At 55.0% G+C, this 57671-nt stretch carries 46 protein-coding genes (1 of these 46 running past the window's edge); 30 read left to right on the top strand and 16 right to left on the bottom strand.

All coding sequences use genetic code 11. The features are described from left to right. Both focA and ycaO read right to left on the bottom strand, forming a co-directional pair. Positions 1 to 225: the start of a formate transporter FocA gene (gene focA, locus ACOTY9_RS09040; RefSeq protein WP_014883214.1), read on the bottom strand. Its footprint begins 633 nt before the window's first position; only the first 225 of its 858 coding nucleotides appear in the window; its start codon is at positions 223 to 225; the stop codon falls past the left edge of the window. Between the two features lie 406 nt (positions 226 to 631). After that, the gene (ycaO, locus tag ACOTY9_RS09035) at positions 632 to 2392 is read right to left on the bottom strand and encodes a 30S ribosomal protein S12 methylthiotransferase accessory factor YcaO (RefSeq protein ID WP_014883215.1); all 1761 of its coding nucleotides are present in this window, start codon (positions 2390 to 2392) and stop codon (positions 632 to 634) included. Positions 2393 to 2519: 127 nt separating this feature from the next. On the opposite strand from ycaO, the gene ACOTY9_RS09030 reads away from it, so the two are divergent. The 13 genes from ACOTY9_RS09030 (at position 2520) to ACOTY9_RS08970 (ending at position 17447) form a co-directional block, all read left to right on the top strand. Continuing rightward, on the top strand, positions 2520 to 3212 hold the full coding sequence (locus tag ACOTY9_RS09030) for a DUF421 domain-containing protein (protein ID WP_348565662.1): 693 nt from the start codon (positions 2520 to 2522) through the stop codon (positions 3210 to 3212). Between the two features lie 162 nt (positions 3213 to 3374). After that, positions 3375 to 4463, top strand: a complete 1089-nt coding sequence (gene serC / locus ACOTY9_RS09025) for a 3-phosphoserine/phosphohydroxythreonine transaminase (protein ID WP_023332545.1) — start codon at positions 3375 to 3377, stop codon at positions 4461 to 4463. A 68-nt stretch (positions 4464 to 4531) separates the two neighbouring features. Beyond that, positions 4532 to 5815 carry a 3-phosphoshikimate 1-carboxyvinyltransferase gene (aroA, locus tag ACOTY9_RS09020; RefSeq protein WP_180253520.1) on the top strand — a complete coding sequence of 428 codons (1284 nt, stop codon included), beginning with the start codon at positions 4532 to 4534 and terminating at the stop codon, positions 5813 to 5815. 185 nt (positions 5816 to 6000) lie between these two features. Beyond that, on the top strand, positions 6001 to 6684 hold the full coding sequence (cmk, locus tag ACOTY9_RS09015; RefSeq protein ID WP_013097305.1) for a (d)CMP kinase: 684 nt from the start codon (positions 6001 to 6003) through the stop codon (positions 6682 to 6684). 111 nt (positions 6685 to 6795) lie between these two features. Beyond that, positions 6796 to 8469, top strand: a complete 1674-nt coding sequence (gene rpsA, locus ACOTY9_RS09010; protein WP_008499966.1) for a 30S ribosomal protein S1 — start codon at positions 6796 to 6798, stop codon at positions 8467 to 8469. Positions 8470 to 8639: 170 nt separating this feature from the next. After that, a complete protein-coding gene (gene ihfB, locus ACOTY9_RS09005) occupies positions 8640 to 8927 on the top strand; it encodes an integration host factor subunit beta (protein WP_008499965.1) in 288 nt (95 codons plus the stop codon). Positions 8928 to 9142: 215 nt separating this feature from the next. Then, positions 9143 to 11407, top strand: a complete 2265-nt coding sequence (locus ACOTY9_RS09000) for a ComEC family protein (RefSeq protein WP_348565661.1) — start codon at positions 9143 to 9145, stop codon at positions 11405 to 11407. A 36-nt stretch (positions 11408 to 11443) separates the two neighbouring features. Next, entirely contained in the window at positions 11444 to 13192 is a 1749-nt protein-coding gene (gene msbA, locus ACOTY9_RS08995) for a lipid A ABC transporter ATP-binding protein/permease MsbA (RefSeq protein WP_200925075.1), read from the top strand. Beyond that, positions 13189 to 14166 (top strand): tetraacyldisaccharide 4'-kinase, encoded by a 978-nt coding sequence (gene lpxK / locus ACOTY9_RS08990; protein ID WP_348565660.1) that lies wholly within the window; start codon positions 13189 to 13191, stop codon positions 14164 to 14166. Before msbA ends, lpxK begins: the two co-directional genes overlap by 4 nt. Before the next feature lie 44 nt (positions 14167 to 14210). Beyond that, complete coding sequence (locus ACOTY9_RS08985) at positions 14211 to 15440, top strand: winged helix-turn-helix domain-containing protein (RefSeq protein ID WP_348565659.1); 1230 nt, start codon at positions 14211 to 14213, stop codon at positions 15438 to 15440. 45 nt (positions 15441 to 15485) lie between these two features. Then, positions 15486 to 15668 (top strand): protein YcaR, encoded by a 183-nt coding sequence (gene ycaR, locus ACOTY9_RS08980; protein ID WP_006174474.1) that lies wholly within the window; start codon positions 15486 to 15488, stop codon positions 15666 to 15668. Next, entirely contained in the window at positions 15665 to 16411 is a 747-nt protein-coding gene (gene kdsB, locus ACOTY9_RS08975) for a 3-deoxy-manno-octulosonate cytidylyltransferase (protein ID WP_014883223.1), read from the top strand. Before ycaR ends, kdsB begins: the two co-directional genes overlap by 4 nt. Positions 16412 to 16553: 142 nt before the next feature. Then, on the top strand, positions 16554 to 17447 hold the full coding sequence (locus tag ACOTY9_RS08970) for a YcbJ family phosphotransferase (RefSeq protein WP_348565658.1): 894 nt from the start codon (positions 16554 to 16556) through the stop codon (positions 17445 to 17447). On the opposite strand, the gene elyC is transcribed toward ACOTY9_RS08970, so the two are convergent. Continuing rightward, positions 17424 to 18203 (bottom strand): envelope biogenesis factor ElyC, encoded by a 780-nt coding sequence (gene elyC, locus ACOTY9_RS08965; RefSeq protein ID WP_176260482.1) that lies wholly within the window; start codon positions 18201 to 18203, stop codon positions 17424 to 17426. The genes ACOTY9_RS08970 and elyC overlap by 24 nt on opposite strands. Positions 18204 to 18327: 124 nt before the next feature. On the opposite strand from elyC, the gene cmoM reads away from it, so the two are divergent. The 7 genes from cmoM to ACOTY9_RS08930 all read left to right on the top strand — a co-directional run bounded on the left by cmoM (position 18328) and on the right by ACOTY9_RS08930 (position 28966). Continuing rightward, a complete protein-coding gene (gene cmoM / locus ACOTY9_RS08960) occupies positions 18328 to 19107 on the top strand; it encodes a tRNA uridine 5-oxyacetic acid(34) methyltransferase CmoM (protein ID WP_014883226.1) in 780 nt (259 codons plus the stop codon). A gap of 3 nt (positions 19108 to 19110) precedes the next feature. Further along, positions 19111 to 20433, top strand: coding sequence for a chromosome partition protein MukF (mukF, locus tag ACOTY9_RS08955; protein ID WP_014883227.1), 1323 nt, complete (start codon positions 19111 to 19113; stop codon positions 20431 to 20433). Further along, positions 20414 to 21118, top strand: coding sequence for a chromosome partition protein MukE (mukE, locus tag ACOTY9_RS08950; RefSeq protein WP_008499954.1), 705 nt, complete (start codon positions 20414 to 20416; stop codon positions 21116 to 21118). The genes mukF and mukE overlap by 20 nt, the downstream gene beginning before the upstream one ends. After that, the gene (gene mukB / locus ACOTY9_RS08945) at positions 21118 to 25569 is read left to right on the top strand and encodes a chromosome partition protein MukB (RefSeq protein ID WP_348565657.1); all 4452 of its coding nucleotides are present in this window, start codon (positions 21118 to 21120) and stop codon (positions 25567 to 25569) included. The genes mukE and mukB overlap by 1 nt, the downstream gene beginning before the upstream one ends. 178 nt (positions 25570 to 25747) lie before the next feature. Then, the gene (gene ldtD / locus ACOTY9_RS08940; protein WP_180253525.1) at positions 25748 to 27571 is read left to right on the top strand and encodes a L,D-transpeptidase; all 1824 of its coding nucleotides are present in this window, start codon (positions 25748 to 25750) and stop codon (positions 27569 to 27571) included. A 175-nt stretch (positions 27572 to 27746) separates the two neighbouring features. Continuing rightward, positions 27747 to 28298, top strand: coding sequence for a YcbK family protein (locus ACOTY9_RS08935; RefSeq protein WP_014883230.1), 552 nt, complete (start codon positions 27747 to 27749; stop codon positions 28296 to 28298). A gap of 20 nt (positions 28299 to 28318) precedes the next feature. Next, entirely contained in the window at positions 28319 to 28966 is a 648-nt protein-coding gene (locus tag ACOTY9_RS08930; RefSeq protein ID WP_014883231.1) for an MBL fold metallo-hydrolase, read from the top strand. Positions 28967 to 29018: 52 nt separating this feature from the next. Here ACOTY9_RS08930 and aspC read toward each other — a convergent pair whose 3' ends face one another. From aspC to pncB, 4 genes are all read right to left on the bottom strand, one after another. After that, positions 29019 to 30209: an aspartate transaminase gene (aspC, locus tag ACOTY9_RS08925; RefSeq protein ID WP_200557798.1), complete on the bottom strand. Its 1191-nt coding sequence runs from the start codon at positions 30207 to 30209 to the stop codon at positions 29019 to 29021. 184 nt (positions 30210 to 30393) lie between these two features. Then, on the bottom strand, positions 30394 to 31500 hold the full coding sequence (locus ACOTY9_RS08920) for a porin (RefSeq protein ID WP_014883233.1): 1107 nt from the start codon (positions 31498 to 31500) through the stop codon (positions 30394 to 30396). Between the two features lie 606 nt (positions 31501 to 32106). Next, positions 32107 to 33507 carry an asparagine--tRNA ligase gene (asnS, locus tag ACOTY9_RS08915; protein WP_014883234.1) on the bottom strand — a complete coding sequence of 467 codons (1401 nt, stop codon included), beginning with the start codon at positions 33505 to 33507 and terminating at the stop codon, positions 32107 to 32109. Between the two features lie 165 nt (positions 33508 to 33672). Continuing rightward, positions 33673 to 34875: a nicotinate phosphoribosyltransferase gene (gene pncB, locus ACOTY9_RS08910; RefSeq protein WP_248189688.1), complete on the bottom strand. Its 1203-nt coding sequence runs from the start codon at positions 34873 to 34875 to the stop codon at positions 33673 to 33675. A gap of 254 nt (positions 34876 to 35129) precedes the next feature. On the opposite strand from pncB, the gene pepN reads away from it, so the two are divergent. Continuing rightward, positions 35130 to 37742 carry an aminopeptidase N gene (pepN, locus tag ACOTY9_RS08905; RefSeq protein WP_348565656.1) on the top strand — a complete coding sequence of 871 codons (2613 nt, stop codon included), beginning with the start codon at positions 35130 to 35132 and terminating at the stop codon, positions 37740 to 37742. 102 nt (positions 37743 to 37844) lie between these two features. Here the strand turns inward: pepN and ssuB are convergent, their stop codons facing one another. From ssuB to ssuE, 5 genes are read right to left on the bottom strand one after another with little or no spacing between them, the layout of a single operon-like run. Further along, positions 37845 to 38615 carry an aliphatic sulfonates ABC transporter ATP-binding protein gene (gene ssuB / locus ACOTY9_RS08900; protein ID WP_063861074.1) on the bottom strand — a complete coding sequence of 257 codons (771 nt, stop codon included), beginning with the start codon at positions 38613 to 38615 and terminating at the stop codon, positions 37845 to 37847. Then, on the bottom strand, positions 38612 to 39403 hold the full coding sequence (gene ssuC / locus ACOTY9_RS08895; RefSeq protein ID WP_014883238.1) for an aliphatic sulfonate ABC transporter permease SsuC: 792 nt from the start codon (positions 39401 to 39403) through the stop codon (positions 38612 to 38614). Before ssuC ends, ssuB begins: the two co-directional genes overlap by 4 nt. Positions 39404 to 39412: 9 nt before the next feature. Continuing rightward, positions 39413 to 40558, bottom strand: coding sequence for an FMNH2-dependent alkanesulfonate monooxygenase (ssuD, locus tag ACOTY9_RS08890; protein ID WP_032637061.1), 1146 nt, complete (start codon positions 40556 to 40558; stop codon positions 39413 to 39415). Then, entirely contained in the window at positions 40555 to 41517 is a 963-nt protein-coding gene (locus tag ACOTY9_RS08885) for a sulfonate ABC transporter substrate-binding protein (RefSeq protein ID WP_014883240.1), read from the bottom strand. The genes ssuD and ACOTY9_RS08885 overlap by 4 nt, the downstream gene beginning before the upstream one ends. Continuing rightward, on the bottom strand, positions 41510 to 42085 hold the full coding sequence (gene ssuE, locus ACOTY9_RS08880; RefSeq protein ID WP_014883241.1) for an NADPH-dependent FMN reductase: 576 nt from the start codon (positions 42083 to 42085) through the stop codon (positions 41510 to 41512). Before ssuE ends, ACOTY9_RS08885 begins: the two co-directional genes overlap by 8 nt. 249 nt (positions 42086 to 42334) lie before the next feature. On the opposite strand from ssuE, the gene pyrD reads away from it, so the two are divergent. Together pyrD and zapC are read left to right on the top strand one after the other, a co-directional pair. Next, on the top strand, positions 42335 to 43345 hold the full coding sequence (gene pyrD, locus ACOTY9_RS08875) for a quinone-dependent dihydroorotate dehydrogenase (protein ID WP_014883242.1): 1011 nt from the start codon (positions 42335 to 42337) through the stop codon (positions 43343 to 43345). Between the two features lie 165 nt (positions 43346 to 43510). Continuing rightward, entirely contained in the window at positions 43511 to 44053 is a 543-nt protein-coding gene (zapC, locus tag ACOTY9_RS08870) for a cell division protein ZapC (protein WP_014883243.1), read from the top strand. On the opposite strand, the gene ACOTY9_RS08865 is transcribed toward zapC, so the two are convergent. Next, complete coding sequence (locus ACOTY9_RS08865; RefSeq protein ID WP_421637337.1) at positions 44050 to 45159, bottom strand: YcbX family protein; 1110 nt, start codon at positions 45157 to 45159, stop codon at positions 44050 to 44052. The genes zapC and ACOTY9_RS08865 overlap by 4 nt on opposite strands. Positions 45160 to 45257: 98 nt before the next feature. Between ACOTY9_RS08865 and rlmKL the strand changes: the two genes are divergently transcribed. From rlmKL to rmf, 6 genes are all read left to right on the top strand, one after another. Further along, positions 45258 to 47366 carry a bifunctional 23S rRNA (guanine(2069)-N(7))-methyltransferase RlmK/23S rRNA (guanine(2445)-N(2))-methyltransferase RlmL gene (rlmKL, locus tag ACOTY9_RS08860; RefSeq protein WP_023332608.1) on the top strand — a complete coding sequence of 703 codons (2109 nt, stop codon included), beginning with the start codon at positions 45258 to 45260 and terminating at the stop codon, positions 47364 to 47366. A 12-nt stretch (positions 47367 to 47378) separates the two neighbouring features. After that, positions 47379 to 49286, top strand: a complete 1908-nt coding sequence (locus ACOTY9_RS08855; protein WP_014883246.1) for an ABC transporter ATP-binding protein — start codon at positions 47379 to 47381, stop codon at positions 49284 to 49286. A gap of 13 nt (positions 49287 to 49299) precedes the next feature. Next, complete coding sequence (gene pqiA, locus ACOTY9_RS08850; RefSeq protein WP_014883247.1) at positions 49300 to 50553, top strand: membrane integrity-associated transporter subunit PqiA; 1254 nt, start codon at positions 49300 to 49302, stop codon at positions 50551 to 50553. A 4-nt stretch (positions 50554 to 50557) separates the two neighbouring features. After that, complete coding sequence (gene pqiB / locus ACOTY9_RS08845; protein WP_014883248.1) at positions 50558 to 52198, top strand: intermembrane transport protein PqiB; 1641 nt, start codon at positions 50558 to 50560, stop codon at positions 52196 to 52198. After that, the gene (gene pqiC / locus ACOTY9_RS08840) at positions 52195 to 52761 is read left to right on the top strand and encodes a membrane integrity-associated transporter subunit PqiC (protein WP_014883249.1); all 567 of its coding nucleotides are present in this window, start codon (positions 52195 to 52197) and stop codon (positions 52759 to 52761) included. The genes pqiB and pqiC overlap by 4 nt, the downstream gene beginning before the upstream one ends. A gap of 256 nt (positions 52762 to 53017) precedes the next feature. After that, on the top strand, positions 53018 to 53185 hold the full coding sequence (gene rmf / locus ACOTY9_RS08835) for a ribosome modulation factor (protein WP_013097261.1): 168 nt from the start codon (positions 53018 to 53020) through the stop codon (positions 53183 to 53185). A 71-nt stretch (positions 53186 to 53256) separates the two neighbouring features. Here rmf and fabA read toward each other — a convergent pair whose 3' ends face one another. Continuing rightward, positions 53257 to 53775, bottom strand: coding sequence for a bifunctional 3-hydroxydecanoyl-ACP dehydratase/trans-2-decenoyl-ACP isomerase (fabA, locus tag ACOTY9_RS08830; protein ID WP_000227926.1), 519 nt, complete (start codon positions 53773 to 53775; stop codon positions 53257 to 53259). A gap of 68 nt (positions 53776 to 53843) precedes the next feature. Then, positions 53844 to 55604: an AAA family ATPase gene (locus tag ACOTY9_RS08825; protein ID WP_014883250.1), complete on the bottom strand. Its 1761-nt coding sequence runs from the start codon at positions 55602 to 55604 to the stop codon at positions 53844 to 53846. A gap of 186 nt (positions 55605 to 55790) precedes the next feature. On the opposite strand from ACOTY9_RS08825, the gene matP reads away from it, so the two are divergent. Next, positions 55791 to 56243, top strand: a complete 453-nt coding sequence (matP, locus tag ACOTY9_RS08820; protein ID WP_023332611.1) for a macrodomain Ter protein MatP — start codon at positions 55791 to 55793, stop codon at positions 56241 to 56243. A 64-nt stretch (positions 56244 to 56307) separates the two neighbouring features. Here matP and ompA read toward each other — a convergent pair whose 3' ends face one another. Beyond that, a complete protein-coding gene (gene ompA / locus ACOTY9_RS08815) occupies positions 56308 to 57363 on the bottom strand; it encodes a porin OmpA (RefSeq protein WP_014883252.1) in 1056 nt (351 codons plus the stop codon). Positions 57364 to 57671: the final 308 nt, after the last annotated feature.

The following is a 57671-nucleotide window of genomic DNA, read 5'->3' as shown; positions in this document are numbered from 1 at the left end:
GAAGCAAATGCCGCCAATCAGTTTGGCTATGCCGAAAGGCATGGCAGCAGTACCGGTAGTGGCAGTGATGTAGAAGACGAAAGCGATTGAGATGAACACACCAGCAGTAATCGCCAGATAGAACGTCTTCATCGGGTGTTTCGTTGCTTTATAGACACCCGCTTCTTCGGCAACTTTTGCCATCGCGGCGGGGAGTAAAAGATCAAAAGGGTTGTCAGCTTTCACACTAACTCTCTCTTTATTAAGTCGGCGACGAGATACTAACAAAGCATTATAGAAGAGAAATTGATATAGATCATATCTCGCCTGGCTTATAGGCCCGCAGTGTGTATGGTTTTACAGCAAATGCGGAGTAAGTAATTGATTATCCGTATAAAAATAAATTTTAAAAGTTATGAAAAGAGTTGAATTATTTCGTTCGGCCCCCTCCGAAACAGTTAATTAATATGGAGTATTTACCATAAAAAGTAACAATAAAGCCCGGGTAAAGATTATTATATTTACCCATGTTTAACTTTATTATTACAATCAGCAATCATTACCGAAAAAAATAAAAAACGGGGCAATGAAATTGCCCCGTAATATAGCCCAGACGATTGAATACGCCTACTGCTGCTAATGTTATATGCGCTTATTTTGACCAGTAAGCGGCTTTTGCTTTCTGCAGCTTTTCATAGGCCTTGAGCAGCGACTGGTGCGCCGGGAAGGCTTTCAGATCGCTGTCCACGGCCTGCAGACCGTAGAATGGCTCTTCACCGCTGAGCGCCGCGCTGGCGGCTTCAACCGCTTCAGCACCGTACATACGCACGAAAGCGTTCAGGTATTGCAGTGGCTCACGATCCTCTTCCTGCGAAAGCAGCAGCAGGGTTTGCAGGCAACGGTAATAGTTGGTGCGCTCGGCAGAGAAGACCGACTGGTTGAATTCCATCGTCCATTCCGTCCAGGCCAGGGCCTGATCCAGATCGCCGCCAGCCAGCGCCAGCATCGCTTTCAGCTCCCCGATACGCAGGGTATACCAGCCGTTGTCTTTACCCGTCGCCAGGCCCAGCAGTTCACGCACGCGAGTGAAATCATCGTGACCTTCTTCGTCCAGTTGGGCGATCAGGTTCAGATAATCCTCTTTTTCCCACTCGCTGCCTGGCAGAGCAAGCAGGGTTTCGCGCAGGTGCGCGCCCATGCTGTTGTTCGCCAGCCACAGATCTTCAGCAGGGTAGATGTCGGACATGCCCGGCACAATGATGCGGCATGCGTAAACGCCCAGGTGTTCGTAGTCGGCAATGTAGACTTCCTGATCTTCGGCGTTAAAGATGGCCATCAGCGTGGCGAACTCTTCTTCCGTGGTGCCGGCAAAGCTCCAGTCTACGAACGGATAGTCTGCGTCCTGCTTAAACATATCCCAGGAGATCAGGCCGCTGGAATCGATGAAGTGGGTTTCGAGGTTGGTATGCTCCGCCACTTCTTCATCGTCAAAGGTTGGCGGGGTGAAGACGTCGAGATCTTTCAGGCTACGGCCCTGCAGCAGTTCGGTGACGGTACGCTCCAGCGCCACGCCGAAGTCAGGGTGCGCGCCGAAGGAGGCGAAGCAGGTGCCGTTTTCTGGGTTAAACAGCACCACGCAGATCACCGGATATTTTCCGCCCAGTGAGCCATCGTAGGCGAAGATTGGGAAACCTTCCGCTTCGAGTTTGGCGATGGACTCCACCACGCCCGGGTAGCGCGCCAGCACGTCGGCCGGAATTTCAGGCAGGCTGATAGATTCGGCAATAATGCGGTTTTTAATGTGACGCTCGAACACTTCTGACAAGCCCTGAACGCGCGCTTCGTTGCGGGTGTTACCGGCGGACATGCCGTTAGACACATACAGGTTGCCGACGATGTTCATCGGAATATACACGGTCTGCTCGTCAGACTGGCGGGTGAACGGCAGGGCGCAGATACCACGATCTTCGTTACCAGACTGCAGATCGATCAGCATGCTGGCGGTCAGTTCGTTTTCTGGATCGTAGAACGCACGCAGGCGGGCGTCGAGAATACCTTCCGGCAGTTCATCGTCTTCGGTCAGCGGGAACCATTTTTCGTTCGGATAGTGAACGAATGGGCCGTTAGCGATGGTTTCGCCCAACCAGAAGTCAGCGAAGAAATAGTTGGTGGACAGACGCTCAAAATACTCACCCAGCGCGGAGGCCAGTGCCGCTTTTTTAGTCGCGCCTTTCCCGTTGGTAAAGCACAGGGCACACTCTTTGTCGCGAATATGGACGGACCAGACATGGGGCACCGGATTGAGCCAGGAGGCTTCTTCGATGTTAAAACCCAGGTCGGTCAGTTTCTGCTGGAAGCGAGCGATGGAATCTTCCAGAGCGGCGTCTTTGCCGGGGATAAACGTTTGAGTCATGGCGTTCACTTTTATCGTACGTAAAGCGCGCAATGATACGGGTTTTGCGTGACGGGTGCTATCTTCGGCGAAAATAAAAGGCTGGGCTATGCTTAGTGGCAGTAACTGACTGTTAAGGCATAGAAAAATGAAAGCATTTGATCTCCAGCGGATGGCGTTTGATAAAGTTCCCCCCGAGTTTTTAGGCGAAGTGGCTTTGCGGAGCCTGTATACCTTCGTTCTTGTCTTTCTGTTTCTCAAGATTACGGGCCGTCGCGGTGTGCGGCAGATGTCGCTTTTTGAAGTGTTAATCATCCTCACGCTGGGGTCAGCGGCGGGGGATGTCGCCTTTTATGACGATGTGCCGATGGTGCCGGTCTTTATCGTCTTTGTCTCGCTGGCGCTGCTGTACCGCCTTGTGATGTGGCTGATGTCGAAGAGCGAAAAGCTGGAAGATCTGCTGGAAGGGAAGCCTGTGGTGATTGTCGAAGACGGACAGTTGGCCTGGGAAAATGTGCAAAGTGCCAATATGACCGAGTTCGAATTTTTTATGGAATTGCGTCTGAACAGCGTCGAACAACTCGGACAGGTGCGTCTGGCCATTATGGAAACGAACGGTCAAATCAGCGTGTATTACTATCATGATGACGAGGTGAAGCCGGGGTTATGCATCCTGCCGGATATGCTCATTGAGCGATACAAAACCGTCCCCGATGCGGGCGAATATGCCTGTATAAAATGTAGTCATGTGGTGGTGATGAAGGCAGGCGCTCATCAATTATGCCCTCGCTGTACGAATCCAGAATGGACGAAGGTTAGCCGGGCTAAACGGATCACCTGACAGCCATTTTGTCGGTTTTGTCCTGGCGAGGCGGCAGATTGTTTTGTGTGATGTGAGCCACATTTCACGGGTCATAAGTTTTAGACATTGCGGCGCGTGTCACTGAATGATAAAACCGATATCCACAGTTATAACTTATGGCTTTTAGCGTGGTGAGGGGAAATGGCTCAAGTCTTTAATTTCAGTTCAGGTCCGGCGATGTTACCGGCAGACGTGCTTAAACAGGCTCAACAGGAACTTTGTGACTGGAACGGTCTCGGTACGTCGGTGATGGAAATCAGCCACCGTGGTAAAGAGTTTATTCAGGTGGCGGAAGAGGCAGAAAAGGATTTTCGCGATCTGCTGAATATTCCCTCGAACTACAAAGTATTGTTCTGTCACGGCGGCGGACGCGGCCAGTTTGCTGGCGTACCGCTGAATATCCTTGGCGATAAAACGACGGCTGACTACGTTGATGCGGGCTACTGGGCGGCAAGCGCCGTTAAAGAAGCGCACAAATACTGCACGCCGAACGTTATCGACGCCAAAGTGACCGTTGACGGTCTGCGCGCCGTGAAGCCCATGAGCGAATGGCAGCTTTCTGATAACGCAGCCTATCTCCACTACTGCCCGAACGAAACTATCGACGGGATTGCCATCGACGAGACGCCAAACTTCGCCAGCGATGTTGTGGTTGCCGCCGACTTCTCCTCCACCATTCTTTCTGCCCCGATTGATGTCAGCCGCTACGGCGTTATCTATGCAGGCGCACAGAAAAATATCGGTCCTGCAGGCCTGACAATCGTCATTGTACGTGAAGATCTCCTGGGGAAAGCCCATAAGTCTTGCCCGTCAATTCTCGACTACACCGTGCTGAACGATAACGACTCCATGTTCAACACGCCACCGACGTTTGCCTGGTACCTCTCGGGCCTGGTCTTCAAATGGCTGAAGCAAAACGGCGGTGTGGCGCAGATGGACAAGGTCAATCAGCAGAAAGCTGAACTGCTGTACGGCGTGATCGACAAAAGCGATTTCTACCGTAACGATGTGGCGAAAGCTAACCGCTCCCGCATGAACGTGCCGTTCCAGCTGGCAGACAGCAACCTGGACAATGTGTTCCTGAAAGAGTCCTTCGCGGCAGGTCTGCACGCGCTGAAAGGCCACCGAGTGGTGGGGGGGATGCGCGCCTCTATTTATAACGCGATGCCGCTGGAAGGGGTTAAAGCTCTGACCGATTTCATGATCGACTTCGAACGTCGCCACGGTTAATCGCGCTGTTTCCACCCCCGTAGCCCTGCTGCGGGGTTTTTATTATGTTGAGTTGAGAGTTAAGTTTCATGGAATCCCTGACGTTACAACCTATCGCGCGGGTAGATGGCACCATCAATCTGCCTGGTTCAAAAAGTGTCTCGAACCGCGCTCTGCTGCTGGCAGCTCTGGCAAACGGCACCACCGTCCTTACAAACCTGCTGGACAGCGATGACGTACGCCACATGCTCAATGCGCTGAAAGCGTTGGGTGTTCATTACACTCTCTCTGACGATCGTACCCGCTGTGAAGTGACCGGCAACGGCGGCGCGCTGCGTTCGGGTGAAGAGCTCGAGCTGTTTCTGGGCAACGCGGGTACCGCGATGCGTCCATTGGCGGCGGCGCTGTGTCTGGGCACCAATAACATCGTGCTGACCGGCGAGCCGCGCATGAAAGAGCGTCCGATCGGCCATCTGGTCGATGCCCTGCGTCAGGGTGGCGCGCAGATTGAGTATCTTGAGCAGGAAAATTATCCGCCACTGCGTCTGCGCGGGGGCTTTAGCGGCGGTGACGTCGAGGTGGACGGTAGCGTTTCCAGCCAGTTCCTGACGGCACTGCTGATGACCGCGCCGCTGGCACCGCAGGATACGGTTATCACGATTAAAGGGGATCTGGTCTCCAGACCGTACATTGATATCACGTTGCACCTGATGAAAACCTTCGGCGTTGAGGTGGAAAACCAGTCTTATCAGCGTTTTGTGGTGCGTGGGGCGCAGCAGTATCAGTCTCCGGGCAATTACCTGGTTGAAGGCGATGCGTCATCGGCCTCTTACTTCCTGGCTGCGGGCGCGATCAAAGGCGGCACCGTGAAGGTGACCGGTATTGGCCGCAACAGCGTGCAGGGCGACATCCGTTTTGCCGACGTGCTGGAGAAAATGGGCGCCACTGTCACCTGGGGCGATGACTTCATCTCCTGTACCCACGGCGAGCTGAATGCCATTGATATGGACATGAACCACATTCCGGATGCGGCGATGACCATTGCCACGGCTGCGCTGTTTGCCAAAGGCACCACCACGCTGCGTAACATCTACAACTGGCGCGTGAAAGAGACTGACCGTCTGTACGCGATGGCGACCGAGCTGCGTAAAGTGGGGGCTGAGGTGGAAGAGGGCGAAGACTACATTCGCGTCACCCCTCCGGCAAAACTGCAGTTCGCAGAAATTGGCACCTACAACGATCACCGTATGGCGATGTGCTTCTCGCTGGTGGCGCTGTCCGACACGCCTGTGACCATTCTTGACCCGAAATGTACGGCGAAAACCTTCCCGGACTACTTCGAGCAGCTGGCGCGCATCAGTACGCTGGCCTGATAGCGTTATGCCGCATCCTTCGATGCGGCATTTCCTTACGCTTCCTGACGAACACTTCCGCTCATTTCTTCTACACTCTGCTTCAATCATTCCGTAATTTGCACGCAAAGGTAACAGTTGCGCACGTTGGCGCGTATAATGCGCGGCGTTCATGTTAACGGTATGCCTTATTTAAGGAGAAAAAGATGACGGCAGTTGCCCCGGTAATCACCATTGATGGGCCGAGTGGCGCAGGGAAAGGTACCCTGTGCAAAGCGATGGCGGAAGCATTGCAATGGCATCTTTTAGATTCGGGCGCAATCTATCGCGTGCTGGCGCTGGCTGCGCTGCATCATCATGTCGATGTCGCCTCTGAAGAAGCGCTGGTACCGCTGGCTGCGCACCTGGATGTCCGTTTTGTGTCTACCGATGGCAACCTGGAAGTGATCCTTGAAGGGGAAGACGTGAGCGGTGAAATCCGTACGCAGGAAGTGGCGAATGCGGCCTCTCAGGTTGCGGCCTTCCCGCGTGTGCGCGAGGCGCTGTTACGTCGCCAGCGTGCGTTCCGCGAAGCCCCGGGGTTGATCGCCGACGGACGCGATATGGGCACCGTGGTATTCCCTGATGCGCCTGTAAAAATTTTCCTTGACGCCTCTTCAGAAGAACGTGCTCAACGCCGCATGCTTCAGTTGCAGGAGAAGGGGTTTAGTGTTAACTTTGATCGCCTTTTATCCGAGATAAAAGAGCGCGATGATCGCGATCGTAACCGCGCTGTCGCGCCACTTGTTCCTGCAGAAGATGCATTAGTTCTGGATTCAACCAGTTTAACTATTGAGCAAGTGATTGAAAAAGCGCTACAATATGCGCGCCAAAAACTGGCACTCGCGTAAACGCGACCGATTTAGCAGTACCCCCGCTGCAATGGATTGACGGCGGGTATGTGAAACAACCCCATCCGGCACGGAGCCAGGTGGACGTTAATATTAACCTGAAGATTAAACATGACTGAATCTTTTGCTCAACTGTTTGAAGAATCCTTAAAAGAAATCGAAACCCGTCCGGGTTCCATCGTTCGTGGTGTTGTTGTTGCTATCGACAAAGACGTAGTACTGGTTGACGCCGGTCTGAAATCTGAGTCCGCCATCCCGGCAGAGCAGTTCAAAAACGCCCAGGGCGAGCTGGAAATCCAGGTTGGTGACGAAGTTGACGTTGCGCTGGACGCAGTAGAAGACGGCTTCGGTGAAACCCTGCTTTCTCGTGAGAAAGCTAAACGTCACGAAGCATGGATCACCCTGGAAAAAGCTTACGAAGAAGCTGAAACTGTGGTCGGTGTTATCAACGGCAAAGTTAAAGGTGGCTTCACTGTTGAGCTGAATGGTATTCGTGCGTTCCTGCCAGGTTCTCTGGTAGACGTTCGTCCAGTCCGTGACACCCTGCACCTGGAAGGCAAAGAGCTTGAGTTCAAAGTCATCAAGCTGGACCAGAAGCGTAACAACGTTGTTGTATCCCGTCGTGCCGTTATCGAATCCGAAAACAGCGCAGAACGCGATCAGCTGCTGGAAAACCTGCAGGAAGGCATGGAAGTCAAAGGTATCGTTAAGAACCTCACTGACTACGGCGCATTCGTTGACCTGGGCGGCGTTGATGGCCTGCTGCACATCACCGACATGGCGTGGAAACGCGTTAAGCACCCAAGCGAAATCGTGAACGTGGGCGACGAAATCACTGTTAAAGTGCTGAAGTTCGACCGCGAGCGTACTCGTGTATCCCTCGGCCTGAAACAGCTGGGCGAAGATCCATGGGTAGCTATCGCTAAGCGTTACCCAGAAGGTACTAAACTGACTGGTCGCGTAACCAACCTGACCGACTACGGCTGCTTCGTTGAAATCGAAGAAGGCGTTGAAGGCCTGGTGCACGTTTCCGAAATGGACTGGACCAACAAAAACATCCACCCATCCAAAGTTGTTAACGTTGGTGATGTAGTGGAAGTGATGGTTCTGGATATCGACGAAGAACGTCGTCGTATCTCCCTGGGCCTGAAACAGTGCAAAAACAACCCATGGCAGCAGTTCGCGGAAACCCACAACAAGGGCGACCGTGTTGAAGGTAAAATCAAGTCTATCACTGACTTCGGTATCTTCATCGGCCTGGACGGCGGCATCGATGGCCTGGTTCACCTGTCTGACATCTCCTGGAACGTTGCAGGCGAAGAAGCAGTTCGTGAATACAAAAAAGGCGACGAAATCGCTGCAGTTGTTCTGCAGGTTGACGCAGAGCGTGAGCGTATCTCTCTGGGCGTTAAACAGCTCGCAGAAGATCCGTTCAACAACTGGGTTGCACTGAACAAGAAAGGCGCAATCGTAAACGGTAAAGTAACTGCAGTTGACGCTAAAGGCGCAACCGTAGAGCTGGCTGACGGCGTTGAAGGTTACCTGCGCGCTTCTGAAGCTTCCCGTGACCGCGTTGAAGATGCCACTCTGGTTCTGAACGTAGGCGACGACGTTGAAGCTAAGTTCACCGGTGTTGACCGTAAGAACCGTGCAATCAGCCTGTCTGTTCGTGCTAAAGACGAAGCTGATGAGAAAGATGCAATCGCAACTGTTAACAAACAGGAAGATGCAAACTTCTCTAACAACGCAATGGCTGAAGCTTTCAAAGCAGCTAAAGGCGAGTAATATCAGGTTCTCAGCATCATTTGAGCTGTAACGCATTTACAGCGCGAAGGATGAAGAGCAAACTTGACAGATTACAGGATCCGTCCTGTAATCAATAACAAAGGGCGGCTACGGCCGCCCTTGTTTAATGAGCTGTTCAGCTAATTGGTTTGAAAGGAACCGGAGGAATCATGACCAAGTCAGAATTGATTGAAAGACTTGCCAGTCAGCAACCGCATATCCCTGCCAAGGCAGTGGAAGATGCCGTAAAAGAGATGCTGGAGCATATGGCCTCCACTCTTGCCCAGGGCGAGCGCATTGAAATCCGCGGTTTCGGTAGTTTTTCTCTGCACTATCGTGCTCCACGCACCGGGCGTAACCCGAAAACGGGTGATAAAGTCGAGCTGGAAGGTAAGTACGTTCCACACTTTAAACCGGGTAAAGAACTGCGCGATCGCGCCAATATTTACGGCAACTGAGTTTAGCCAGCCGGTTAAACTGGGTTCGAAAGAAAGCACCTGCGGGTGCTTTTTTTTATTCCTGTCGTTTTCTTCTGGAAGGCATCCCTCATTTCCCGCTGCGTTTTCTGCAACCTGTTAAAAACCTTGCTGCGCTTGCTGTAAATCCAATTCTTCACAACTGACGAGCCGCATCACTCACGAGCATACTGCCACCCTGAAACAGGGAGGTAGCAATGGGAATTCCCGCTTTATGTATCTGCGCCATTCTGGCGATAGCCCCGTTACTCTGGTTACCTGAACTGCCATCACGCTATACCGTCTGGATAATGCTGGCGGGCGGGGTGGTGCTGGGCACATGCCAAAACGTGCGCCTGAAGTATGTGGGGACCGCGCTGTTATTTTGCGCGTGGGGCCTTCTGGCCGCGCAGGAGAGCGTCTGGCCGATGCAGCATTTAACCACGGGAGCCGTGCAGGCCGAGGTAGAGATCACCGCCACTGATGGTGCAACTCAGCATCAGGGAAAGATTCGTACCGTAAACGGCCGGCGCTGGTGGGCGTCCACCGGCGTAACGCTGTATGGCAATTATTTGCCACAGAGATCATGTGCTGGCCAGCGCTGGGCGATGATGCTCAGGCTAAAACCTGCACACGGCGAGCTGAACGACGGAGGCTATGATCCCCAACGTAGCGCCATTGCCCGACACCAAACGCTGAGCGGGCGCTTCACCCATGCGGAACTTGTTGATGGACACTGCAGCCTGCGAGCGCAATACCTGATGTCGCTGCAAAACCGACTTTCTGATTATCGCTGGGGAGCGGTTATCCTCGGGCTGGGGATGGGAGAGCGTCTGGATGTCCCCCGAGAAATAAAAGACCTGATGCGTGAAACCGGCACACTGCATCTGATGGCGATTTCGGGCCTGCATATCACGCTGGCGGCATCCCTCGTCTGGTTACTCGCGCGTGCGATCCAGTTTATATTCCCCAGCCACCGGGTCCACTGGCAAATGCCACTCCTGGCCGGGTTGTTCTTCGCCGCTTTCTACGCCTGGCTTACCGGTCTGCTGCCTCCTGCACTACGAACGGTCATCGCACTTGCCGTGCTGGCGGCGATGCGAATCGGTTCCCGCCAATGGTCGCCGTGGCAGGTATGGTGTTGCTGTGTCGCGGCGATCCTGATAAGCGATCCCTTAGCCATACTTTCTGAGAGTCTGCTCCTGTCCGCATTTGCCGTCGCGGCGCTGATTTTCTGGTTTCAGTGGCTGCCTCTTCCTCGCTGGCAGTGGGCCCGACGCATACGGCCACTACTTAATCTGATCTATCTGCAGGTTGGCATGCTGGTGTTGCTCATGCCGTTACAGGTGCTGATTTTCCACGGCTTCAGTATCTCCTCTCTGGTCGCCAATCTCTTTGCCGTGCCGATAGTGACGTTTGTCAGCGTACCGCTGATTTTACTCGGAATGTTGCTCCATCTGTTACCGCTGGGGGGAATGGAAAGTGCCATCTGGTTTGCAGCCGATAAGTCCCTTGCCGGGTTGTTCTGGCTACTGATGCGCTTGCCAGACGGCTGGCAGAGTGTGGATCAGCGCTGGCAGTACATGACGCTACTGCCCTGGCTTATCATCATCGGCTGGCGTTTGCGAGCCTGGAAAACCGTTCCAGCCGTGTGTCTGGCTGGGAGTCTGTTGCTGGCATTTCCCCTCTGGCGAACGGCTAAAAGTGATGCCTGGACGCTACATATGCTGGATGTGGGGCAGGGGCTGGCCATGGTCATCGAACGGCAGGGAAAAGCGATTCTCTTTGATACCGGGCTCGCCTGGCCAGGGGGAGATAGCGCACAGCGGTTAATTATCCCCTGGCTGCGCTGGCACCATCTGCGGCCAGATGGCGTGATTCTCAGCCATGAACATCTTGACCATGCAGGAGGTCTCGCATCGCTGCAAAAAGCATGGCCGGAGATGTGGGTAAGAAGTCCATTACGTCTGGCGGGGCACCGGCCCTGCTTTCGTGGGCAGAGCTGGAGATGGCAGGGATTAACCTTCGCCGTCCACTGGCCCTTGGAAAATGACCCGGCTCGGGGAAACAACCGCTCCTGCGTGGTGAAAGTGGACGATGGTGAGCAGAGTATACTGCTGACGGGAGACATTGAAGCGCCAGCAGAACAGGCTATGCTTAGCCATTACTGGCAACATCTTGCGTCGACGTTAATCCAGGTTCCCCATCATGGCAGCAATACCTCATCGTCATTGGCGCTGGTACAACGGGTGGAGGGAAACATTGCGCTGGATTCAGCAGCCCGCTATAACGCCTGGCGGTTTCCGTCGGCGAATGTGGTCCGACGTTATCGAAAAGAGGGGTATATCTGGCAAGATACCCCCCATTCCGGGCAAATATCGGTGACATTCTCGCAACATCGCTGGCAAATCCGGCGCTTGCGGGATCAATTTTTACCACGTTGGTATCATCAGTGGTTTGGCGCGCCCTTAGATAACGGGTAGAATATGCGGCTATTTCAACAAATGCTGGTTTTTTGAATGCATAACGACAAAGATCTCTCCACGTGGCAAACCTTCCGCCGACTCTGGCCGATGATTGCACCTTTTAAAGCAGGCTTGATCGTGGCGGGTGTAGCGTTAATCCTCAACGCAGCCAGCGATACTTTTATGTTATCGCTCCTTAAACCGTTACTGGACGACGGTTTTGGTAAAACGGATCGCTCAGTGTTGCTATGGATGCCGCTGGTGGTTATCGGGCTGATGATCTTACGTGGTATCACCAGCTATATCTCCAGCTACTGCATCTCCTGGGTATCCGGGAAAGTGGTTATGACCATGCGCCGTCGTCTGTTCAGCCACATGATGGGCATGCCGGTCTCATTCTTTGACAAGCAATCTACGGGGACACTACTGTCCCGTATTACCTACGATTCAGAGCAGGTTGCGTCCTCCTCCTCAAGCGCGTTGATTACCGTCGTGCGTGAAGGGGCGTCGATCATCGGCCTGTTTATCATGATGTTCTATTACAGCTGGCAGCTGTCGCTCATCCTGATCGTTTTGGCTCCGGTTGTCTCGATTGCCATCCGCGTTGTGTCCAAGCGTTTCCGCAATATCAGTAAAAATATGCAGAATACGATGGGGCAGGTAACAACCAGCGCCGAACAGATGCTGAAAGGCCACAAAGAGGTGTTAATTTTCGGTGGCCAGGACGTCGAAACCAAACGCTTTGACAAAGTCAGCAACAAAATGCGTCTTCAGGGGATGAAAATGGTCTCGGCCTCTTCCATCTCTGACCCGATCATTCAGCTGATTGCCTCACTGGCGCTGGCGTTTGTCCTTTATGCGGCAAGCTTCCCAAGCGTGATGGAGACGCTGACGGCGGGTACCATCACCGTGGTCTTCTCCTCGATGATCGCCCTGATGCGTCCCCTGAAATCTCTGACTAACGTGAATGCCCAGTTCCAGCGCGGGATGGCGGCTTGTCAGACATTGTTCAGCATTCTGGATTCCGAGCAGGAAAAAGACGAAGGTACACGCGAGATTGAGCGCGCCCGTGGCGATGTTGAATTCCACAACGTGACCTTCACCTATCCGGGCCGCGATACGCCCGCTCTGCGCAATATCAACCTGACGATTCCGGCGGGTAAAACGGTGGCGCTGGTAGGCCGTTCTGGCTCCGGTAAATCCACCATTGCCAGCCTCATCACCCGTTTCTACGACATCAACGAAGGTGAAATTCTCCTTGACGGTCACGACCTGCGGGAGTACACCCTGCAGTCGCTGCGTAACCAGGTTGCGCTGGTTTCTCAGAACGTGCATCTGTTTAACGATACGGTCGCCAACAACATCGCTTATGCGCGCAATGACGAGTACAGCCGCGAGCAGATCGAGAATGCCGCACGCATGGCCTATGCGATGGACTTTATCAACAAGATGGATAACGGTCTGGATACCATCATTGGTGAAAATGGCGTGCTCCTGTCCGGTGGTCAGCGTCAGCGTATTGCGATTGCGCGCGCGCTGCTGCGTGACAGCCCAATCCTGATTCTGGATGAAGCGACGTCCGCACTGGATACCGAATCTGAACGCGCTATTCAGTCGGCGCTGGACGAACTGCAAAAGAACCGTACCTCACTGGTGATTGCACACCGTCTGTCGACTATCGAGCAGGCGGATGAGATCGTGGTGGTTGAGGATGGCGTCATTGTTGAACGCGGAAGCCACGCAGCTTTGCTGGAACACCGCGGCGTATACGCCCAGCTTCATAAGATGCAGTTCGGCGAATGATTGCACGCATCTGGTCCGGTGAATCCCCGCTGTGGCTGCTGCTTTTGCCGCTCTCCTGGCTTTACGGCCTGGTGAGCGGCATCATTCGTCTGCTTTACCGTCTGGGGATCAAGCGGGCCTGGCGTGCGCCAGTGCCGGTTGTGGTTGTGGGCAATCTTACGGCGGGCGGCAACGGTAAAACACCGGTGGTGATCTGGCTCGTGGAACAGCTGCAAAAACGCGGTATCCGCCCGGGTGTGGTCTCGCGTGGGTATGGCGGTAAAGCGGCGCAGTACCCACTGCTGCTGGCAGAGAAAACCACCACTGCCGAAGCGGGTGATGAACCGGTATTGATTTTCCAGCGTACTGGCGCGCCGGTGGCAGTCTCCCCGGTTCGCAGCGACGCCGTGCAGGCGCTGCTTGCCGAACACGCGGTACAAATTATCATCACTGACGATGGTCTGCAGCATTACGCGCTGGCGCGTGATAAAGAGATTGTGGTCATCGACGGGGTTCGCCGTTTCGGTAACGGATGGTGGCTGCCAGCCGGCCCTATGCGTGAACGCGCTTCACGTCTGAAGTCCGTTGATGCGGTGATTGTAAACGGTGGTGAGGCAAAAGCGGGTGAAATCCCTATGCACCTGTTGCCGGGACTAGCGGTAAACCTGGTGACAGGTGAACGCCGGGCGGTTGCTGAGCTGCCTTCGCTGGTGGCAATGGCAGGGATTGGTCATCCTCCGCGCTTCTTCGCAACGCTTGAGCAGTGTGGTGCCAGGCTTGAAAAACGCATTCCACTGGCTGACCATCAGGCGCTGGTGGCAGAGCAGGTTGATGCGCTCACGGCGTCGGGACAAACGCTCATTATGACCGAAAAAGATGCGGTGAAATGCCGTGCCTTTGCGAAAGAAAACTGGTGGTATCTGCCGGTTGACGCTGAACTCAGCGGCGAGCAGCCGGAATACTTGCTCAAGGAACTGATTGCGTTAGTGCAGTGAGGGCTTACGCGGTTCTGGTGGCGCTTTGACTGACAGGAAAACGCATGTCTTTACCGCAACTCTCGCTTACAGCTGCACGTCATTTACACCTCGCCGCGCAGGGGCTGCTCAAAAAGCCCCGTTGCCGCGCACAGCCTGCCGATATCCTCTCTGCTATCCAGCGCATGTCGCTGCTGCAAATCGACACCATTAATATTGTTGCCCGTAGCCCTTACCTGGTGCTGTTCAGCCGCCTGGGCCACTATCCCTCTCACTGGCTTGATGAGGCGCTCAGCAAAGGGGAGCTCATGGAGTACTGGGCGCACGAAGCCTGTTTCCTGCCCCGCAGCGATTTTGCCCTGGTGCGTCACCGCATGCTTGCCCCAGAAAAGATGGGCTGGAAATACCGACAGGCGTGGATGCAGGAGCACGCGGCCGAAATAGAGCAACTCATCAGCCATATTCAGGAAAAGGGACCAGTGCGTTCCGCTGATTTTGAACATCCGCGAAAAGGCACAAGCGGCTGGTGGGAGTGGAAACCGCACAAACGTCATCTTGAAGGGTTATTCACCTCCGGCCAGGTCATGGTGATTGAACGGCGTAATTTTCAGCGCGTCTATGACCTGACCCAGCGCGTGATGCCACACTGGGACGACGAACGTGACCTGCTTACCCAGGATGCTGCCGAGGCCATCATGCTGGAAAACAGCGCCCGCAGTCTGGGCATTTTCCGGCCGCAATGGCTGGCAGATTATTACCGCCTGCGCCAGCCCGCGCTGAAACCGCTGCTGGAGATGTGGCAACGCGAACAGCGCGTCATTCCCGTCACGGTAGAAACGCTGGGAGAGATGTGGCTGCATGCGGATCTCCTTCCTTTGCTGCCCAAGGCGCTGGACGGAAATCTCCAGGCAACCCACAGCGCAGTGTTGTCGCCTTTCGACCCGGTGGTCTGGGACCGAAAACGCGCCGAACAGTTGTTCGATTTCAGCTACCGGCTGGAGTGTTATACCCCGGCACCAAAGCGTCAGTACGGCTATTTTGTTTTACCCCTGCTGCATAAGGGGCGGCTGGTCGGGCGCATGGATGCCAAAATGCACCGCAAAACCGGCACGCTTGAAGTCATTGCGCTCTATCTGGAAGAGGGGGTCAGGGTGACGGCGAGTCTGGAGAAGGGCTTAACGTCCGCCATTAGCGAGTTCGCCCTCTGGCAGGGGGCTCGCGACGTCACGCTGGGACGCGTTCCCGAAGGGTTATTTATATCCTGTCGAAGTGGCTGGGAAACAGACACGCCCTGAAAAAGGAATGTGTTAAGCTTTAGCGATTACCCATACGGAGGAACTATGGATCACCGTTTACTTGAAATTATTGCCTGCCCGGTGTGCAACGGCAAACTCTACTACAGCCAGGACAAACAGGAGCTGATTTGCAAGCTGGACAGTCTGGCTTTCCCGCTGCGTGACGGCATTCCGGTGTTGCTGGAAAACGAAGCCCGTTCCCTGGTGGCAGAAGAGAGCAAACCATGAGTTTTGTTGTCATTATTCCTGCGCGTTATGCCTCAACGCGTCTGCCGGGTAAACCGCTGGTGGATATCAACGGCAAGCCAATGATTGTGCACGTCCTTGAACGCGCCCGTGAATCCGGCGCCGATCGCGTGATTGTTGCCACCGATCATCCGGACGTCGCCCGTGCGGTTGAAGCCGCAGGCGGTGAAGTGTGCATGACCCGTGTCGATCACCAGTCCGGCACCGAGCGTCTCGCCGAAGTCGTTGAGAAATGTGGTTTCAGCGATGATACCGTCATTGTGAACGTGCAGGGCGACGAGCCGATGATCCCGGCCGTTATTATCCGTCAGGTGGCAGAAAACCTGGCGCAGCGTCAGGTGGGTATGGCGACGCTTGCGGTGCCTGTTCACCACGCTGAAGAGGCATTTAACCCGAATGCGGTGAAAGTGGTGATGGATGCCGAAGGCTATGCGCTCTATTTCTCCCGCGCCACCATTCCATGGGATCGCGACCGCTTTGCGCTCTCGAAAGAGACCATCGGGGATTCCTTCCTGCGCCATCTGGGGATTTACGGCTATCGCGCCGGTTTCATTCGCCGCTATGTCACCTGGGCACCCAGCCCGCTGGAGCATATCGAAATGCTGGAGCAGCTTCGTGTGCTCTGGTATGGCGAGAAAATTCACGTTGCTGTTGCCAAAGAAGTACCAGGAACGGGCGTTGATACGCCGGAAGATCTTGAGCGCGTTCGCGCCGAATTACGTTAATACCGCCTGCATCCCTCCTTTCGGAGGGATGTCCTCTCGCCACTATTTTCGCTTTTCTTTTCCCTGATTGATCTCTACCGGGTGACATCTTCATTCTGCGCGCTCATTATAAAAGCAGTAGCATTAATGGGGGTAATCTCATATGAAACAGCTGCGTGCCGAACTTAGCCATCTGCTGGGTGAGAAATTAAGCCGGGTCGAGTGTGTGAGTGAAAAGGCCGATACCGCGCTCTGGTCGTTGTATGACAGTCAGGGAAACCCAATGCCGCTGATGGCGCGAAGTTTCACGTCGCCGGGTGTTGCCAGGCAGCTCGCCTGGAAAATGTCGATGCTGGCGCGGGAGGGGACCGTCCGAATGCCGACCGTGTACGGCGTCATGACGCACGAGGAACACCCCGGCCCCGATATCCTGTTGATAGAGCGTTTACGCGGCGTGCCTGTTGAAGCACCCGCGCGCACGCCGGAACGCTGGGAGCAGCTGAAAGACCAGATTGTCGAGGCGCTGCTGGCCTGGCATCGCCAGGATAGCCGTGGGCTCGTGGGGCCGGTCGACAGCACCCAGGAGAACCTGTGGCCGCTGTGGTATCGCCAGCGGGTGGAAGTGCTGTGGGGAACGCTCAACCAGTTCAATAACACCGGTTTGACCATGCAGGACAAACGTATTCTTTTTCGCACTCGTGAATGCTTGCCAGCGCTGTTCGACGGTTTTAATGATAACTGCGTGCTGATCCACGGCAATTTTACCCTGCGGAGTATGCTGAAAGACTCCCGCAGCGATCAGCTGCTGGCGATGTTGGGGCCTGGAATAATGCTGTGGGCCCCACGTGAATATGAGTTGTTCAGGCTCAGCGACAGCGCGGCGGCTGAAGGGTTACTGTGGCACTACCTTCAGCGTGCGCCCGTTGCCGAAGCGTTTCTCTGGCGGCGCTGGTTGTACCTGCTCTGGGATGAAGTCGCGCAACTGGTCAATACCGGGCGTTTCAATCGCGCAAACTTCGATCTCGCGGCTAAGTCACTCTTGCCCTGGCTCGTCTGAGGAACCTTTCAGCCACTGCCAGAGGCGGCCGAGTGTCTCGTAGCCGACGCGATCGCTATGCATCAGCCACATCGGGGAGGGGATCACGCGTTCCCATGGGTTAAGTGGCGCGTTGATTGCCATCTGGTTTGCCGGTGCGGGAAGCGGGTGCAGGCCCTGCTTTTCAAAGAAAATCATCGCCCGTGGCAGGTGTGAGGCGGAGGTGACCAGCAAGAATGGAACATCGCCAATCGCCTGCTTCACCGCAGCGGCTTCTTCTTCGGTATCTTTAGGACTGTCCAGGGTGATGATAGCGGAACGCGGTACGCCGAGGGATTCCGCAACTCTGGCACCCGCTTCAGCCGTACTCACCGGGTTCGTTTTTGCTGCGGCGCCGGTGAAGATCATTTTTGATCCCGGGTTCGCCAGCCACAGGCGAATCCCTTCGTTTAGCCGTGGCAGGCTGTTGTTGATCAGATTCGAGCTGGGGGCCCAGTCAGGATCCCAGGTATACCCACCGCCCAGCACCACGATGTATTCCACTTTCTGATTTCCCTGCCATGTCGGGTACTTATCTTCAATGGGGCGTAACAGGCCATCCGCGACCGGTTGCAGGCTCAGCAGCAGTAAGACAAGCCAGCCGAACGTGATGAGCGTTTTGCCACTTTTCTGAAAGCGGCTGAACCACACCAGCGCCAGCCCCACCGCGATGATGATGAGCAGCAGCGGAAGGGGAAGCATCATCCCTCCAATGTATTTCTTAAGGGTAAAAAGCATCCTTTTTGGTTCCTTTTTTGACCATACAGCAGGTGATTACCGGTGATATTACACCAGAGAGGTTCATTCTCCGCGCGGGTGTGACAAAATAGCGGTTTTGCAGTTAGCGAGTGGAACTCTCCCAATGCGGGATCGCAATTTTGATGACATCGCGGAAAAGTTTTCGCGCAACATTTATGGCACCACAAAGGGGCAGCTCCGTCAGACGATCCTCTGGCAGGATCTGGACACCATTCTGGCCACTTTTGGCGACCAGACGTTGCGCGTGCTGGACGCCGGTGGCGGCGAAGGACAAACGGCGATAAAAATGGCCGAGCGCGGTCATCACGTCACGCTTTGCGATCTTTCGGCTGAAATGGTCGCCCGCGCGACGCGTGCTGCAGATGAGAAAGGTGTGAGCGACAACATGCATTTTATACAATGCGCCGCTCAGGACATCGCACAGCATTTGGAAACCCAGGTTGATCTGATATTGTTTCATGCGGTGCTGGAGTGGGTGGCCGATCCGCAAAGCGTTTTACAAACCCTGTGGTCGATGTTGCGCCCGGGCGGCACGCTGTCGCTGATGTTCTACAATGCTAACGGCTTCCTGATGCACAACATGGTTGCAGGTAACTTTGACTATGTGCAGGTCGGGATGCCTAAAAAGAAAAAGCGCACGCTTTCCCCGGACTATCCGCGCGATCCGCAGCAGGTTTACGGCTGGCTGGAAGAGATTGGCTGGCAGATTGTCGGGAAAACGGGCGTCAGGGTGTTTCATGATTATCTGCGTGAAAAACACAAACAGCGTGACTGTTTTGACACCTTAACAGAATTAGAAACGCGGTATTGCCGTCAGGAGCCATTTGTCAGCCTTGGCCGCTATATTCACGTCACCGCGCACAAGCCGCAGATGCAAGGATAACCTATGAGTGAATTTTCCCAGACAGTCCCCGAACTGGTTGCCTGGGCCAGGAAAAACGATTTCTCCATCTCGCTGCCGGTAGACAGACTCTCTTTCCTGCTGGCGGTTGCCACGCTGAACGGCGAACGGCTGGATGGCGAAATGAGCGAGGGTGAACTGGTGGATGCGTTCCGCCATGTCAGTGATGCGTTTGAGCAAACCAGCGAAACCATTAGCGTGCGTGCCAACAACGCAATCAACGATATGGTGCGTCAACGTCTGCTGAACCGCTTTACCAGCGAGCAGGCGGAAGGAAACGCCATCTATCGCCTGACGCCGTTGGGTATCGGCATCACCGATTACTACATTCGCCAGCGCGAATTTTCCACGCTGCGTCTTTCCATGCAGCTCTCGATCGTGGCGGGTGAGCTTAAGCGTGCCGCCGATGCTGCAGATGAAAACGGTGATGAATTCCACTGGCACCGCAACGTTTACGCGCCGCTGAAATATTCGGTGGCCGAGATTTTCGACAGCATCGATCTAACCCAGCGTTTGATGGACGAACAGCAGCAGCAGGTCAAAGACGACATCGCGCAGCTGCTGAATAAAGACTGGCGTGCGGCCATCTCCAGCTGCGAACTTTTACTGTCAGAAACCTCCGGTACGCTGCGTGAACTGCAGGATACGCTGGAGGCGGCAGGGGATAAGCTGCAGGCCAACCTGCTGCGCATCCAGGACGCGACGCTGGCGCATGACGATCTGCATTTTATCGACCGTCTGGTGTTCGATCTGCAGAGCAAGCTCGACCGCATCATTAGCTGGGGACAGCAGTCGATCGACCTGTGGATCGGCTACGACCGACACGTGCATAAGTTTATCCGCACCGCGATTGATATGGATAAAAACCGCGTCTTTGCTCAGCGTCTGCGCCAGTCGGTTCAGACCTACTTCGATGCGCCATGGGCGCTGACTTACGCCAATGCCGATCGCCTGCTGGATATGCGCGACGAAGAGATGGCCCTGCGCGATGAAGAGGTGACCGGTGAACTGCCGCCGGATCTGGAGTTCGAAGAATTCAACGAAATTCGTGAGCAACTTGCGGCGATGATCGAAGAACAGCTCGCTGTCTACAAAACCAGACAAGCTCCGCTGGATCTTGGACTCGTGGTGCGCGACTATCTGGCGCAATATCCGCGAGCGCGCCACTTCGACGTTGCCCGCATTGTGGTAGACCAGGCGGTGCGCCTGGGTATCGCACAAGCAGATTTCACCGGACTGCCGCCGAAGTGGCAGCCAATTAACGATTACGGAGCCAAGGTACAGGCGCATGTCATTGACAAATATTGAACAAGTGATGCCGGTTAAGCTGGCACAGGCGCTGGCGAATCCGTTATTTCCGGCGCTGGACAGCCAGCTGCGTGCCGGTCGTCACATTGGCTTAGACGAGCTGGATAATCACGCCTTTTTGATGGACTTCCAGGAGTACCTGGAAGAGTTTTACGCCCGCTACAACGTGGAGCTGATTCGCGCGCCGGAAGGTTTTTTCTACCTGCGCCCGCGCTCCACGACGCTGATCCCGCGCTCCGTGCTCTCCGAGCTGGATATGATGGTCGGCAAAATTCTTTGCTATCTCTATCTCAGCCCGGAACGTCTGGCGAATGAAGGCATCTTCACCCAGCAGGAACTCTACGATGAGCTACTGACGCTGGCGGATGAGAGCAAGCTGCTCAAGCTGGTGAACAACCGTTCGACCGGATCGGATCTTGACCGTCAGAAATTACAGGAAAAGGTGCGCTCTTCCCTGAACCGTCTGCGTCGTCTGGGGATGGTCTGGTTTATGGGCCACGACAGCAGCAAATTCCGCATTACGGAATCAGTCTTCCGCTTCGGCGCCGATGTGCGTGCGGGGGATGACGCGCGTGAAGCGCAGCTTCGCATGATCCGTGACGGTGAAGCGATGCCGGTGGAAAACCATTTGCAGCTCAATGACGAGCATGAAGAGAATCTGCCGGATAGCGGGGAGGAAGAGTAATGATTGAACGCGGTAAATTTCGCTCACTAACGCTGATTAACTGGAACGGCTTCTTTGCCCGAACCTTCGATCTGGACGAGCTGGTCACGACGCTCTCCGGCGGTAACGGGGCGGGGAAATCCACCACCATGGCGGCGTTTGTGACGGCGCTGATCCCCGACCTGACGTTGCTTCACTTCCGTAACACCACTGAAGCAGGCGCGACAAGCGGCTCCCGCGATAAAGGTCTGCACGGTAAGCTGAAAGCGGGCGTCTGTTATTCCGTTCTGGACGTCATCAACTCTCGTCACCAGCGCGTCGTGGTGGGGGTTCGTTTGCAGCAGGTTGCCGGTCGCGACCGTAAAGTGGATATCAAACCGTTTGCTATCCAGGGGCTGCCAACCTCCGTGCAGCCGACCGCGCTGCTGACGGAAACCCTGAATGAACGCCAGGCGCGCGTGCTGACGTTACAGGAACTGAAAGACAAGCTCGAAGCCATTGAGGGCGTGCAGTTCAAGCAGTTCAACTCCATTACCGACTACCACTCCCTGATGTTCGATCTGGGCGTGGTGGCGCGTCGCCTGCGCACCGCTTCAGACCGTAGCAAATACTACCGTCTGATCGAAGCGTCCCTGTACGGCGGTATCTCCAGCGCCATTACCCGCTCCCTGCGCGACTACCTGTTGCCGGAGAACAGCGGCGTGCGTAAGGCGTTCCAGGATATGGAAGCGGCGCTGCGTGAAAACCGCATGACGCTGGAAGCGATTCGCGTGACCCAGTCAGACCGTGACCTGTTTAAACACCTGATCAGCGAAGCCACCAACTACGTGGCGGCGGACTACATGCGTCACGCCAATGAGCGCCGCGTCCATCTCGATCAGGCATTAGAATACCGCCGCGAACTGTTTACCTCCCGTAAACAACTGGTGGCAGAGCAGTATAAGCACGTCGAAATGGCGCGCGAGCTGGGCGAGAACAACGGCGCTGAAGGTGACCTGGAAGCCGACTACCAGGCCGCCAGCGATCACCTGAACCTGGTGCAGACCGCGTTGCGCCAGCAGGAGAAAATCGAGCGCTACGAAGCGGATCTCGATGAGCTGCAAATTCGTCTCGAAGAGCAAAATGAAGTGGTGGCCGAAGCCGCCGAGATGCAGGAAGAGAACGAAGCCCGCGCCGAAGCCGCCGAGCTGGAAGTGGATGAGCTGAAAAGCCAGCTTGCTGATTACCAGCAGGCATTGGACGTGCAGCAGACGCGTGCGATTCAGTACACCCAGGCACTGCAGGCGTTACAGCGCGCGAAAGAGCTGTGCCATCTGCCTGACCTGACGCCGGAAAGCGCCGACGAGTGGCTGGATACCTTCCAGGCCAAAGAGCAGGAAGCCACCGAGAAACTGCTCTCTCTTGAACAGAAAATGAGCGTCGCGCAAACGGCGCACAGCCAGTTTGAACAAGCGTATCAGCTGGTGGTCGCCATTAATGGCCCGCTGGCGCGTAACGAAGCCTGGAACGTTGCCCGTGAACTGCTGCGCGACGGCGTCAACCAGCGCCATCTGGCCGAGCAGGTGCAGCCGCTGCGTATGCGCCTGAACGAACTGGAACAGCGCCTGCGTGAGCAGCAGGAAGCCGAGCGTTTGCTGGCTGAGTTCTGTAAGCGTCAGGGTAAACATTACGATTTCGACGAGCTTGAGGCGCTGCATCAGGAGCTGGAAGCGCGTATCGCTGCGCTTTCCGATACGGTCTCCAGCGCCAGTGAGCAGCGCATGACCCTGCGCCAGGAGCTGGAACAGCTTCAGTCCCGTTCTAAAAGGCTCCTGGAGCGCGCGCCGGTCTGGCTGGCGGCGCAAAGCAGCCTTAACCAGCTCAGCGAACAGTGCGGCGAACAGTTCGAATCCAGCCAGCAGGTGACCGAATACCTGCAACAGCTGCTGGAGCGTGAGCGCGAAGCCATTGTTGAGCGTGATGAAGTCGGCGCACGTAAGCGTGACGTCGATGAAGAAATTGAGCGCTTAAGCCAGCCGGGCGGGTCAGAAGATCCGCGCCTCAATGCCTTAGCCGAGCGTTTTGGTGGCGTACTGCTGTCTGAGATTTACGACGATGTCGGCCTGGACGATGCGCCATACTTCTCCGCATTGTACGGTCCATCCCGTAACGCGATTGTGGTGCCGGATCTGTCGCTGATTTCTGACCAGCTCGCCGGGCTGGAAGATTGCCCGGAAGATCTCTATCTGATCGAAGGGGATCCGCAGTCGTTCGATGACAGCGTGTTTAGCGTTGACGAGCTGGAAAAAGCGGTGGTGGTGAAAATCGCTGACCGCCAGTGGCGTTACTCCCGCTTCCCGGAACTGCCGCTGTTTGGCCGTGCCGCGCGTGAAAGCCGTATTGAGAGCCTCCATGCCGAGCGTGAAACGCTGTCGGAACGTTTTGCGACCCTGTCGTTTGATGTACAGAAAACCCAGCGTCTGCATCAGGCGTTCAGCCGCTTTATCGGTAGCCATCTGGGCGTGGCGTTTGAAGCCGACCCGGAAGCGGAAATCCGCAAACTCAATACCCGCCGCGGCGAGCTGGAACGCGCCATTGCCAGTCATGAAAGTGACAACCAGCAGAGTCGCGTCCAGTTTGAACAGGCGAAAGAGGGCGTCGCGGCCCTTAACCGCATCCTGCCGCGCCTCAACCTGCTGGCAGATGACACGCTGGCCGATCGCGTGGATGAGATCCAGGAACGTCTGGATGAAGCCCAGGAAGCCGCGCGTTTCGTGCAGCAGCACGGCAATCAACTGGCGAAGCTGGAGCCCGTGGTGTCTGTCCTGCAGAGCGACCCGGAACAGTTCGAGCAGTTAAAAGAAGATTATGCCTGGTCGCAGCAGGTGCAGCGCGAAGCGCGTCAGCAGGCGTTTGCCCTGACGGAAGTCGTGCAGCGTCGCGCACACTTCGGCTATTCCGATTCGGCTGAAATGCTGAGCGGTAACAGCGACCTGAATGAAAAGCTGCGTCAACGTCTTGAGCAGGCAGAAGCGGAACGTACCCGAGCACGCGAAGCGATGCGCAGCCACTCCGCTCAGCTTAATCAGTACAACCAGGTGCTGGCCTCGCTGAAAAGCTCCTTCGACACCAAGAAAGAGCTGTTAAACGACCTGCAGAAAGAGTTGCAGGACATTGGCGTGCGTGCCGACAGCGGGGCGGAAGAGCGCGCCCGTCTTCGTCGTGATGAACTGCATAGCCAGCTCAGCAACAACCGTGCGCGTCGTAATCAGCTGGAAAAAGCGCTGACCTTCTGCGAAGCCGAAATGGATAACCTGACCCGTCGCCTGCGCAAGCTGGAACGCGACTATCACGAGATGCGCGAGCAGGTGGTGACGGCGAAAGCGGGCTGGTGTGCGGTCATGCGGATGGTGAAAGACAACAACGTGGAACGTCGACTGCACCGTCGCGAACTGGCGTACCTCTCAGCCGATGAGCTGCGTTCAATGTCGGATAAGGCGTTGGGTGCGCTGCGCCTGGCGGTGGCGGATAACGAGCACCTGCGCGATGTGCTGCGCATGTCAGAAGATCCGAAACGTCCGGAGCGTAAAATTCAGTTCTTCGTGGCGGTTTATCAGCATCTGCGCGAGCGTATTCGTCAGGATATCATCCGTACCGACGATCCGGTCGAAGCCATCGAACAGATGGAAATTGAGCTGGGGCGTCTGACGGAAGAGCTGACTTCCCGCGAGCAGAAGCTGGCTATCAGCTCCCGCAGCGTGGCGAATATTATTCGCAAAACCATTCAGCGTGAGCAGAACCGTATCCGCCAGTTGAACCAGGGTCTGCAGAGCGTGTCGTTTGGTCAGGTGAACAGCGTGCGTCTCAACGTCAACGTGCGTGAAGCCCACGCGACGCTGCTGGACGTGCTCTCTGAGCAGCACGAGCAGCATCAGGATCTGTTCAACAGCAACCGTCTGACCTTCTCTGAAGCGCTGGCGAAGCTGTACCAGCGTCTGAACCCGCAGATTGATATGGGTCAGCGCACGCCGCAAACCATCGGTGAAGAACTGCTGGATTACCGTAACTACCTGGAAATGGAAGTTGAGGTTAACCGTGGTTCAGACGGCTGGCTGCGTGCGGAATCCGGGGCGCTCTCTACCGGTGAAGCGATCGGTACCGGGATGTCCATTCTGGTGATGGTTGTACAGAGCTGGGAAGATGAAGCGCGCCGTCTGCGCGGTAAAGACATCTCTCCATGCCGCCTGCTGTTCCTGGATGAAGCGGCGCGTCTTGATGCCCGCTCTATTGCCACGCTGTTTGAGCTTTGCGAGCGTCTTGATATGCAGCTCATCATTGCGGCACCGGAAAACATCAGCCCTGAAAAAGGGACCACCTATAAACTGGTGCGTAAAGTGTTCCAGAACAGCGAACACGTTCATGTTGTCGGGTTGCGTGGTTTTGCGCCGCAGCCTCCGGAGTCATTGCCGGAAACCACGGCAGACGCTTCCTGAGGCGTTTTGTTACAAAGAGCGGCGCAAAAGCGCCGCTTTTTTTATTCACTTAACTTGTGCTTAGGGCTGCGTTATCTTTAAACTTCTTTACATAAGGTAAGGCAACAGGTTTGCCGTCTACCTATAATAAAAGAAAGCCCCACCGTGATGGGCATGTCGTGAAAACAGGGGGCAAGGGATGTTGCTAAAGAAAGAATGTGGTCGTCAGCTGTCTGCGCTGAGTTTATGCCTGGCAGTGATGTTTGCTCCACTGTTAACCGCCCAGGCCGACGAGCCTGAAATTGTGCCGACGGACAGCTCCGCAGCGACAGGCGCGCAGCCGACGTCATTGTCTCAGCCGCTGGAACAGTCTCCGGCGACCGCCGTCATGGCCGGCATTAAGCCGTTGCCGGAAGGCATCGATATCGAATCGCTTAGCCAGCAGCTCCTCTCAGGGTTGCCGTCAGGCTACATGCCCGCCTATATCAATCAGCTCACGCTGCTTTATGCTGCCCGGGACATGAAACCCATGTGGGAAGACCGTGATGCCGTGCGCGCGTTCCAGCAGCAGCTGGCAGAAGTGGCGATTGCGGGTTTTCAGCCGCAGTTTACGAAGTGGGTTGAGCTGTTAACCGATCCAGCCGTCACTGGCCAGGCGCGGGACGTGGTGCTTTCCGATGCCATGATGGGCTATCTGCAGTTTGTGGCGGGTATTCCGGTCAACGGCAACCGCTGGTTATATAGCGATAAGCCCTACAAGCTGGCGACGCCAGCGCTGTCGGTGATCAACCAGTGGCAGCTGGCGCTGGATAATGGCGATCTGCCGCGCTTTATTGCCAGTCTCGCCCCGGCGCACCCGCAGTATGCCACCCTGCATGAGTCGCTCCTCGCGCTGGTGGGCGACTCGCGTCCCTGGCCGCAAATGCGGGGTACCGCGACGCTGCGTCCAGGCCAGTGGAGCAGCGATGTTCCTGCTCTGCGCGAAATCCTGAAACGCTCCGGTATTCTTGAGGGCGGGCCGAAGATTGCCCTGCCGGGCGACGATCCGCAAAGCGCGGTTGTGAGCCCGTCAGCGCCGGTGAAAGAGAAGAAGGCCGCTCTCCTGAGCGATAAACCTGCGGCATACGATCGCGAACTGGTTGCTGCGGTTAAGCAATTCCAGGCTGCGCAGGGGCTGGGTGCCGACGGGGTAATAGGTCCGTCAACGCGCGACTGGCTTAACGTCTCTCCTGCGCAGCGGGCAGGGGTGCTGGCACTGAATATTCAGCGTTTGCGCCTGCTGCCGGGCACCTTGTCCACAGGCATTATGGTGAATATTCCGGCCTATTCCCTGGTCTATTATCAGGATGGCAGCGAAAAACTGGCCTCGCGCGTCATTGTCGGGCGTCCGGATCGTAAAACACCGATGATGAGCAGCGCGTTAAATAACGTGGTGGTTAACCCACCGTGGAACGTGCCGCCGACGCTGGCACGTAAAGACATTCTGCCAAAGGTCTGGAACGATCCGGGTTATCTGGAACGTCATGGCTATACGGTGATGCGCGGCTGGAACAGTAAAGAGGCGATTGATCCTTACATGGTCGACTGGTCGACGATTACGGCTTCCAACCTGCCGTTCCGCTTCCAGCAGGCTCCCGGGGCGCATAACTCCCTGGGGCGTTACAAATTCAATATGCCGAGTTCAGATGCTATCTATCTGCACGATACGCCGAACCACAACTTGTTCCAGAAAGATACCCGCGCCCTCAGTTCAGGCTGCGTGCGCGTAAACAAAGCCTCGGAGCTGGCCAATATGCTGTTGCAGGATGCGGGCTGGAACGATACGCGTATTTCTGACGCCCTGAAACAGGGGGATACGCGCTACGTGAATATTCGACACAACATTCCGGTCAATCTTTACTATCTGACGGCGTTTGTGGGTGAAGACGGGCGCACTCAGTATCGTACAGATATTTACAATTATGATCTCACTGCGCGATCCGGCGCACAAATTTTGCCAAAAGCGGAACAATTAATCAGGTAAATGAAGTAGTTCGGGAAAAATGATTGTCGTAAGTTATGGTGAATAGGGGGCGATATCGCTGTAAGCCGCGTATTCACTGGGGTTGGGCGCCTTGACGTACCCCGTTTTGCCAGTTAAGGTGCCCTTCGTGCGCTAAGCATACTTACGATTTCATTGACCTGTAGACCTGATTATCATGGACAAATTTGACGCTAATCGCCGCAAACTGCTGGCGTTAGGTGGTGTTGCGCTTGGCGCAGCGGCCATCTTGCCGACGCCAGCATTTGCCACCCTCTCGACACCTCGTCCGCGAGTTTTAACGCTCAACAATCTTCATACCGGTGAGTCGCTAAAAGCGGAGTTTTTCGATGGCAGAGGCTATATTCAGGATGAATTAGCAAGACTCAACCATTTTTTCCGTGATTTCCGCGCGAATAAAGTAAAAGCCATCGACCCAGGATTGTTTGATCAGTTGTTCCGCCTTCAGGGCCTGCTGGGCACCAGGAAGCCCGTGCAGCTCATTTCTGGTTATCGCTCACTGGATACCAATAATGAACTACGCGCCCATAGCCGTGGGGTAGCAAAAAAAAGCTATCACACGAAGGGACAGGCAATGGATTTCCATATTGAAGGCGTTTCGTTAGCCAATATTCGCAAAGCTGCGTTATCTATGCGCGCAGGTGGTGTAGGATATTACCCCAGCAGCAACTTTGTGCATATTGATACCGGTCCGGTCCGGCACTGGTAATAACGAAACACAGGAGCAGTATGAACTATCGTATTATTCCGGTTACCGCGTTCTCCCAGAACTGTTCATTGATCTGGTGCGAGCAAACCAAACTGGCCGCGCTTGTTGATCCCGGCGGCGACGCCGAGAAAATCAAGCAGGAAGTCGCCGACAGCGGTGTGACGCTGATGCAGATTTTACTGACGCATGGTCATCTCGATCATGTTGGCGCAGCGGCAGAGCTGGCACAGCATTTTGGTGTGCCGATCATCGGTCCGGAAAAAGAAGATGAGTTCTGGCTGCAGGGGTTACCTGCCCAAAGCCGCATGTTTGGCCTTGATGAGTGTCAGCCTCTGACGCCCGATCGCTGGCTGAACGAAGGAGAGCGCGTTAACGTAGGGAATGTGACTTTACAGGTGTTGCATTGTCCTGGGCATACGCCAGGCCATATCGTCTTCTTTGATGACCAGTCTCGTCTGCTGATTTCGGGCGACGTGATTTTCAAAGGCGGCGTAGGACGCAGCGATTTTCCGCGCGGCGATCACGGGCAGCTGATTCAGTCGATCAAACAGAAGTTATTGCCGCTGGGCGATGACGTGACGTTTATCCCTGGACACGGTCCGATGTCGACGCTGGGCTATGAACGGCTCCATAATCCGTTCCTTCAGGATGAAATGCCTGTCTGGTAAACCTGGTTAAATAAAAAAGCCTGCTGAACGCAGGCTTTTTTGTGGGCGTAAATTACAGTACGGCGACAATCGCTTCGCACAGAGGCGCCATGTTGTCAGGCGTCATCCCTGCCACGTTCACGCGACCGGAAGCCACGGCGTATACGCCAAACTCTTCACGCAGACGCAGAACCTGCTCTTTGGTCAGGCCGCTGAAAGAGAACATGCCGTTCTGTTTGATGATGAAGCTGAAGTCACGGTCTGCGCCTTTCTCGGCCAGAGTATTAACAAACAGCAGACGCATACGCTGGATACGCTGGCGCATATCGTTCAGCTCTTGTTCCCAGATCGCGCGCAGCGCATTGTTGCTGAGAATGGTTGCAACAACGGACGCACCGTGTGCCGGTGGGTTAGAGTAGTTCGCGCGGATAACCGATTTCATCTGGCTGAAGGCACGATCGACGGTTTCGTCGTTAGCCGCAACCAGCGTACAGGCACCTACGCGCTCATTGTACAGACCGAAGTTCTTGGAGTAGGAGCTGGCAACGATCAATTCCTGGTGTACGGCTGCAAAAGCGCGCAGGCCTTCTGCATCTTCTTCCAGTCCACGGGCGAAGCCCTGATAGGCGAAGTCAAACAGCGGCAGCCAGCCTTTCTCTACGGAGAGTTTAGCCAGCTGTTCCCACTGCTCAAGCGTCGGGTCGATACCGGTTGGGTTATGGCAGCAGCCGTGGAACAGCACCACATCACCCGCCTGCGCTTCGTTCAGGCTTGCCAGCAGGCCATCAAAGTCGAGAGCATGGTTTGCCGCATCGTAGTATGCATATTCGCGCACTTCCAGACCTGCAGAGTTAAAGACGCTCTTGTGGTTCGGCCAGCTTGGGTTGCTCACCCAGACACGCTTAACAGAGGTGTTTTTCGCAAGGAAATCCGCCGCCACACGCAGTGCGCCGGTACCGCCTGGTGTCTGTGCTGTACGCGCACGTTTGTCACTCACAATTGCGCTACCTTTACCGAACAGCAGCTCCTGCGTGCAGCGACCAAATTCAGGAATACCATCAATACCGAGGTAGTTTTTGGTGGTTTCATTTTCCAGCAGATACTGCTCAGCTTTCTTTACGCTGGTCAGTACCGGGGTTTTGCCGGTTTCATCTTTATATACACCAATACCCAGGTTGATTTTGCCAGGGCGGTCGTCGGCACGAAACAGATCGGCCAGGCCCAGAATTGGGTCGGCAGGAGCGGCGGTAATGTTCTCAAACATGACGAAGTTCCATTGTGATTACAGAAGTGAAATCCGCTATCAGGTTAACGGTAGATTTACAAAATGCCAACCGTTTGCGACGAAAAGCGTGCGGCTTTTCAAAAGTCGCCATTATTTTCTGTCAGGCATAAAAAAACAGGGCCGAAGCCCTGTTCATTAAGCATATAACAAAGTGGTGTTCTGATTAGAACTGGTAGGTTACACCCACAGCAGCCATATCGTCGTTGCCGTTCAGACCGCCAACCGCTTTCGCGTAGTCGGTGTCTTTGTCCAGCAGGTTGATGTAGTAGTCAGCCCACACGTTGAAGTTTTTGTTGAAGTAGTAAGTGGTACCTACCTGGATGAATTTAGCCAGGTCTGCATCGCCACCGCTGAAGCCGCCGACGGCAGCCAGGTCTTTACCTTTGGTCTGCACGTAGGAGATGGCTGGACGCAGGCCGAAGTCGAACTGGTACTGAGCAACCACTTCGAAGTTCTGGGTTTTGTTAGCAAAACCAGCATCACCGCTAGAACCGGTACGGGTGGTGTTACGGGTTTCTGCATAGGTGGTTGCCAGGTACAGGTTGTTAGCGTCATATTTCAGACCAACACCCCATGCTTCAGCTTTGTCACCCTGACCATCAGCTTTCTGGTTCAGAGTACGGTTAGCGTTGCTGTAAGATGCGATTGCACCGAAGCCTTCGCCGAAGTCGTAACCCAGGGAGTAACCTACGCCGTCACCGTTAGAGGTTTTAACGTCAGCACGGTCGTTTTTACCCTGGTACTGTACGCCCAGGCTCAGACCGTCAACCAGACCGAAGAAATCGCTGTTACGGTAGGTCAGCAGGCCGGTGCTACGGCTGGTCATAAAGTTATCAACGTAGTTACCGCCCCAGGTCATTCCTGAGAAGGACGGTGCCATATCGGTGTATGACTCAACGTCGTAAACGATACCGTAGTTACGACCGTAGTCGATGCTGCCAGCGTCACCCGCTTTCAGACCGGCAAAGGCCAGACGGTTTTTGTTTTTCTGTGCAGTGTTTTCCGCATCATTGGCCATGAAGCGGTATTCCCACTGGCCGTAACCGGTCAGCTGGTCGTTGATCTGAGTTTCGCCTTTGAAACCGATCTGCGCGTAAGTTGCGTCGTTGTTGTTAGTGTTATCACCAGAGGTCACGAAATCGTGCTCGGCGTTAACTTTCCCGTAGAAGTCCAGTTTGTTGCCGTTCTTGTTATAGATTTCTGCAGCGTTAGCTGCACCGGCTACCAGCAGGGCAGGGATTACCACTGCCAGAATATTGCGCTTCATCATTATTTATTACCCTCATTGGTTTTTTTATGACACTCGCCACTGCCGTCAATAAATTCTGTCAATAAATATTTCCGGAACTATTGATGAGAGTTAGGTGTCTTTATGTATCTGACAGGCATCTTTCCATTCACCGAAGCGTTTCGCTAGCCTGAAAGTGCTACAATTCTCAAGATTGAGTTACAAAAAGAAAATATGTGTAACTAAATGTGTATTTTTCGGAACTTTGTGAACCATCTCAAATTTCAGAACGCCCTGGCGAATTAAACAGCAGATTGTTTACTATATATATGAATTCCTTATGATTAATTTGGATAAAGGCAATTCCTATAAACAGATGTTAAACGATTCGTTTTTTCTTATGACCGAAAAAAGACTTCTGGATGGCTGAAAAAGTGGTTGAAAATTGTGCTATTGCTTGAGGGTGTAATAATCGCAATAAGAATAGGGTTTATTTTTTGTGGCTAGATGTTTCTCGGAAACAAAACGTAACAGGTAGTGGTTGTGACGGGGTGGTGCTTTAAAAACACTGACTTTGCGCTGACGAAAACTGACAGTGCAGAATAAAATAATGGCCAGCAAATGCTGGCCATGGTCTGTTTTTTGCTCTTAGAAGCTGGCGTTACGTGGCGTACGCGGGAACGGAATCACATCACGCACGTTCTGAACACCGGTAACGTAGGCGATCAGACGCTCGAAGCCCAGGCCGAAACCTGAATGCGGAACGGTGCCGTAACGACGAAGATCGCGATACCAGCTGTAGTCCGCAGGATTGAGACCCATCTCTTCCATGCGCGCGTCCAGCACATCCAGACGTTCTTCACGCTGAGAACCACCGATGATTTCACCGATGCCAGGCGCCAGGACGTCCATCGCTGCGACGGTTTTACCGTCTTCGTTAAGGCGCATATAGAAGGCCTTGATGTCTTTCGGGTAGTTTTTAACGACAACCGGCGCTTTGAAATGTTTCTCGGCCAGATAGCGTTCGTGCTCAGACGCCAGGTCAACGCCCCAGTAAACCGGGTTCTCGAACTTCTCACCGCATTTCTCGAGGATCGCAACCGCGTCGGTATAGTCCACCTGCGCAAAGTCGGCAGAGACAAAACGTTCCAGACGGGCGACCGCATCGCTGTCTACGCGCTCAGCGAAGAACTTCATATCGTCCGGACGCTCTTCCAGCACCGCTTTGAAGACGTACTTCAGCATCGCTTCTGCCAGACCGGCGACATCGTCGAGGTTAGCAAACGCCACTTCCGGCTCCAGCATCCAGAATTCCGCCAGGTGGCGGCTGGTGTTGGAGTTTTCAGCACGGAAGGTAGGGCCGAAGGTATAAATCTTAGACAGTGCACAGGCGTAGGTTTCGCCGTTGAGCTGACCGGATACCGTCAGGAATGCCTCTTTACCAAAGAAGTCTTTGTCATAGTCCACTTTACCTTCTGGCGTGCGCGGCAGGTTTTCCATGTCCAGCGTCGAGACGCGGAACATTTCACCCGCACCTTCCGTATCGGAGGCGGTGATCAGTGGGGTAGACACCCAGAAGTAACCCTGCTCATCGAAGAAGCGATGCAGCGCCTGAGCCAGCGTATGGCGCACGCGTGCCACCGCGCCGATCAGGTTGGTACGTGGACGCAGGTGCGCCACTTCACGCAGGTACTCAATGCTGTGACGTTTTGCCGCCATCGGGTAGGTGTCCGGATCTTCAACCCAGCCGGTCACTTCAATCGCAGAGGCCTGAATTTCGAAACTCTGGCCCTGACCCGGAGACGCCACAACCACGCCGGTCACAATGACGGAACAGCCGGTTGTCAGGTGCAGAACGTCATCATTGTAATTGGGCAGAGAATTATTAATGACGGCCTGTACAGGATCAAAGCAGGAACCGTCATAGACGGCGAGGAAGGAGATGCCAGCTTTAGAATCTCGGCGGGTACGCACCCATCCGCGCACGGTGACTTCCTGGTCAACGGCGACACGGCCCTGGAGTACGTCGGCTACAGGCACAACGCTCATAATATTCTCTCTGTTAATAGTCGGAAAAAATAAACACTTGTCCACCCTTATGGGGGGATATCTATGTTACCTGCCATCCGCTATCAGACAAGTAAATTTCGCAGTCAAAAGAGAAGAATTGAGAAATAAATAAGGGAAGGGAGCCCTTCAGGCTCCCGTAAGCGCTTAACTGGCTTTTTTGATCTGCGGGAGATCGAAGGCTTTGCGCAATGCGCGGACAAACGCTTTGTCATGGCAGATGGTTTTACCCGGGCTGTCGGAGAGTTTCGCCACCGGCTTACCGTTACATTCCACCAGCTTTATAACAATATTCAGAGGTTTTACCTGAGGAATGTCGCAGGTCAAACGGGTACCAATCCCGAAGCTCAGGTTCACTCGGGTGTTGAAATGGCGATAAAGTTCAACCGCTTTTGCCAGGTCAAGATTATCGGAGAAAACCAGCACCTTGCTCATCGGGTCAATGCCGAGTTTTTGGTAATGGGCTATCGCCTTCTCGCCCCATTCAACCGGGTCCCCGGAATCGTGGCGTAACCCCTGATAACGTTCAGCAAACTCGGGTCCGAAGTCACGCAGGAAGGCATCCATCGTAATGCAGTCGGTGAGGGCGATCCCGAGTTGATTCGGGTACTCCTCAAGCCATGCGGCGAGGGCCGCGCGCTGGCTGTTAGCCAGCTCCGGGCTGATTTGCTGATGCGCCTGGAACCACTCGTGCGCCTGGGTGCCCATCGGCGTCAGGTTGAGTCGACGCGCCAGGTCGTAGTTACTGGTGCCCACGAACCACGGCTCCTGCTGCAGACGTTTAACGATGGCCTGCTGAACCTCGCGAGAGAAACGGCGACGGGTGCCGAAGTCCATCAGGCGGAAGCGGGACATATCCAGCCCTTCGGTCAGCGTGGTGAAGGCTGCAAGTTTATTTTCCAGCGAGGCGACCGCCTGGGCGACGCCCATTTCCGGCGAACGGTAGCGGTGAGCCAACTCGCTGATCACTGCCAGCAGCGGCACTTCCCACATGATCACTTCCCGCCACGGACCTTCAAGGCGAATATCCAGCTTGCCGTTCTCGTTGGTCACGGTGACCTGCTCCGGCTTATAGCGGAAATCACGCAGCCAGTTCAGGTAATCGGTTTTAAAGAAAGGCAGGCCAGAAAGCCACTGGTATTCATCGTCCTGCAGCGTCAGATGCTGCATCGCATCGACCTGTTCACGAATGGAGTCTGCGTAGATACCGAGCAAATCGTCACCACGGCAGCGGAATTCCGCCGCGACGTGAACGTCATAGTAATGGTGGAAAACGGCTTGCTGCATATGCAGTTTATACGCGTCGGTATCCAGCAACGTATGCAGAACCGGAGAAGCGAATTGAGTCATAGGTGCGCTGTAGCATCCTCTCACGGGAGCGTTTAGTACAATAAACAACTCCGGAGTATACCTTGTTTAGTGATTTATTGAACCCCGATCACAACATAAGCACACTTTATGGTCGAGGGCATTTTGTGCCCCGTGTTATACAAATGTAGCGAAAAAGGTGTTTCTGCCTGAAAAGATGAACATTCTGCATAGCGCGTTTTGCGCAACAGGAATATATTGAAACGTTACTCGACAAACGATGCATAAGGTTTTCTATGACACAACAGCCACAAGCCAAATACCGCCACGACTACCGTGAGCCGGAATACCTGATTAGCGATATCGACCTGACGTTTGACCTGGATGCCACAAAAACCGTCGTGACGGCGGTGAGTCAGGTGACGCGCCACAGTGCGACTGCCGTGCCGCTGCGTCTCGATGGCGAAGACCTGACGCTGGTCTCCCTGCATATTAATGATGAACCCTGGTCAGACTATAAAGAAGAAGGCAACCAGCTGGTCATCGACAACCTGCCGGAACGCTTTACGCTGCGCATCGTGAATGAAATCAGCCCTTCAGCCAACACGGCGCTGGAAGGGCTTTACCAGTCAGGCGTGGCTCTATGTACCCAGTGTGAAGCCGAAGGTTTCCGCCATATCACCTGGTACCTGGACCGCCCGGACGTCCTGGCGCGCTTCACGACGAAAATCATCGCCGATAAAACGCTTTATCCGTTCCTGCTCTCCAACGGTAACCGCGTCGGTGAGGGCGAACTGGAAAATGGTCGTCACTGGGTGCAGTGGCAGGATCCGTTCCCGAAACCGTGCTACCTCTTTGCGCTGGTGGCGGGTGATTTTGATGTGCTGCGCGATACGTTCAAAACCCGCTCCGGGCGTGAAGTGGCGCTGGAGCTGTTTGTTGACCGTGGCAACCTTGACCGCGCACCGTGGGCGATGACCTCGCTCATCAACTCCATGAAGTGGGACGAAGAACGTTTCGGCCTCGAATACGACCTCGACATCTATATGATCGTCGCCGTCGATTTCTTCAACATGGGCGCGATGGAGAATAAAGGTCTCAACATCTTTAACTCCAAATACGTACTGGCACGTACCGACACCGCTACCGATAAAGACTACCTTGATATCGAACGCGTCATCGGCCACGAGTATTTCCATAACTGGACCGGTAACCGCGTCACCTGCCGTGACTGGTTCCAGCTGAGCCTGAAAGAGGGACTGACCGTCTTCCGCGATCAGGAGTTCAGCTCCGATCTGGGCTCTCGTGCGGTAAACCGTATCAACAACGTCCGCACTATGCGCGGCCTGCAGTTTGCGGAAGATGCCAGCCCAATGGCGCACCCTATCCGTCCGGATAAAGTCATTGAGATGAACAACTTCTACACCCTGACGGTGTATGAGAAGGGCGCTGAAATTATCCGTATGATCCACACCCTGCTGGGCGAAGAGAACTTCCAGAAAGGGATGCAACTCTATTTTGAGCGTCATGACGGCAGCGCGGCGACCTGTGACGATTTTGTGCAGGCGATGGAAGATGCCTCTAACGTGGATCTCTCGCACTTCCGCCGCTGGTACAGCCAGGCCGGGACGCCGATTGTCACCGTTAAAGACGACTACAACCCGGAAACCGAGCAATACACCCTGACCATCAGCCAGCGCACGCCGCCAACCGCCGAGCAGGAAGAAAAACATCCGCTGCACATTCCGTTCAGCATTGAGCTGTATGACAACGAAGGCAAAGTGATCCCGCTGCAGAAGGGCGGTCATCCGGTACACCACGTACTGAACGTAACCCAGGCAGAGCAGACCTTTATCTTCGATAACGTCTATTTCCAGCCGGTGCCTGCGTTGCTGTGCGAATTCTCCGCCCCGGTGAAGCTGGAGTACAAGTGGAGCGATCAGCAGCTGACGTTCCTGATGCGTCACGCCCGCAACGATTTCTCCCGCTGGGATGCCGCGCAGAGTCTGCTGGCGACCTACATCAAGCTGAACGTGAACCGTTATCAGCAGGGCCAGCCGCTGACGCTACCGGTGCATGTAGCAGACGCGTTCCGTGCGATCCTGCTGGATGAATCTATTGATCCGGCGCTGGCGGCTGAAATTCTGACCCTGCCGTCGGCAACTGAAATTGCCGAGCTGTTTGACATCATTGACCCGATTGCCATCGTGGCCGTGCGTGAAGCGCTGACCCGCACGCTGGCTGCTGAACTGGCGGACGAATTCCTCGCCATCTATAACGCCAATAAGCTTGATGCTTATCGCGTTGAGCACGCGGACATTGGTAAACGTTCTCTGCGTAACACCTGCCTGCGTTATCTGGCGTTTGGTGAAACCGAGCTGGCGAACACGCTGGTGAGCATGCAGTATCATAAAGCGGACAATATGACCGACGCGCTGGCCGCGCTGGCGGCGAGCGTTGCCGCTGAACTGCCGTGCCGCGATGCGCTGATGCAGGAGTACGACGACAAGTGGCATCAGGATGGTCTGGTGATGGACAAATGGTTCATTCTGCAGGCGACCAGCCCGGCGGCCGATGCGCTCAGCAAAGTCCGCAGCCTGCTGAAGCACCGTTCGTTCACCATGAGTAACCCGAACCGCGTGCGTTCCCTGATTGGTGCGTTTGCCAGCAGCAACCCGGCCGCGTTCCACGCGGAGGACGGTAGCGGTTATCAGTTCATGGTGGAAATGCTGACTGAACTGAACAGCCGTAACCCGCAGGTGGCGTCGCGTCTGATTGAGCCGCTGATCCGTCTGAAACGCTACGATGCGAAGCGTCAGGCGAAAATGCGCGCCGCGCTTGAACAGCTGAAAGGGCTGGAAAACCTGTCCGGCGATTTGTACGAGAAGATCGCGAAAGCCTTAGCGTGATGTAAAAAAGCCCGGTGGGCAGGTAAAAGCAAAACGGCAACCCAGGTTGCCGTTTTTTGTGTTTTCTCCCTCTCCCTGTGGGAGAGGGCCGGGGTGAGGGCATCAGGCATTAGCCTTAACTCGCTGTAACTCCGTTCCCCCGCGCTTCATCACCCGATCCAGCACTTCTGCCTCCAGCTCCGCCATTCTTGCCGAACCGACACGACGAGGACGTGGAAGATCCACCGTCAGATCCAGACCAATTTTTCCGTCTTCTATTAACAGCACCCGGTCGGCCATCGCCACGGCTTCGCTGACGTCATGCGTGACCAGCAGAACCGTGAATCCATGCGTCTGCCACAGGGATTCAATCAGATCCTGCATTTCGATCCGCGTTAAGGCGTCGAGCGCGCCGAGCGGCTCATCAAGCAACAGCAGGCCCGGACGATGAATCAACGCCCGTGCCAGCGCCACGCGCTGCTTCTGCCCACCCGACAGCGCAGCAGGCCATTCACCGGCGCGGTTTTCCAGTCCGACGGCGGCCAGCGCCTGACGGGCTTCATCCCGCCAGTGTCCTTTGAGCCCCAGCCCGACGTTATCAATCACCGTCTTCCAGGGCAGCAGTCGCGCATCCTGAAACATCATGCGGGTATCGTCCTGAATAGTGGCCAGCGGCGTTGTCCCTGCCAGAATGTCGCCGCCGTTAGGGGATTCCAGTCCGGCCAGAAGGCGCAGCAGCGTACTCTTGCCGCCGCCGCTGCGCCCGACAATGGCCACAAACTGCCCGGCGGGAATATGCAGATCCAGCGCGTTAAGAATGGTGTTTTCGCCGTAGCGTTTTGTCACGCCGTTTAACAGTAACGGTGTCCCCTGATTCAGTCGTGCCGTATTCATGCTTTCGCCTCCTGAAGGGTATACGCCGGGTTCCAGCGTAGCCAGCTGCGTTCCAGCCACTGGGCGCTGACGTCGGCCAGTTTGCCGAGCAGGGCATAAAGGATAATGGCAACCACCACGACGTCCGTTTGCAGGAACTCGCGGGCGTTCATCGCCAGGTAGCCGATGCCAGAGTTAGCCGAAATGGTTTCCGCGACAATCAGCGTCAGCCACATCAGGCCGAGGGCAAAACGCACCCCGACCATGATGGAGGGCAGGGCGCCCGGCAGGATCACGTGTAGAAAGAGCGAAAAACCCGACAAGCCATAGCTTCGCGCCATCTCCACCAGGCCGCGATCGATATTGCGGATGCCGTGCCAGGTATTAATGTAAATCGGGAACAGCGTGCCCAGCGCCACGAGGAAGATCTTCGCGCTCTCATCAATCCCAAACCACAGAATGACCAGCGGGATCAGCGCCAGATGCGGCACGTTACGCAACATCTGAATGGAGGTATCCAGCAGCCGCTCACCCCAGCGGGAAAGACCGCTGATCAACCCCAGCACCAGCCCGATGCTGCCGCCAATAGAGAACCCAATCACCGCGCGCCAGGAACTGATCGCCAGATGCTGCCACAGCTCACCGCTGACGCTCAGCGACCAGAACGCTTCTACAACGCCTTCAGGAGAGGGCAGAATACGGCTCGACAGCCAGCCGGTGGATGATGCGAGCTGCCAGAGAGCCACAATGCCGACGGGTAAAAACCACGGCGCGGCGCGCAGCAGCCATTTTTGTGAGGTGGCAGACATGGTCACTCCTTAGCTTTGCGCGGCTTTTCGAGGGATAAATTCGTTTGCCACCGCTTCTCCCTGCAGCTGAAGCTGCTGTGGCTGCGGTATTTCCGGGATGGCCACATCCAGATGCGGGAATAACAGCTCGCCCACTTTGTAGGCCTCCTCCAGGTGCGGATAACCGGAGAGAATAAAGCTGTCGATACCGAGGTCGGCGTATTCATTAATCCGCGCTGCCACGGTCGGGCCGTCCCCGACCAGCGCCGTGCCCGCACCGCCGCGCACCAGGCCAACGCCTGCCCACAGGTTCGGGCTGATCTCCAGCTTCTCGCGCTTGCCGTTGTGCAGGGATGCCATTCGGTGCTGTCCGACAGAGTCGGTTTTGGCAAACGCGGCCTGCGCCTTTGCGATGGTCTCATCGTCCAGATGGGATATCAGACGGTCTGCCGCCCGCCAGGCCTCTTCAGTGGTTTCGCGAACAATCACGTGCAGACGAATACCGAAGCGCACCTTGCGGCCATGGGCGGCCGCTTTAGCGCGCACCTGGGCAATTTTCTCTTTCACCAGCTCAGGCGGTTCGCCCCAGGTCAGATACAGATCGACCTGCTCCGCTGCCAGATCCTGGGCTACATCCGACGACCCGCCGAAATAGAGCGGCGGGCGTGGCTGTTGTACCGGCGGAAAATAGAGTTTCGCGTCACGAACGTGGATATGCTTGCCTTCGAAGGTGACGGTTTCACCTTCAAGCAGGCGCCGCCAGACGCGGGTGAACTCGGCAGAAGCCTCATAGCGCTCGGTGTGGTCGAGGAACACGCCATCGCCTGCCAGTTCCTGCGGATCGCTGCCCGTCACCAGGTTAAACAGGGCGCGACCGTTGGAGAGTCTGTCCAGCGTTGCCGCCTGACGCGCCGCCACGGTGGGGGAGACCACGCCTGGACGTAACGCAACCAGGAACTTCAGACGCTGGGTGACCGGGATCATCGACGCGGCGACCAGCCAGGCATCTTCACATGAGCGCCCGGTTGGGATCAGCACGCCGGTGAAACCGATGCGGTCCGCCGCCTGTGCAATCTGCTGCAGGTAGCCATGGTCAACCGGGCGGGAACCCTCTTCAGTGCCAAGATAGTGGCCATCTCCGTGGGTGGGTAAAAACCAGAAAAGATTCAGACTCATGATTTAGCTCCTTCTTTGCCTGCGGGTTGCCAGATGCGTTCGCGAATATCGACCTGTTTTGGCACAAGGCGGTTTTGATAGAAGAGGTCAGCGGTTTGTTGCTGAAGCGCGGCGACGTGCGCATCCACGGGTGAAATGGTGGTCGGCGGACGGTGGCTGAGGTAGCTCGCAATCACCGGTTCAGGTAAGCCCATGGTTTTCGCCAGCAGCGCAATACTTTCCTGACGCTGGCTTTGGGTCAGCGTGTCGGCCTGCGTAAAGGTATCCAGTACGCTCTGAATAAATGCGCCATTCTTTTCCGCGTAAGGACGCGCGGCAAGGTAGAACGAGCCGGTCTGCTTCAGCGTCGTGCCATCCTTCAGCACACGCACGCCTCCTTGCAGTAATGCTGCGGAGTAGTACGGATCCCAGATAGCCCAGGCATCAACATTCTTCTGCTGGAACGCGGCACGAGCGTCGGCTGGAGTCAGGTAAACGGGCTGAATGTCCGTGAATTTCAGCCCGGCCTCCTGCAAGGCGCGAAGCAGCAGGTTGTGTGAACTGGAGCCTTTCTGAAAAGCGACCTTATGACCTTTTAGATCGGCAACGCTTTTAATCTCGCTATTTTCAGGCACCAGAATCACTTCGGCCTTCGGTTTAGGCGGTTCAACGCCGACATAAACGAGGTCCGCTCCCGCAGCCTGGGCGAATATCGGCGGAATATCGCCTGTGCTGCCAAGATCGATACTGCCTACGTTTAAGGCTTCCAGCATTTGAGGACCGGCAGGAAACTCGATCCAGGCAAATTTGGTGTCCGGGAAGCGTTTTTCCAGAAGCTGGTGACTTTTTGCCAGCACCATACTGACGCTGCCTTTCTGATAGCCAATGCGTAAACTGTCCGGCGCTGTTTCTGCGGCCTGAGCCAGCCCGGTCAAGGCCATCAGGCCAGCCAGCCCGAGGCGGGTTAAGGTTTTAAACATGTGCGACTCCTTGAGGCTGGCCAAACGCAGGTGCCTGGATATCCCGGCGATGCAGCGCGTGCCAGAAGGTTTCCAGCGCTGCATCGAGGCGCGTTTGCAGATTCGGCGTAAAGTGCGGCTTGTGTTGATAATCAATGACCTGCGAATCGTCCGCGAAAACCCCATGGAGAATCTCTTGTGCTTTCAGGGCATTCAGGACCGGTTTCAGGGCATAATCCACCGCCAGTAAATGGGCAACCGTTCCGCCCGTTGCCAGCGGCAGCACCACTTTGCCGTCCAGCGCGCGCTCCGGCAGTAGATCGAGCAGGGTTTTCAGTGCGCCAGAAAAAGAGGCTTTATAGATCGGTGTCGCCACGATTAAACCGTCTGCCTCTTTCAGTTGCTCTGTGAGGGTTTTCAGCGCAGGGCTGTCGAAACGGGCGTACAGCAAATCTTCGGGTTCGAAGTTATGCAGATTCCAGTGGCACACTTCCACATCCAGCGCATTGAGCTTTTCACGGGCATATTCCAGCAGGGCGCTGGAACGCGAAGGGAATCGTGGACTTCCGGCCAGGGTAATGACGCGCATACTTCCTCCTTATAACCAATTGTTTGCTTTTATCTAACATTCATAACAATTTTCAGGAGTGTGACACCGCGCGGTTATTCCACTAAATGATTTATCTGCAATTAAAATGCGAAAAAGTGCATAAGAAAGAGACCGGGAGGTAAACGTTTGCGTTTTACGCTGATTTTTTTGCCGCAGGTCAATTCCTTTTCGCAGCGGGATCGCCCATAATCCCCTCCCGGTTTGCACACCGGGAATCCAGGAGAGTTCATGTACTACCCCTTCGTTCGTAAAGCCCTTTTCCAGCTCGACCCTGAGCGCGCTCATGAATTGACATTCCAGCAATTACGTCGCATTACCGGAACGCCTCTGGCGGCTCTGGTGCGCCAGAATGTGCCGGAAAAACCTGTGCAGTGCATGGGTCTGACCTTTAAAAACCCGCTGGGTCTGGCGGCCGGTCTGGACAAAAACGGCGAGTGCATTGATGCCCTGGGCGCAATGGGCTTTGGCTCCATTGAAATCGGTACCGTTACCCCGCGTCCACAGCCGGGAAATGATAAGCCGCGTTTGTTCCGCCTGGTGGAAGCCGAAGGGCTGATCAACCGCATGGGCTTTAATAATCTCGGCGTTGATCACCTGGTCGAGAACGTGAAAAAAGCCCATTTCGATGGGGTGCTGGGCATTAATATCGGTAAAAATAAAGACACGCCGGTTGAGCAAGGTAAAGATGACTATCTGATTTGTATGGAAAAAGTCTACGCCTATGCCGGTTACATCGCGGTGAATATTTCATCGCCGAATACCCCGGGCCTGCGTTCTTTACAATATGGCGAAGCGTTGGACGATCTTCTCAGCGCCATTAAAAATAAACAAAATGAACTGCAGGCGATCCACCATAAATATGTTCCGGTCGCGGTGAAGATCGCGCCGGATCTTTCGCCTGAAGAATTGATCCAGGTTGCCGACAGTTTAGTTCGCCATAATATTGATGGTGTTATTGCGACCAATACGACGCTCGATCGCTCCCTCGTTCAGGGAATGAAAAACTGTGACGAAGCGGGTGGGTTAAGTGGCCGTCCGGTACAATTAAAAAGCACCGAAATTATTCGTGCTCTGTCTGCAGAATTAAAAGGGCGTTTGCCGATTATTGGTGTCGGCGGTATCGATTCGGTCATTGCTGCGCGCGAGAAGATGGCGGCAGGGGCATCGCTGGTGCAAATCTATTCCGGCTTTATTTTTAAAGGACCGCCGCTGATTAAAGAAATCGTTACGCATATCTAATCTTTTCTCTTAATCAGACAACCAGGGCTTTATTTCCAGCCCTGGTTGTTTTATATTCCGTCACTGTTGCTTATTTAGACATTCTGGTCTTTTATTAATGATGTTATAAACGAAGCGACAATCAGGACATTTTTAGTACAGGACGTTTGGGGACGGGAGAGAAACATGCGAATTAAACCTGACGATAACTGGCGCTGGTATTTTTGCGACGAGCACGATCGTATGATGCTCGATTTAGCCAATGGCATGTTGTTTCGTTCTCGTTTTGCCCGCCGAATGTTAACCCCGGACGCGTTTTCACCCTCGGGCTTTTGCGTTGACGATGCTGCACTTTATTTCTCCTTTGAAGAAAAATGCCGCGATCTGGTGCTCTCTAAAGAGCAACGTGCCGAGCTGGTATTAAATGCGCTGGTGGCGATTCGTTTCCTGAAACCGCAAATGCCGAAAAGCTGGCATTTCCTGCCGCACGACATGAACTGGACGCCAGCAACGGGTGATGCGGCCAGCGTCAATCTGAGCGATACCGCCGAAGAGGTGAGTTTGTTAGTGGTGGAGCCGGGCGAAAATGCTGCGCTTTGTCTGCTGGCACAACCCGGCGTGACGATTGCCGGGCGTGTAATGCAGTTAGGGGATGCGATCAAAGTCATGAATGACAGGCTGAAGCCACAGGTGCGTGTCGATTCCTTCAGCCTCGAACAGGCGGTTTAAGCTTCCAGCTGTACGGATGTTTTCGGTAAGCAGCTACAGCACAGAATTGTGCCGTCGTTTCCCACTGCCGATTTCTTCAGCGCAGTCACCTCTCCCTCTACCAGCTTGATACGACAGCATCCGCAGATTCCCGCACGACAAGAATACGGTACGCGAATACCGGCCTGTTCCAGTTGCTCCAGCAGCACCTGCTGATTGTTGCCACGAATAATTTTGCCCTGCCAGTGAATATCCACGGCAGAGGCGACGTTCGTCTCAACTTCAACGCTTTCTTCTTCCTGACCGGCGCCGTACACTCTCGCAGGCCCGCGGGCGAGGATTTCGACCTCATCGCCCACGCGGATCACACCGCTGGAGCGGGGGATCAGGTTCTGGCCGAAATCGACATCGCCGTTATCCTGGGCGGTGCGGAACGATTGCAGCGTTTTCAGCGGTTCGCCAGAGGGGTGCTTTTGCCCTTTTTCCGGACTCACGGTGGTAAAGATACAGCGGCTGCACGGCTTGACGACATCAAAGATGACGCTACCAATGCGGATCGTTTTCCAGGTGTCTTCTTCCCACGCATCGGCACCGGTTACCACCAGGTTCGGACGGAACTGCTCCATCTGCACGCTGGCCTTACAGCGGTTTTGTAAATCACGCAGCGACGCCTCGTTGGTCAGCAGGAACGGGAAGCCGTCGGCGAAGGAGAGCGGAACGGCATCGTGGCGCTTCACGCGGCGCGTCAGTTCAGGCCCCACCCAGCGCAGCTGCAAGTCGCGGGAGAAGAAACCGCTTAGCCAGCGGTTAATCTCTTCCGGGGCGATGCGCGCGGTAAAATGGTTACCCCAGACTTCCGTTGGCGCGTCGACGGGCGCAAAATCAGCAAAACGAATCACCGTGCTGGAACCGTCCGGCGCGGTCAAATGCAATCCGTCATGAAGCGGGGAAGGGGTAAAGCGAACCATCTGCGGGAACTGGCGCGCGGTGATGAACGTACCGTCAGGCTCGGTGACCATAAAAATACGATCGAAGGCAAATCCGCTCATGTCTGCCAGTGCGTGAGAAACGCCAATGCCGCGCATGGATTTCACCGGATGAATAAAAAGCCTGGATAACGTCGCCACTGCATACTCCCGCAAATGAAAATAAGCCTTCAACTTTATGACATACACGCCATATTAGCTATAATGCGCGACAATTTTCTAAGAGTAAAAGTGACGATATGAATTCTCTGTTTGCCAGTACGGCCCGTGGGCTGGAAGAGCTGTTAAAAACTGAACTGGAAGCCCTGGGTGCGCAAGAGTGCCAGGTAGTTCAGGGTGGTGTCCATTTTGAGGGCGACACGCGGCTTATTTACCAGAGCCTGATGTGGAGCCGTCTGGCGTCGCGCATCATGCTGCCGATGAAGGAGTGCAAGGTCTATAGCGACCTTGACCTCTATACCGGCGTACAGATGATCGACTGGACAGAGATCTTCACCCCAAATGCCACCTTTGCGGTGCATTTCAACGGCGTGAACGATGAGATCCGCAACAGTCAGTACGGTGCGCTGCGCGTGAAAGACGCCATTGTGGACTGCTTCACCCGTAAGAATAAGGAACGCCCTAATGTCGATCGCGAAAATCCGGACCTGCGTATCAACGTCTGGCTGAACGGCGACACGGCGAGCATTTCTCTCGATCTGAGCGGCGCGGGTCTGCATTTACGTGGCTATCGCGATCGCACCGGGATGGCGCCGATCAAAGAAACCCTTGCCGCAGCCATTGTGATGCGCTCCGGCTGGCAGCCGGGCACACCGCTACTCGATCCGATGTGTGGTTCCGGTACGCTGCTGATTGAAGCCGCAATGCTGGCTACCGACCGTGCGCCAGGGCTGCACCGCGGTCACTGGGGCTTTAAAGGCTGGGCGCAGCATGATGAAGCCCTCTGGAAAGAGGTCAAAGATGACGCGCAGAGCCGTGCGCGTAAAGGCCTGGCAGAGTACACCTCGCATTTCTATGGTTCGGACAGCGACCCGCGCGTGATTGAACGTGCGCGAAGCAACGCCCGTCGAGCGGGTATCGGTGAGCTGGTCACCTTCGACGTGAAAGATGTCGCGAACCTGACCAACCCGCTGCCGAAAGGCCCTTACGGTACCGTCATCAGTAACCCGCCATACGGTGAGCGTCTGGACAGCGAACCGGCGCTGATCGCCCTGCACAGCCTGCTGGGCCGCAATATGAAAGACTATTTTGGCGGCTGGAATCTGTCTCTGTTCAGCGCATCGCCGGAGCTGTTGAGCTGTCTGCAACTGCGCGCCGATCGCCAGTTTAAAGCAAAAAACGGTCCGCTGGACTGTGTGCAGAAAAACTACCATCTGGCAGAAAAAGCGGCGGACAGTAAGCCAACCGGCGTGGCGGAAGATTACGCCAACCGTCTGCGCAAGAATCTGAAGAAATTCGAGAAGTGGGCGAAGCAGGAAGGGATTGAATGTTACCGCCTGTACGATGCCGACCTGCCGGAGTACAACGTGGCGGTTGATCGCTACGCCGACTGGGTCGTCATTCAGGAATATGCTCCGCCAAAAACCATTGATGCACAAAAAGCGCGCCAGCGTATGCTGGACGTGATTGCGGCCACCATTGCCGTGCTGGGCATTGCGCCGAACAAGCTGGTGCTGAAAACCCGCGAGCGTCAGAAGGGCAAAAACCAGTACCAGAAGATGGGCGAGAAGGGTGACTACATTGAAGTGGGCGAATATAACGCCCGCCTGTGGGTTAACCTGACCGACTATCTCGATACCGGTCTGTTCCTTGACCACCGTATCGCCCGCCGTATGCTCGGCCAGATGAGCAAGGGGAAAGATTTCCTCAACCTGTTCTCCTATACCGGCAGCGCGAGTGTGCATGCCGGCCTCGGCGGCGCGCGCAGCACCACTACCGTGGATATGTCGCGTACCTACCTGGAGTGGGCCGAGCGTAACCTGCGTCTGAACGGTTTAACCGGGCGCCAGCATCGCCTGATGCAGGCTGACGTGCTGGGCTGGCTGCGTGATACCGATGAACAGTTCGACCTAATCTTTATCGATCCGCCGACCTTCTCCAACTCTAAGCGCATGGAGGATAGCTTTGACGTTCAACGCGACCACCTGCGCCTGATGACCGACCTGAAGCGCCTGTTGCGTAAAGGCGGCACCATTATGTTCTCGAACAACAAACGCGGCTTCCGTATGGATCACGACGGTTTAGCAGCCCTGGGACTGAAAGCACAAGAAATTAGCCAAAAAACGCTGTCTCAGGACTTCGCCCGTAACCGTCAAATCCATAACTGCTGGTTGATTACCGCGGTCTGAAAGGAAAAGTAAATGTCTTTAATTAGTATGCACGGCGCGTGGCTCTCTTTCAGCGACTCACCGCTTCTCGATAATGCAGAGCTGCATATCGAAGATAACGAACGCGTCTGTCTGGTGGGCCGTAACGGCGCGGGTAAATCCACGCTGATGAAAATCCTCAACCGCGAGCAGGGGCTGGATGACGGCCGCATCGTGTACGAGCAGGATCTGATTGTCTCCCGCCTCCAGCAGGACCCGCCGCGCCATGTCACCGGCAGCGTGTACGACTTCGTGGCGGAGGGGATCTCTGAGCAGGCGGAATACCTGAAGCGCTATCACGAGATTTCGCATCTGGTCATGACCGACCCGAGCGACAAGAATCTCAATGAGCTCGCAAAAGTGCAGGAGATGCTCGATCACCACGGCCTGTGGCAGCTTGAAAACCGCATTAATGAAGTGCTGGCACAGCTTGGTCTGGAAGCGGATATGGAGCTGTCTGCGCTCTCCGGCGGCTGGCTGCGTAAAGCGGCCCTGGGCCGCGCGCTGGTCAGCGGGCCGAAAGTGCTGCTGCTGGACGAACCGACGAACCACCTGGATATCGAAGCCATTGACTGGCTGGAAGGGTTCCTGAAAACCTTCAGCGGCACCATCATCTTTATCTCGCACGACCGTTCGTTTATTCGCAATATGGCGACCCGTATTGTCGATCTCGACCGCGGTAAGCTGGTCACCTATCCTGGCGATTACGATACCTATCTGCTGGAGAAAGAAGAAAACCTGCGCGTGGAAGAGCTGCAGAATGCTGAGTTTGACCGCAAACTGGCGCAGGAAGAGGTCTGGATCCGCCAGGGCATCAAAGCCCGCCGTACCCGTAACGAAGGCCGTGTGCGTGCCCTGAAAGCGATGCGCCGCGAGCGCAGCGAACGCCGCGAAGTGATGGGCAGCGCCAAAATGCAGGTTGAAGAGGCATCCCGCTCCGGCAAGATTGTCTTCGAAATGGAAAACGTTAACTATCAGGTTGACGGCAAAGTGCTGGTAAAAGATTTCTCTGCTCAGGTCCAGCGCGGCGACAAAATTGCGCTGATTGGCCCCAACGGCTGCGGCAAAACCACATTACTGAAGCTGATGCTGAGCCAGTTGCAGGCTGACAGCGGCCGTATTCACTGCGGCACCAAACTTGAAGTCGCCTACTTCGACCAGCACCGCGCGGAGCTGGATCCGGACCGCACGGTAATGGATAACCTCGCTGAAGGTAAGCAGGAGGTCATGGTAAACGGTAAGCCGCGCCATGTGCTGGGCTACCTGCAGGACTTCCTGTTCCATCCGAAACGTGCGATGACGCCGGTTCGCGCCCTGTCCGGCGGGGAACGTAACCGCCTGTTGCTGGCACGTCTGTTCCTGAAGCCAAGCAACCTGCTGATCCTTGATGAACCGACGAACGATCTGGATGTCGAAACGCTGGAATTGCTGGAAGAGCTGATCGACGGGTACCAGGGAACCGTGATGCTGGTCAGCCACGATCGTCAGTTCGTTGATAATACCGTGACCGAGTGCTGGATCTTCGAAGGGGAAGGGCGAATTGGACAGTATGTGGGCGGGTACCACGATGCAAAAGGGCAGCAGTCACAGTCTCTGGCGCAAAAACAGTCAAAGTCCAAAACAAGTGCTGAACCTGCTGTAACAAAAGCAGAAACAGTCAAGAAAAGCTCGGCTAAACTAAGCTATAACCTGCAGCGCGAACTGGAGGGGCTTCCTCAGCGTCTGGAAGAGCTGGAGGCGGCGCTTGAAGATCTTCAGGCACAGGTTGCTGATGCCTCATTCTTTACCCAGTCGCATGACTATACTCAGAAAGTATTGGCTGAACTGTCCGCGGCTGAAAAAGCCCTGGAAGAAGCATTTGAGCGCTGGGAGTACCTTGAGTCTCTGAAGAACGGCGCATAAACAGGGATAACATATGTGTGACCAGCACCATGCCGACAGGCATATATTATGCTCGCAATGCGATATGCTCGTGGCGTTGCCAGAGCTGGGTCACGGACATAAAGCCCTGTGTCCACGTTGCGGCGCAACGCTGACGACCGAGTGGGACGCGCCAAGGCAGCGTCCCACTGCTTACGCACTGGCGGCATTATTTATGCTGCTGCTCTCCAATCTCTTCCCCTTCATCTATATGAAGGTGGGGGGGATGACAAGCCAGGTGGATCTGCTTGAAATCCCGGGCGTGATGTTCTCGGAAGATTACGCCAGCCTCGGCACCTTTTTTCTGCTGTTTGTCCAGATAGTCCCGGCGTTTTGCCTGGTGGTCATTCTTCTGCTGGTCAACCGCGTCAGGATGCCGACATCACTGAAAATCCGGCTCGCGCGTGTCCTTTTCCAGCTCAAAAGCTGGGGGATGGCTGAGATCTTTCTGGCCGGGATACTGGTCAGTTTCGTGAAGCTGATGGCGTATGGCGATGTCGGGATTGGCAGTAGCTTTGTGCCCTGGTGCCTGTATTGCGTCCTGCAGCTGCGCGCCTTCCAGTGCGTGGACAGGCGCTGGGCGTGGGACGATATCGCTCCGGCACCGACGCTTGCACAGACGGTGAAGGTCGGTGTGCCGGGTATCCGCCAGGGGCTGCGTTCCTGTCCGTGCTGTACCGCCGTGCTGCCCGCCGATCTCGACGTGTGTCCGCGCTGCGAAACGAAAGGCCACGTCCGTCGCAAGAACAGCCTGCAGTGGACAATGGCGCTGCTGGTGACATCCGTCATGCTGTATCTGCCCGCCAATATTCTGCCGATTATGATCACCGACCTGCTCGGCGACAAAATGCCCTCGACGATCCTCGCGGGGGTGATCCTGCTCTGGGGCGAAGGATCCTATCCGGTCGCCGGCGTGATTTTCATCGCCAGTATTATGGTACCCACCTTAAAAATGATCGCCATTGCCTGGCTCTGTTGGGATGCAAAAGGTCACGGAAAGCGCGACAGCGAACGCATGCATCTGATTTATGAGGTGGTCGAGTTTGTTGGTCGCTGGTCAATGATCGACGTGTTTGTGATTGCCGTTCTTTCTGCGCTGGTGCGGATGGGCGGTTTGATGAGTATTTATCCCGCGATGGGGGCTTTAATGTTTGCGCTGGTCGTGATTATGACCATGTTTGCGGCCATGACCTTCGACCCTCGTTTATCGTGGGATCGTGAGCCTGAATCAAGCCATGAGGAAGAGTAAGAGCATGGAAAATAAGAGTGGAGAGGCGAAAGTGCAGAAGGTCAAAAACTGGTCACCGGTGTGGATTTTCCCCATCGTGACGGCGCTGATCGGTGCCTGGATCCTGTTTTATCATTACAGCCATCAGGGACCGGAAGTGACGCTGATTACCACCAATGCCGAGGGGATTGAGGGCGGTAAAACGACCATCAAAAGCCGCAGCGTGGATGTGGGCGTGGTGGAAAGCGCAACCCTGACCGACGATTTAACCCATGTGGAGATCAAGGCGCGCCTGAATGCCGGCATGGAAAAACTGCTGCATGGCGATTCTGTTTTCTGGGTGGTTAAACCGCAGGTGGGGCGCGAAGGGATCAGCGGCTTAGGGACGTTGCTGTCAGGTGCCTATATTGAACTCCAGCCGGGTACAAAAGGTAACCAGCCGGGGCAATATCAGCTTCTGGATTCACCGCCGCTTGCTCCGCCGGATGCAAAAGGTATTCGCGTGATTTTAGACAGTAAAAAAGCGGGCCAGCTCACGGCGGGCGATCCGGTGCTGTTCCGCGGTTATCGTGTGGGTTCGGTTGAGAAAAGCACGTTTGACCCACAGAAAAGGTCCATCAGCTATCAGCTGTTCATCAATGCACCTAACGATCGTCTGGTTACCAGCAATGTCCGTTTCTGGAAAGACAGCGGCATCGCGGTCGATCTGACCTCGGCAGGCATGCGTGTTGAAATGGGCTCCCTGACAACGCTGTTTGGCGGTGGCGTAAGTTTTGACGTGCCGGAAGGTCTGGATCTGGGGCAGCCGGTTGCGGAGAACACCGCTTTCCGCCTGTTTGACGATCAAAAAAGCATTCAGGATGCGCTCTACACCGATCACGTTGACTTCCTGATGTTCTTTAAAGACTCCGTTCGTGGCCTGCAGCCGGGAGCGCCGGTTGAGTTCCGCGGCATTCGTCTCGGTACGGTTGGGCAAGTACCGTTCTTTGTGCCTGGTCTGCAGCAGGTCCTGGATGATGATTACCGCATTCCGGTGCTGATTCGTATCGAACCAGAACGTCTGATCAACCAGATTGGCGAGAACCAGGATATTGCCACGCATATCTCTCAACTGATGGAACGTGGTCTGCGCGGGTCGTTGAAGACCGGCAACCTGGTGACCGGCGCGCTGTATGTGGATATGGATTTCTATCAGAAAGCACCGCCGATTACCGGCATTCGTGAATTCGGTGGCTATAAAATCATCCCAACCGTGAGCAGCGGACTGGCTCAGATCCAGCAGCGTCTGATGGAAACGCTGGATAAGATTAACAATCTGCCGCTGAACCCAATGATTGAAGCCGCGACAGGTTCGTTACATCAGAGCCAGGCGACGATGCAACGCCTGCAAACCACGCTGGATAACATCAATAAGCTCACTGCAAGCCAGAGCATGCAGCAGTTGCCGCAGGATATGCAGAAAACGCTGCGCGAGCTGAACCGCAGTATGCAGGGCTTCCAGCCAGGCTCGGCGGCGTACAACAAGATGGTGGCAGATATGCAGCGTCTTGATCAGGTCTTGCGCGAACTGCAGCCGGTTCTGAAAACGCTCAACGAGAAGAGCAACGCGCTGGTGTTTGAAGCGAAAGATAAAAAGGATCCTGAGCCGAAGAGGGCGAAACAATGAAAAAATGGCTAGCGATTGTAGGAGCGATGGTACTCACGGCCTGTAGCTCAGGAAGTGAAACGAAAAGCTACTATCAGCTACCGCTGATGGCGCAGGCAGGTACCCAGAGTACCGCTTCGCAAGGCAACCGTCTGCTGTGGGTTGAGCAAGTTGCCGTGCCGGACTACCTGGCCGGCAACGGGGTGGTCTACCAGACCAGCGATGTACAGTACACCATCGCCAACAATAATCTGTGGGCCAGCCCGCTGGATCAGCAGTTGCGCAATACGCTGGTGGCAAATCTGAGCAGCCAGCTTCCGGGCTGGGTTGTCGCTTCCCAGCCACTGGGTAGCGATCAGGATACGCTGAACGTCACGGTAACGGGCTTCCATGGTCGGTATGACGGTGCCGTTATCATCAGCGGAGAGTGGCTGCTGAATCATCAGGGACAGCTGATTAAACGTCCTTTCCATCTGGAACTGAAGCAGCAGAAAGATGGCTATGATGAAATGGTGAAAGTCCTTGCTCAGGGTTGGGCGCAGGAGTCAGCCAGTATCGCCAGGGAGATTTCCCGGCTGCCATAAGTAAAATTCATCATCAAAAACCGCAGTTAGCCTGTCGCTGATTGCGGTTTTTTTTTCGTTTTGGCTTCAGGTTGTTACTTGTGCCGGGTCACACTTTTTGTACAAATGATCTTCTGGCTAGCTCACAAATATGACACCCGTATGAATTTTGAACATTGACGCTGCAATGAATTCGGGGTATTCGTTATCTGTGCCTGTACATTTAGTGCAGACACTGTTTTCTTTCCACCAGACAAAAGAATGAGGGAAACGAGGCATGAAGAGACAGAAACGAGATCGCCTGGAACGGGCTCATCAACGTGGTTATCAGGCCGGCATCGCTGGACGTTCTAAAGAAATGTGTCCTTATCAGACGATAAATCAAAGGTCACAATGGCTTGGAGGCTGGCGAGAAGCCATCGGCGACAGGGCACTCATTGCCTGATAACGTCTCTTTAAAGAAAGAAACCTCCGCACTGCGGAGGTTTCGCCTTTCAGGGAGGGCTTAACGCAAAATCAGAATGCGGAAGTGTCCTGGAACAGGCCAACTTTCAGGTCGTTCGCGGTATAGATCAGACGACCATCTACCAGCACTTCGCCATCCGCCAGGCCCATAATCAGGCGACGGTTAACAATGCGCTTGAAGTGAATACGATAGGTCACTTTCTTCGCTGTAGGCAGAACCTGGCCGGTGAATTTCACTTCGCCCACGCCCAGTGCGCGGCCTTTGCCTTCACCACCCAGCCAGCCCAGATAGAAGCCAACCAGCTGCCACATGGCATCCAGGCCCAGGCAGCCAGGCATTACCGGATCGCCAATGAAGTGGCAACCGAAGAACCACAGGTCCGGGTTGATATCGAGTTCTGCTTCTACGTAACCCTTATCGAAGTTGCCGCCGGTTTCGGTCATTTTCACGACACGGTCCATCATCAGCATGTTCGGGGCCGGTAACTGTGGGCCTTTCGCGCCAAACAGTTCACCGCGACCAGAGGCAAGAAGATCTTCTTTTGTATAGGATTCGCGTTTATCTACCATGTTCTCAGTAAGCCTTATTTTAGTGAAGGACGCAGGATAGCTAACACGTGTACGCTGAACAAGTCCGATCAGTTTGAATTAAACCAGCCCAGCCAGCGTAACGGCCATGGATAACGGTGGCGAGCATCTTGCTGTGTCGCCTGAGCAATTCGCTCCTGGATGGTCTGCATCAGGGTCGTCTGCCCCTCGCCATCCCATACCAGGTTTGTCAGTAAGGGTAGTGCATCCTCAATCCCTTCGATGGCCCAGATGGCGAATTGTTCCTGCTCAACCGCGTCCAGAATAGCCTGGCTAAGGCTTAAATGGCGTACATTGGGTGCTGGAATAATCACACCCTGTTTGCCGTTTAAACCACGCTGCTGACAGATAGAGAAGAAGCCTTCAATTTTTTCGTTCAGACCGCCAACAGGCTGAGCACGACCGAACTGATCGACCGAACCGGTGATCGCGAGGTTCTGGTTGATCGGCACGTCTGCCAGGGCGCTGATCAAGGCGCAGAGCTCCGCCATAGAGGCGCTATCGCCATCCACTTCGCTATAGGATTGTTCAAACGTCAGCGAGGCGGAGAAGGGGATTTGCTGCTCAAGCTGCAGCTCAGACATCAAAAACGCCTGCATGATCATCATGCCTTTGGCGTGAATGTTGCCGCCCAGCTCGGCTTTGCGTTCAATATCGGTGAATTCGCCATCGCCAACATGAACAACACAACTGATGCGTGAGGGTTCCCCGAACGCGCGCGGGTGGCCAGGGAATTCAATCACGGACAGGGCGTTAATCTGGCCGACGCGTTCACCTTCGGTCTCGACCAGAATTTGTTCCAGCAGAATTTCATCCTGCATACGGTCAGCAAGATAGCCTTCGCGCCACTCACGCTGCGCCAGCATCTGCGTGAGCTGTTCGCCAGTAAACGCACCTTTACCGCTGATCACACCCACTTCACGCAGCTGCTTGCCTATCCAGAGTGGACTGAGCGGCAGGGTTTCCTGGTCACCGGTATAACGAACCGCTTCGCGGATCAAACCCGGCCACGCGTCAGCGGCAGGCATTGGCAATGCAAAGCGTTCCGCAACGGCCAGCACCCACTGACACCACTGCGCCATGTCATCAGCATCGGCTACCTGGATGTTGTCTTCGTATTCGCTGTAAACCGCCAGCTCAGCCAGTTCCGGCTCCATTTCCTGGAAGTCAGCCAGCGATTCACGATCGCCCGTCAGCACGACGGTCAGCGACAGCGGCATTGACGGCACGGAGACCGGCAGAGGGCGAGACTCATCGTAACCGACCCAGTCAAAGCGTTGCTGGGTCACAATCGTTTTCAGGCGCATCCACAGCAGCGGCTGCGAGAGCAAGGTGCGCAGAGAGATGATCAGCACGCCGCCGTTTGCGCGATGTACCAGACCCGGTTGCAGTGAAAGCTCACCGTTGAACTGACGCAGACAGCCAAAGAGTTGTTCAGCTTCGACCCAGTTAGCGGTAATGACTTCACCTGTCGCTGCAAAACGGTCATCGGCCTGGTCCGCCGGTTCGAAGGCGATCTTATCTCCCGCGATACGATACTGGCCGCCAAAGACCGCGTTCGCTTCCGGGCGCAACTGGCGCATAGCGTCCCCGAGAAGCGTCAGATATTCCGCCTCTTCGGGGGCTTTCAGCAGCATGAAGGGCGATGTCGCCCATGGGCTTAACGCCTGCTCCAGCGCATAATGCAAACGGGGTTGCGTATCGCTAAGGATGAATGGATGTTCTGTTGCGAGTTCGGGCTGTGAAAACAGGTCCTGATAGCTCTCGGTATCCGGAACAAGGTCACGCCATGCAAGTTTCGTAATCGTCAAAGTTGATGTTTTTTAGTCAGATGTAAAAGCGTGGAGTATACCGTAAGCGGGGGGATCTACCCAAGCAGGATTGGGTATTTCGACAGCGGGAATGGCTGCATTGACTCACAGGATATGATTTCTTTTCAGCAGATTGCCAAAAAACTGATATTCTGAACAGAGTTACGTGGTAACACTGAGATCGCAATGAAATATCAACAACTGGAAAATCTCGAAAGCGGCTGGAAATGGAAGTACCTGGTCAAAAAGCACCGTGAAGGGGAGCTGATCACCTGCTACATCGAAGCCAGCGCTGCACAAGAAGCCGTGGATATTTTGCTGACCCTCGAGAATGAACCGGTACAGGTTAACGGCTGGATTGAGAAACACATCAATCCCGCGTTGTTAAACCGGATGAAGCAAACGATCCGCGCGCGACGCAAACGGCATTTTAATGCTGAGCATCAGCACACGCGTAAAAAATCAATCGATCTGGAGTTCGTGGTCTGGCAGCGTCTGGCTGGGCTGGCGCAACGGCGTGGTAAAACGCTGTCGGAAACCATCGTGCAGTTGATTGAGGATGCCGAACATAAAGAGAAGTATGCTAACCAAATGTCGTCGCTAAAAAACGACCTTCAGGCGTTGCTGGGCAAAAAGTAGATTTGTGTTTTTCTTCAGACAATAAAAAACCCCGCATTGCGGGGTTTTTTTATAAGACGATAACTTATGCCGCTGGCTGAGTTACAACGTCTTTAACGCCTTTAACTTCGATCTCTACGCGACGATCTGGAGCCAGGCAGTCGATCAGTGCAGCGCGAGCTTTCACGTTGTCACAGGTGTTGCCAGTAACTGGGTTAGATTCGCCCATACCACGTGGGGAGATCTTGTTAGCTGGGATACCTTTAGAGATCAGGTAATCAACAACAGACTGAGCACGTTTCTCAGACAGTTTCTGGTTGTAAGCGTCAGAACCGATACGGTCGGTGAAGCCCAGAACCACTACGGAACCGTCTTTAGGATCCAGGTTGCTCAGCTGGGTGTACAGCTGATCCAGTGCCTGCTGGCCTTCTGGTTTCAGAGTCGCTTTGTTGAAGTTGAACAGAACGTCAGACTTCAGAGTGAAGTGCTTGGTCTGTACTTCTGGAGCTGGAGCCGGCGCTGGAGCAACAACTGGTGCTGCATCTTCCTGCTGGCCGAAACGGTAGGAAACACCTACGCTCAGCATGCCGTTGTCTGGACGAACGCCAACGGTAGCACCGTCGCCGATGTTGTTAACCCACTGGTATTCCAGACGGGTAGCGATGTCACGGGTCATAGCCCACTCAACGCCACCAGCGAATACTGGGGAAACACCGGTGTCATGGTCGTCGCCAGCGATGCTGTTGCTGGAGTCAGCGCGCCATACCATACCACCCAGACGGGTGTACACGTCCAGATCGTCAGTTACTGGGTAACCCAGTTTAGCGGTCAGCTGTACGCCTTGAGCTTTAAAAGCGCCATTAACGTTGTCGCCTTTGTATGGCATACGACCTAACCAGTCGTAACCCATTTCAAAACCAACATACGGGTTAACCTGATAGCCACCGAACGCACCTGCACCAAGCTGGCTCTCGTGAGTAGGGCCATCATTGTTCAGGCTGCTGTTGTACCAGCCGGTGTCGTGGAACTGAGACCAGCCCAGTTTACCACCTGCATACCAGGTATTATCTTTCGGAGCGGCCTGCGCTACGGTAGCGAAGCCAGCCAGTGCCACTGCAATCGCGATAGCTGTCTTTTTCATTTTTTGCGCCTCGTTATCATCCAAAATTCGCCATGAATGTCTCAAGTAGAGAATCACGGTTAAATCCTTCACCGGGGGGCGTGGTCAAATATAAATCTACCGATATCTTCGGCTTAGGCCGAGCACCCCTGGCGATGTAAAGTCTACAACGTAGCTGAAAACTTACAAGTGTGAAGTCTGTCAGGCATATGAAAAAAAAAGTTCCGTATACCTATTATTTAACATTTTTAGAACGAATTTTGTGCAGTAAAATTAAGGAGAACCGCTCCAGACGCGCCTTGCCGCAATTTTGACGCCGGGAACTAAAT

Source organism: Enterobacter cloacae complex sp. SHL012 (assembly GCF_049237505.1).
Taxonomy (GTDB): Bacteria; Pseudomonadota; Gammaproteobacteria; order Enterobacterales; family Enterobacteriaceae; genus Enterobacter; species Enterobacter kobei.
The sequence above is the reverse complement of the archived record's forward strand: the minus strand, read 5'-3'. Positions and strand labels throughout refer to the sequence as shown.

Coding starts and splice junctions, on each gene's coding strand:
- ompA (WP_014883252.1), bottom strand. CDS start 57,363: ATGAAAAAGACAGCTATCGCGATTGCAGTGGCACTGGCTGGCTTCGCT.
- matP (WP_023332611.1), top strand. CDS start 55,791: ATGAAATATCAACAACTGGAAAATCTCGAAAGCGGCTGGAAATGGAAG.
- asnS (WP_014883234.1), bottom strand. CDS start 33,507: ATGAGCGTTGTGCCTGTAGCCGACGTACTCCAGGGCCGTGTCGCCGTT.
- ssuC (WP_014883238.1), bottom strand. CDS start 39,403: ATGTCTGCCACCTCACAAAAATGGCTGCTGCGCGCCGCGCCGTGGTTT.
- serC (WP_023332545.1), top strand. CDS start 3,375: ATGGCTCAAGTCTTTAATTTCAGTTCAGGTCCGGCGATGTTACCGGCA.
- aroA (WP_180253520.1), top strand. CDS start 4,532: ATGGAATCCCTGACGTTACAACCTATCGCGCGGGTAGATGGCACCATC.
- ycaO (WP_014883215.1), bottom strand. CDS start 2,392: ATGACTCAAACGTTTATCCCCGGCAAAGACGCCGCTCTGGAAGATTCC.
- rpsA (WP_008499966.1), top strand. CDS start 6,796: ATGACTGAATCTTTTGCTCAACTGTTTGAAGAATCCTTAAAAGAAATC.
- cmk (WP_013097305.1), top strand. CDS start 6,001: ATGACGGCAGTTGCCCCGGTAATCACCATTGATGGGCCGAGTGGCGCA.
- ACOTY9_RS08920 (WP_014883233.1), bottom strand. CDS start 31,500: ATGATGAAGCGCAATATTCTGGCAGTGGTAATCCCTGCCCTGCTGGTA.
- rmf (WP_013097261.1), top strand. CDS start 53,018: ATGAAGAGACAGAAACGAGATCGCCTGGAACGGGCTCATCAACGTGGT.
- ACOTY9_RS08855 (WP_014883246.1), top strand. CDS start 47,379: ATGTCTTTAATTAGTATGCACGGCGCGTGGCTCTCTTTCAGCGACTCA.
- fabA (WP_000227926.1), bottom strand. CDS start 53,775: ATGGTAGATAAACGCGAATCCTATACAAAAGAAGATCTTCTTGCCTCT.
- ssuE (WP_014883241.1), bottom strand. CDS start 42,085: ATGCGCGTCATTACCCTGGCCGGAAGTCCACGATTCCCTTCGCGTTCC.
- aspC (WP_200557798.1), bottom strand. CDS start 30,209: ATGTTTGAGAACATTACCGCCGCTCCTGCCGACCCAATTCTGGGCCTG.
- ssuD (WP_032637061.1), bottom strand. CDS start 40,558: ATGAGTCTGAATCTTTTCTGGTTTTTACCCACCCACGGAGATGGCCAC.
- pqiC (WP_014883249.1), top strand. CDS start 52,195: ATGAAAAAATGGCTAGCGATTGTAGGAGCGATGGTACTCACGGCCTGT.
- ACOTY9_RS08970 (WP_348565658.1), top strand. CDS start 16,554: ATGAAACAGCTGCGTGCCGAACTTAGCCATCTGCTGGGTGAGAAATTA.
- ycaR (WP_006174474.1), top strand. CDS start 15,486: ATGGATCACCGTTTACTTGAAATTATTGCCTGCCCGGTGTGCAACGGC.
- pepN (WP_348565656.1), top strand. CDS start 35,130: ATGACACAACAGCCACAAGCCAAATACCGCCACGACTACCGTGAGCCG.
- mukB (WP_348565657.1), top strand. CDS start 21,118: ATGATTGAACGCGGTAAATTTCGCTCACTAACGCTGATTAACTGGAAC.
- elyC (WP_176260482.1), bottom strand. CDS start 18,203: ATGCTTTTTACCCTTAAGAAATACATTGGAGGGATGATGCTTCCCCTT.
- zapC (WP_014883243.1), top strand. CDS start 43,511: ATGCGAATTAAACCTGACGATAACTGGCGCTGGTATTTTTGCGACGAG.
- ihfB (WP_008499965.1), top strand. CDS start 8,640: ATGACCAAGTCAGAATTGATTGAAAGACTTGCCAGTCAGCAACCGCAT.
- ACOTY9_RS08885 (WP_014883240.1), bottom strand. CDS start 41,517: ATGTTTAAAACCTTAACCCGCCTCGGGCTGGCTGGCCTGATGGCCTTG.
- ACOTY9_RS09030 (WP_348565662.1), top strand. CDS start 2,520: ATGAAAGCATTTGATCTCCAGCGGATGGCGTTTGATAAAGTTCCCCCC.
- ACOTY9_RS08930 (WP_014883231.1), top strand. CDS start 28,319: ATGAACTATCGTATTATTCCGGTTACCGCGTTCTCCCAGAACTGTTCA.
- pqiB (WP_014883248.1), top strand. CDS start 50,558: ATGGAAAATAAGAGTGGAGAGGCGAAAGTGCAGAAGGTCAAAAACTGG.
- ssuB (WP_063861074.1), bottom strand. CDS start 38,615: ATGAATACGGCACGACTGAATCAGGGGACACCGTTACTGTTAAACGGC.
- pncB (WP_248189688.1), bottom strand. CDS start 34,875: ATGACTCAATTCGCTTCTCCGGTTCTGCATACGTTGCTGGATACCGAC.
- cmoM (WP_014883226.1), top strand. CDS start 18,328: ATGCGGGATCGCAATTTTGATGACATCGCGGAAAAGTTTTCGCGCAAC.
- rlmKL (WP_023332608.1), top strand. CDS start 45,258: ATGAATTCTCTGTTTGCCAGTACGGCCCGTGGGCTGGAAGAGCTGTTA.
- pqiA (WP_014883247.1), top strand. CDS start 49,300: ATGTGTGACCAGCACCATGCCGACAGGCATATATTATGCTCGCAATGC.
- msbA (WP_200925075.1), top strand. CDS start 11,444: ATGCATAACGACAAAGATCTCTCCACGTGGCAAACCTTCCGCCGACTC.
- ACOTY9_RS08935 (WP_014883230.1), top strand. CDS start 27,747: ATGGACAAATTTGACGCTAATCGCCGCAAACTGCTGGCGTTAGGTGGT.
- kdsB (WP_014883223.1), top strand. CDS start 15,665: ATGAGTTTTGTTGTCATTATTCCTGCGCGTTATGCCTCAACGCGTCTG.
- mukF (WP_014883227.1), top strand. CDS start 19,111: ATGAGTGAATTTTCCCAGACAGTCCCCGAACTGGTTGCCTGGGCCAGG.
- pyrD (WP_014883242.1), top strand. CDS start 42,335: ATGTACTACCCCTTCGTTCGTAAAGCCCTTTTCCAGCTCGACCCTGAG.
- mukE (WP_008499954.1), top strand. CDS start 20,414: ATGTCATTGACAAATATTGAACAAGTGATGCCGGTTAAGCTGGCACAG.
- ldtD (WP_180253525.1), top strand. CDS start 25,748: ATGTTGCTAAAGAAAGAATGTGGTCGTCAGCTGTCTGCGCTGAGTTTA.
- lpxK (WP_348565660.1), top strand. CDS start 13,189: ATGATTGCACGCATCTGGTCCGGTGAATCCCCGCTGTGGCTGCTGCTT.
- ACOTY9_RS09000 (WP_348565661.1), top strand. CDS start 9,143: ATGGGAATTCCCGCTTTATGTATCTGCGCCATTCTGGCGATAGCCCCG.
- ACOTY9_RS08985 (WP_348565659.1), top strand. CDS start 14,211: ATGTCTTTACCGCAACTCTCGCTTACAGCTGCACGTCATTTACACCTC.